53 protein-coding genes are annotated in these 56,426 nt (G+C 72.3%); 32 read left to right on the forward strand and 21 right to left on the reverse strand.

All coding sequences use genetic code 11. The features are described from left to right. Window positions 1-6 precede the first annotated feature (6 nt). Window positions 7-228 (reverse strand): hypothetical protein, encoded by a 222-nt coding sequence (locus tag E0F75_RS21010; RefSeq protein WP_187624077.1) that lies wholly within the window; start codon window positions 226-228, stop codon window positions 7-9. A gap of 12 nt (window positions 229-240) precedes the next feature. Then, window positions 241-1,509 (reverse strand): inorganic phosphate transporter, encoded by a 1,269-nt coding sequence (locus E0F75_RS21015; protein WP_187624078.1) that lies wholly within the window; start codon window positions 1,507-1,509, stop codon window positions 241-243. Window positions 1,510-1,949: 440 nt separating this feature from the next. Here E0F75_RS21015 and E0F75_RS21020 point away from each other — a divergent pair, with 440 nt between their 5' ends. Next, the gene (locus E0F75_RS21020) at window positions 1,950-3,077 is read left to right on the forward strand and encodes an alpha/beta hydrolase (protein WP_187624079.1); all 1,128 of its coding nucleotides are present in this window, start codon (window positions 1,950-1,952) and stop codon (window positions 3,075-3,077) included. 77 nt (window positions 3,078-3,154) lie between these two features. Beyond that, window positions 3,155-4,585, forward strand: coding sequence for a hypothetical protein (locus E0F75_RS21025; RefSeq protein ID WP_374115417.1), 1,431 nt, complete (start codon window positions 3,155-3,157; stop codon window positions 4,583-4,585). A gap of 49 nt (window positions 4,586-4,634) precedes the next feature. Here the strand turns inward: E0F75_RS21025 and E0F75_RS21030 are convergent, their stop codons facing one another. Further along, a complete protein-coding gene (locus E0F75_RS21030; protein WP_187624080.1) occupies window positions 4,635-5,036 on the reverse strand; it encodes a VOC family protein in 402 nt (133 codons plus the stop codon). Window positions 5,037-5,103: 67 nt separating this feature from the next. Then, entirely contained in the window at window positions 5,104-5,994 is an 891-nt protein-coding gene (locus E0F75_RS21035; RefSeq protein WP_187624081.1) for a neutral zinc metallopeptidase, read from the reverse strand. Window positions 5,995-6,261: 267 nt separating this feature from the next. Here E0F75_RS21035 and E0F75_RS21040 point away from each other — a divergent pair, with 267 nt between their 5' ends. The 3 genes from E0F75_RS21040 to E0F75_RS21050 all read left to right on the forward strand — a co-directional run bounded on the left by E0F75_RS21040 (window position 6,262) and on the right by E0F75_RS21050 (window position 9,357). Continuing rightward, window positions 6,262-7,860 carry an ABC-F family ATP-binding cassette domain-containing protein gene (locus tag E0F75_RS21040; RefSeq protein WP_187624082.1) on the forward strand — a complete coding sequence of 533 codons (1,599 nt, stop codon included), beginning with the start codon at window positions 6,262-6,264 and terminating at the stop codon, window positions 7,858-7,860. Between the two features lie 342 nt (window positions 7,861-8,202). Beyond that, window positions 8,203-8,424, forward strand: a complete 222-nt coding sequence (locus E0F75_RS21045) for a helix-turn-helix domain-containing protein (protein WP_006123601.1) — start codon at window positions 8,203-8,205, stop codon at window positions 8,422-8,424. Between the two features lie 132 nt (window positions 8,425-8,556). Then, the gene (locus tag E0F75_RS21050; RefSeq protein ID WP_030322673.1) at window positions 8,557-9,357 is read left to right on the forward strand and encodes an enoyl-CoA hydratase/isomerase family protein; all 801 of its coding nucleotides are present in this window, start codon (window positions 8,557-8,559) and stop codon (window positions 9,355-9,357) included. 89 nt (window positions 9,358-9,446) lie between these two features. Here E0F75_RS21050 and E0F75_RS21055 read toward each other — a convergent pair whose 3' ends face one another. Then, a complete protein-coding gene (locus tag E0F75_RS21055; RefSeq protein ID WP_187624083.1) occupies window positions 9,447-10,094 on the reverse strand; it encodes a hypothetical protein in 648 nt (215 codons plus the stop codon). Between the two features lie 93 nt (window positions 10,095-10,187). Between E0F75_RS21055 and E0F75_RS21060 the strand changes: the two genes are divergently transcribed. Genes E0F75_RS21060 through amaP form a run of 5 tightly spaced genes read left to right on the forward strand, consistent with a single transcriptional unit; the run spans window position 10,188 to window position 12,625 of the window. Beyond that, window positions 10,188-10,673, forward strand: coding sequence for an Asp23/Gls24 family envelope stress response protein (locus E0F75_RS21060; RefSeq protein WP_187624084.1), 486 nt, complete (start codon window positions 10,188-10,190; stop codon window positions 10,671-10,673). Window positions 10,674-10,725: 52 nt separating this feature from the next. Then, window positions 10,726-10,917 carry a hypothetical protein gene (locus E0F75_RS21065; protein ID WP_055602871.1) on the forward strand — a complete coding sequence of 64 codons (192 nt, stop codon included), beginning with the start codon at window positions 10,726-10,728 and terminating at the stop codon, window positions 10,915-10,917. Window positions 10,918-10,923: 6 nt separating this feature from the next. Then, the gene (locus E0F75_RS21070) at window positions 10,924-11,283 is read left to right on the forward strand and encodes an Asp23/Gls24 family envelope stress response protein (RefSeq protein ID WP_229312757.1); all 360 of its coding nucleotides are present in this window, start codon (window positions 10,924-10,926) and stop codon (window positions 11,281-11,283) included. Beyond that, on the forward strand, window positions 11,280-12,011 hold the full coding sequence (locus E0F75_RS21075) for a DUF6286 domain-containing protein (protein WP_229312758.1): 732 nt from the start codon (window positions 11,280-11,282) through the stop codon (window positions 12,009-12,011). The genes E0F75_RS21070 and E0F75_RS21075 overlap by 4 nt, the downstream gene beginning before the upstream one ends. A 26-nt stretch (window positions 12,012-12,037) precedes the next feature. Next, window positions 12,038-12,625 carry an alkaline shock response membrane anchor protein AmaP gene (gene amaP, locus E0F75_RS21080; protein ID WP_187624085.1) on the forward strand — a complete coding sequence of 196 codons (588 nt, stop codon included), beginning with the start codon at window positions 12,038-12,040 and terminating at the stop codon, window positions 12,623-12,625. A 3-nt stretch (window positions 12,626-12,628) separates the two neighbouring features. Here amaP and E0F75_RS21085 read toward each other — a convergent pair whose 3' ends face one another. From E0F75_RS21085 to E0F75_RS21110, 6 genes are all read right to left on the reverse strand, one after another. Next, window positions 12,629-13,384, reverse strand: a complete 756-nt coding sequence (locus tag E0F75_RS21085) for an SDR family oxidoreductase (protein ID WP_187624086.1) — start codon at window positions 13,382-13,384, stop codon at window positions 12,629-12,631. A 4-nt stretch (window positions 13,385-13,388) separates the two neighbouring features. Then, on the reverse strand, window positions 13,389-15,179 hold the full coding sequence (locus E0F75_RS21090; protein WP_187624087.1) for a glycoside hydrolase family 15 protein: 1,791 nt from the start codon (window positions 15,177-15,179) through the stop codon (window positions 13,389-13,391). A 34-nt stretch (window positions 15,180-15,213) separates the two neighbouring features. Then, window positions 15,214-16,044 (reverse strand): SURF1 family protein, encoded by an 831-nt coding sequence (locus tag E0F75_RS21095; protein WP_187624088.1) that lies wholly within the window; start codon window positions 16,042-16,044, stop codon window positions 15,214-15,216. A gap of 108 nt (window positions 16,045-16,152) precedes the next feature. After that, window positions 16,153-16,386 (reverse strand): hypothetical protein, encoded by a 234-nt coding sequence (locus E0F75_RS21100; RefSeq protein ID WP_015032679.1) that lies wholly within the window; start codon window positions 16,384-16,386, stop codon window positions 16,153-16,155. Window positions 16,387-16,449: 63 nt separating this feature from the next. After that, on the reverse strand, window positions 16,450-17,439 hold the full coding sequence (locus E0F75_RS21105) for a DEDDh family exonuclease (protein WP_187624089.1): 990 nt from the start codon (window positions 17,437-17,439) through the stop codon (window positions 16,450-16,452). Continuing rightward, a complete protein-coding gene (locus tag E0F75_RS21110) occupies window positions 17,436-18,104 on the reverse strand; it encodes a TetR/AcrR family transcriptional regulator (protein WP_187624145.1) in 669 nt (222 codons plus the stop codon). Before E0F75_RS21110 ends, E0F75_RS21105 begins: the two co-directional genes overlap by 4 nt. 96 nt (window positions 18,105-18,200) lie before the next feature. Here E0F75_RS21110 and E0F75_RS21115 point away from each other — a divergent pair, with 96 nt between their 5' ends. The 8 genes from E0F75_RS21115 (at window position 18,201) to E0F75_RS21150 (ending at window position 25,887) form a co-directional block, all read left to right on the forward strand. Then, on the forward strand, window positions 18,201-18,998 hold the full coding sequence (locus E0F75_RS21115) for an acetoacetate decarboxylase family protein (protein WP_187624090.1): 798 nt from the start codon (window positions 18,201-18,203) through the stop codon (window positions 18,996-18,998). Further along, window positions 18,998-19,882, forward strand: a complete 885-nt coding sequence (locus E0F75_RS21120) for an SDR family NAD(P)-dependent oxidoreductase (RefSeq protein ID WP_187624091.1) — start codon at window positions 18,998-19,000, stop codon at window positions 19,880-19,882. The genes E0F75_RS21115 and E0F75_RS21120 overlap by 1 nt, the downstream gene beginning before the upstream one ends. A 10-nt stretch (window positions 19,883-19,892) precedes the next feature. Next, window positions 19,893-21,176, forward strand: a complete 1,284-nt coding sequence (locus E0F75_RS21125; RefSeq protein WP_187624092.1) for an amidohydrolase family protein — start codon at window positions 19,893-19,895, stop codon at window positions 21,174-21,176. Beyond that, complete coding sequence (locus E0F75_RS21130; protein WP_187624093.1) at window positions 21,176-22,399, forward strand: amidohydrolase family protein; 1,224 nt, start codon at window positions 21,176-21,178, stop codon at window positions 22,397-22,399. The genes E0F75_RS21125 and E0F75_RS21130 overlap by 1 nt, the downstream gene beginning before the upstream one ends. Window positions 22,400-22,423: 24 nt before the next feature. Then, entirely contained in the window at window positions 22,424-23,152 is a 729-nt protein-coding gene (locus E0F75_RS21135; RefSeq protein WP_187624094.1) for a VIT family protein, read from the forward strand. Between the two features lie 138 nt (window positions 23,153-23,290). Further along, on the forward strand, window positions 23,291-24,184 hold the full coding sequence (locus E0F75_RS21140) for a sterol desaturase family protein (protein ID WP_187624095.1): 894 nt from the start codon (window positions 23,291-23,293) through the stop codon (window positions 24,182-24,184). Further along, complete coding sequence (locus tag E0F75_RS21145; RefSeq protein WP_187624096.1) at window positions 24,181-24,825, forward strand: lysoplasmalogenase; 645 nt, start codon at window positions 24,181-24,183, stop codon at window positions 24,823-24,825. Before E0F75_RS21140 ends, E0F75_RS21145 begins: the two co-directional genes overlap by 4 nt. Window positions 24,826-24,843: 18 nt before the next feature. Continuing rightward, window positions 24,844-25,887 carry a zinc-dependent alcohol dehydrogenase family protein gene (locus E0F75_RS21150; RefSeq protein ID WP_187624097.1) on the forward strand — a complete coding sequence of 348 codons (1,044 nt, stop codon included), beginning with the start codon at window positions 24,844-24,846 and terminating at the stop codon, window positions 25,885-25,887. On the opposite strand, the gene E0F75_RS21155 is transcribed toward E0F75_RS21150, so the two are convergent. Together E0F75_RS21155 and E0F75_RS21160 are read right to left on the reverse strand one after the other, a co-directional pair. Then, window positions 25,877-27,178 carry a CoA transferase gene (locus E0F75_RS21155; RefSeq protein WP_187624098.1) on the reverse strand — a complete coding sequence of 434 codons (1,302 nt, stop codon included), beginning with the start codon at window positions 27,176-27,178 and terminating at the stop codon, window positions 25,877-25,879. The genes E0F75_RS21150 and E0F75_RS21155 overlap by 11 nt on opposite strands. 90 nt (window positions 27,179-27,268) lie before the next feature. Further along, the gene (locus tag E0F75_RS21160; protein ID WP_187624099.1) at window positions 27,269-28,810 is read right to left on the reverse strand and encodes a S8 family serine peptidase; all 1,542 of its coding nucleotides are present in this window, start codon (window positions 28,808-28,810) and stop codon (window positions 27,269-27,271) included. Window positions 28,811-29,083: 273 nt separating this feature from the next. Here E0F75_RS21160 and E0F75_RS21165 point away from each other — a divergent pair, with 273 nt between their 5' ends. The 3 genes from E0F75_RS21165 (at window position 29,084) to moaA (ending at window position 32,251) form a co-directional block, all read left to right on the forward strand. After that, window positions 29,084-29,458: a DUF485 domain-containing protein gene (locus E0F75_RS21165; protein WP_187624100.1), complete on the forward strand. Its 375-nt coding sequence runs from the start codon at window positions 29,084-29,086 to the stop codon at window positions 29,456-29,458. Beyond that, window positions 29,455-31,095: a cation acetate symporter gene (locus E0F75_RS21170; RefSeq protein WP_187624101.1), complete on the forward strand. Its 1,641-nt coding sequence runs from the start codon at window positions 29,455-29,457 to the stop codon at window positions 31,093-31,095. The genes E0F75_RS21165 and E0F75_RS21170 overlap by 4 nt, the downstream gene beginning before the upstream one ends. Before the next feature lie 166 nt (window positions 31,096-31,261). Then, window positions 31,262-32,251, forward strand: a complete 990-nt coding sequence (gene moaA, locus E0F75_RS21175) for a GTP 3',8-cyclase MoaA (protein WP_229312759.1) — start codon at window positions 31,262-31,264, stop codon at window positions 32,249-32,251. Window positions 32,252-32,281: 30 nt separating this feature from the next. Here the strand turns inward: moaA and E0F75_RS21180 are convergent, their stop codons facing one another. Both E0F75_RS21180 and E0F75_RS21185 read right to left on the reverse strand, forming a co-directional pair. Next, the gene (locus E0F75_RS21180) at window positions 32,282-32,497 is read right to left on the reverse strand and encodes a hypothetical protein (RefSeq protein ID WP_055599883.1); all 216 of its coding nucleotides are present in this window, start codon (window positions 32,495-32,497) and stop codon (window positions 32,282-32,284) included. A 182-nt stretch (window positions 32,498-32,679) separates the two neighbouring features. Continuing rightward, window positions 32,680-33,024 (reverse strand): DUF3099 domain-containing protein, encoded by a 345-nt coding sequence (locus E0F75_RS21185; RefSeq protein ID WP_187624103.1) that lies wholly within the window; start codon window positions 33,022-33,024, stop codon window positions 32,680-32,682. A 171-nt stretch (window positions 33,025-33,195) separates the two neighbouring features. Here E0F75_RS21185 and E0F75_RS21190 point away from each other — a divergent pair, with 171 nt between their 5' ends. Further along, on the forward strand, window positions 33,196-33,471 hold the full coding sequence (locus tag E0F75_RS21190) for a GlsB/YeaQ/YmgE family stress response membrane protein (RefSeq protein ID WP_187624104.1): 276 nt from the start codon (window positions 33,196-33,198) through the stop codon (window positions 33,469-33,471). A gap of 79 nt (window positions 33,472-33,550) precedes the next feature. Here the strand turns inward: E0F75_RS21190 and tyrS are convergent, their stop codons facing one another. The 3 genes from tyrS to E0F75_RS21205 form a co-directional block, all read right to left on the reverse strand. Beyond that, window positions 33,551-34,819 carry a tyrosine--tRNA ligase gene (tyrS, locus tag E0F75_RS21195; RefSeq protein WP_187624105.1) on the reverse strand — a complete coding sequence of 423 codons (1,269 nt, stop codon included), beginning with the start codon at window positions 34,817-34,819 and terminating at the stop codon, window positions 33,551-33,553. Window positions 34,820-34,873: 54 nt separating this feature from the next. After that, window positions 34,874-36,265 (reverse strand): metallopeptidase TldD-related protein, encoded by a 1,392-nt coding sequence (locus tag E0F75_RS21200; protein WP_187624106.1) that lies wholly within the window; start codon window positions 36,263-36,265, stop codon window positions 34,874-34,876. Window positions 36,266-36,347: 82 nt separating this feature from the next. Continuing rightward, window positions 36,348-37,871, reverse strand: coding sequence for a TldD/PmbA family protein (locus tag E0F75_RS21205; RefSeq protein WP_055599878.1), 1,524 nt, complete (start codon window positions 37,869-37,871; stop codon window positions 36,348-36,350). Window positions 37,872-38,092: 221 nt separating this feature from the next. Between E0F75_RS21205 and E0F75_RS21210 the strand changes: the two genes are divergently transcribed. The 5 genes from E0F75_RS21210 (at window position 38,093) to E0F75_RS21230 (ending at window position 48,108) form a co-directional block, all read left to right on the forward strand. Continuing rightward, on the forward strand, window positions 38,093-44,260 hold the full coding sequence (locus tag E0F75_RS21210; protein WP_187624107.1) for a hypothetical protein: 6,168 nt from the start codon (window positions 38,093-38,095) through the stop codon (window positions 44,258-44,260). A gap of 1 nt (window position 44,261) precedes the next feature. Beyond that, entirely contained in the window at window positions 44,262-45,845 is a 1,584-nt protein-coding gene (locus E0F75_RS21215; protein WP_187624108.1) for a hypothetical protein, read from the forward strand. Between the two features lie 190 nt (window positions 45,846-46,035). Further along, entirely contained in the window at window positions 46,036-46,755 is a 720-nt protein-coding gene (fabG, locus tag E0F75_RS21220; protein ID WP_187624109.1) for a 3-oxoacyl-[acyl-carrier-protein] reductase, read from the forward strand. Between the two features lie 2 nt (window positions 46,756-46,757). Further along, window positions 46,758-47,534 carry an enoyl-ACP reductase FabI gene (gene fabI, locus E0F75_RS21225; RefSeq protein WP_187624110.1) on the forward strand — a complete coding sequence of 259 codons (777 nt, stop codon included), beginning with the start codon at window positions 46,758-46,760 and terminating at the stop codon, window positions 47,532-47,534. 163 nt (window positions 47,535-47,697) lie between these two features. After that, window positions 47,698-48,108, forward strand: a complete 411-nt coding sequence (locus tag E0F75_RS21230; protein WP_187624111.1) for a hypothetical protein — start codon at window positions 47,698-47,700, stop codon at window positions 48,106-48,108. On the opposite strand, the gene E0F75_RS21235 is transcribed toward E0F75_RS21230, so the two are convergent. Continuing rightward, a complete protein-coding gene (locus tag E0F75_RS21235) occupies window positions 48,053-48,766 on the reverse strand; it encodes a FadR/GntR family transcriptional regulator (RefSeq protein WP_187624112.1) in 714 nt (237 codons plus the stop codon). The genes E0F75_RS21230 and E0F75_RS21235 overlap by 56 nt on opposite strands. Window positions 48,767-48,847: 81 nt before the next feature. On the opposite strand from E0F75_RS21235, the gene E0F75_RS21240 reads away from it, so the two are divergent. The 4 genes from E0F75_RS21240 to E0F75_RS21250 all read left to right on the forward strand — a co-directional run bounded on the left by E0F75_RS21240 (window position 48,848) and on the right by E0F75_RS21250 (window position 51,209). Continuing rightward, the gene (locus tag E0F75_RS21240; protein ID WP_187624113.1) at window positions 48,848-50,161 is read left to right on the forward strand and encodes an MFS transporter; all 1,314 of its coding nucleotides are present in this window, start codon (window positions 48,848-48,850) and stop codon (window positions 50,159-50,161) included. A 17-nt stretch (window positions 50,162-50,178) separates the two neighbouring features. Then, window positions 50,179-50,295 (forward strand): SGM_5486 family transporter-associated protein, encoded by a 117-nt coding sequence (locus tag E0F75_RS40080; protein ID WP_252121862.1) that lies wholly within the window; start codon window positions 50,179-50,181, stop codon window positions 50,293-50,295. A 156-nt stretch (window positions 50,296-50,451) separates the two neighbouring features. Continuing rightward, window positions 50,452-50,655, forward strand: coding sequence for a hypothetical protein (locus E0F75_RS21245; protein ID WP_187624114.1), 204 nt, complete (start codon window positions 50,452-50,454; stop codon window positions 50,653-50,655). Between the two features lie 35 nt (window positions 50,656-50,690). Beyond that, entirely contained in the window at window positions 50,691-51,209 is a 519-nt protein-coding gene (locus tag E0F75_RS21250; protein WP_187624115.1) for a histidine phosphatase family protein, read from the forward strand. Window positions 51,210-51,410: 201 nt separating this feature from the next. Here E0F75_RS21250 and serB read toward each other — a convergent pair whose 3' ends face one another. Further along, window positions 51,411-52,628 carry a phosphoserine phosphatase SerB gene (serB, locus tag E0F75_RS21255; protein ID WP_187624116.1) on the reverse strand — a complete coding sequence of 406 codons (1,218 nt, stop codon included), beginning with the start codon at window positions 52,626-52,628 and terminating at the stop codon, window positions 51,411-51,413. Between the two features lie 221 nt (window positions 52,629-52,849). On the opposite strand from serB, the gene E0F75_RS21260 reads away from it, so the two are divergent. After that, the gene (locus E0F75_RS21260; RefSeq protein ID WP_187624117.1) at window positions 52,850-55,444 is read left to right on the forward strand and encodes an FHA domain-containing protein; all 2,595 of its coding nucleotides are present in this window, start codon (window positions 52,850-52,852) and stop codon (window positions 55,442-55,444) included. A gap of 86 nt (window positions 55,445-55,530) precedes the next feature. Here E0F75_RS21260 and E0F75_RS21265 read toward each other — a convergent pair whose 3' ends face one another. Next, window positions 55,531-56,313, reverse strand: coding sequence for a transglycosylase SLT domain-containing protein (locus E0F75_RS21265; protein WP_187624118.1), 783 nt, complete (start codon window positions 56,311-56,313; stop codon window positions 55,531-55,533). Between the last annotated feature and the right edge of the window lie 113 nt (window positions 56,314-56,426).

The raw sequence follows: 56,426 nt of genomic DNA on the forward strand, positions 1-56,426 counted from the left end.
GGACCGTCAGGCGACGATCAGGTAGATGCCGTACGCGACGGCCGCCGCGCACAGGGCGAAGCAGGCGTACGCGGCGGTGCGGGCCAGGGCCGCGGAACCTCCGCGGGCGGCGGCCTCCTCCTGCTTGGTGAGGCCGACGATGCCGAGGGAGAAGAGGCCCACGAGGGCGACGGTCGCCACGAGGCTGACTCCGAAGACGGAGCCGAGAGCTGCCCAGTCGATCTTCATGTCGTTCGTTCCTTAGACCGCGGCGGCGGGGGCCGGGGGAGCGGTCGGGTCGGTGGGGGCCGGCGCGGGGATGGTCGCCTTGAGGTCCTCGTCCGCGACGGCGGCGACGGAACCGGCGGGCGGCGGCGGGGTGACGGCCGCCATGGCGGTGGTCACGACGCCCGCGGGCTCGGTGTCGAGGTCGTCGGCGGTGACGTTGTTGTGGTCGACCGGCTTGCGGCGGGAGAGCGACCAGATGACGCCCGAGCCGGCGATCAGCAGGACCGCGACGGCGGCGATGCCCCAGGGGCCCTGCTTGGTGAGGAACTCGGCACCGGCGCCGACCACGGCCGCGGCGGGCAGGGTCAGACCCCAGGCGACGAACATCCGGGTCGCGGTCGACCAGCGGACGACACCGCCCTTGCGGCCGAGACCGGCGCCCATCACGGCACCCGAGCAGGACTGGGTGGTGGAGAGCGAGAAGCCCAGGTGCGAGGAGGCGAGGATGACCGTCGCGGCGCTGGTCTGGGCGGCGAAGCCCTGCTGCGGCTGGAGGTCGGTGAGGCCCTTGCCCATGGTGCGGATGATGCGCCAGCCACCGAGGTAGGTGCCGAGGGCGATGGCGACACCGGCGCAGACGATGACCCACAGCGGAGGGTTCGAGCCGGGGGCGACGACACCCTGGGTGACCAGGGCGAGGGTGATGATGCCCATCGTCTTCTGGGCGTCGTTGGTGCCGTGGGCGAGGGAGACGAGACCGGCGGAGGCGATCTGGCCGGCCCGGTAGCCCTTGGCCGTGGCCTTCGCCTCCGGGTTGGCCTTGATCTTGTACGTCAGCTTGGTGGCGGCCATCGCGGCGAGGCCGGCGACGAGCGGCGCGGCGACGGCCGGGATGAGGACCTTGGTGACGATGGTCGGGCCGTTCACGGCCGACCAGCCGGCCGACATGACCGCGGCGCCGATGAGGCCGCCGAAGAGAGCGTGGGAGGAGCTGGACGGAAGCCCGAGCAGCCAGGTCAGGAGATTCCAGAGGATCGCGCCGACCAGCGCGGCGAAGATCACCTCTGTACGAATGCCCTCTTCGTTGATGATCCCGCCGGAGATCGTCTTGGCGACCTCCACGGACAGGAACGCGCCGACGAGGTTCAGCACGGCGGACATGGCCACCGCCGTCTTCGGCTTGAGAGCACCGGTCGAGATGGTCGTCGCCATCGCGTTCGCGGTGTCGTGGAAACCGTTCGTGAAATCGAACACGAGAGCTGTCACGACCACAATGGCGAGCAGCAGCGTGATGTGTTCCATTTACCCAGGCAATCGTTTGACGTCAGTGGCTGGACGAACGTAAGCAACCTGAGTGAACGGAAGGTGAACTAGGTAGGGCGCTGTGGTGTCTCAAATCGGTGTCAAGAGATTCCGGTTACGGCTCCGGCCCGCGAGCTGTCCACGATGCGGTCACCCCGCAACCCCGGGTAATCCGGGCCATCACGGGGCACATACGACCTGCCCCGGTTCCTCCTCCGTCACCCGGTTCCGATCCCTGGACGGAACCATCCGACCGGGGGACCCCGCGGACGAGACCCATGTCACTCCCCGGAGGGCCGCGGAGGCCCCGGCGGGCCCCGCGCGCCGAGCCCCGCCCGCGCCTCTCCTCCGGCCCCGTCCGCGCCTCTCCTCCGGCCCCGTCCGGGGCCGTACGGGTCCCACCGGTGGCAGTCCGCCCGCACCCTGCCGAGACTGGGAGCGTGCGCCCGGCTACAGCGACGGCAGCGGCCGTCACCACCCTGCTCGGTGTCGGCGCGGCCGCGTTCGCGGCCGGCCGGTACGCCAGCGACGTCGCCCTCAGGGCGCCGTCCGGACGTCCCCTGCCCGGGGATCCCAAACTCACCGTGCATGCCACGGGTCCCGAACGGATCACCCTCACCCGCAGCCTCGCCTCACTGCGCCCCGGTACGTACGGCATGGAGGGGCACGGCCAGCACGCCGTCGTCGGCCCGGTCCTCGACCGGGTCCCGCACACCGCGGACACCGTCGTCCGGCGCCTCGAACGCGTCGAGCGCGGGGTGCTCGGCCCCGGCTCCCGCGTCCGCCTCACCCCCCAGCTGCACATCGGCACGCCGATCAGCGCCCTCGGGCTCGCCCACGAGGACGTCGAGATCCCCGGCGAGCTCGGCCCCCTGCCGGCCTGGCTGGTGGCCGCGCCCCGCACCACCTGGGTGATCGCCCTGCACGGCCTCGGCACCACCCGCGAGCACCCGCTGAACGTCGTCCCCTTCTTCAACCGCCGCAAGATCCCCGTCCTCGTCCCCGCCTACCGCGGCGACGAGGGAGCACCCGCCTCCCCGGACGGCCTCGCCCACCTCGGCGACTCCGAGTGGCGCGACGTCGACGCCGCCATCCGCTACGCCGTCCACCGGGGCGCGTCGAAGGTCGTGCTGCACGGCTGGGGGACCGGGGCCTCGATGGCCCTGCGCGCCGCGGCCGAGTCGGGGGTGCGCGACCGGATCAGCGGCCTCGTCCTCGACTCGCCCGTCCTGGACTGGGAGGCCACCCTCCGCAACCTCGCGGCGGCCCATCACGTCCCCGCCCCCCTGCTCCCGCTCGCCGTCCGCGCCGCGCAGGGCAGGACCGGACAGCACGGCGACCTCCTTGAGGAGGCCTCCGCGCCGGGCGCGCTGCGCGTCCCCGTGCTCCTCTTCCACGGCCCCGACGACACCATCGCCCCCTGGAGACCGTCCGTCGAACTCGCCGCCCGCCGCCCCGATCTGGTCACCCTCCAGGCCGTCCGGCACGCCCCGCACGCGGCGATGTGGAACGCCGACCCGGTCCGCTACGAGGAGGCCCTGCGCCGCTTCCTCACCCCGCTCCTCTAGGGCCCGGCGGAGGACGTCGGGGACGGCGCGGCCGATTCCGATTGGGCTTTCGGGCCGTCAGCGGGAAGACTGCCCCCGTGACGTCTCGAAAGCCCGATGAACCATTGGCGCGCAACTCCAGACTCCGACTCGTCCGCCCGCGGGCGCTGGCCACCGCCCGACGGGCCGTGACGACCCGGCGCACCCGGCCGGCGCCGCGGCCGCCCGAGGGCACTCCGCCCCGTGCGGAGCTGGCCCGCCAGGCCCGGCACGTCCTCGCCGACGCCGTACGCATCGCCCGCTGGGCGGCCGTCGAGCGCGGCGCCACAGTGGCGCCGGGCAGCGGCCCCGGAGCCGTCCCCGCCCAGGAACGGGCCGCCGCCGCACTGGACCTGACGCCCGGCCAGATCAGGGCCGGCTGGGACCGCGCACGGCTCGCCGGCCTCGTCGAGCTCCACGGCGACACCGCCCGCCCCGGCTGGCGGCTGCACGCCTGGGACCGTGACGACTCCGCCGTCCTGCGCGGCTGGGTCGCCCTCTTCGACGCCTGGTCCCTGGTGCACCCGGCCCCCGAGGGGGTCGAGCCCAGCGCCGTCGCCGAGGTCGTCGAGGCCCTCCCGCAGGTCCTGTCGCTGCTTCAGCTCTCCCAGGGCCCGGTCCTCGTCCCCGCCCTGCTCGATCTGCTCGGCCAGCGCGTCGAGGAGCTGCGCGAGGAGCGCTGCGAGGTCCCGGGGGCCGAGCAGACCCCCGAGGCCGCCGAGACCACCGACGCACCCGCCGCCGTGAACGGCACCGACGGGCTCCCGGCGCTGCTCGACTGGGCGCTCGAAGGTCTGGCGGCCGTCGGCGCGCTCACCCTGGACCCCGGGGCGGAGGGGCGGCACGCCACCCTGACCCCGCTCGGCAACTGGGCGGTCTGGGTCAAGCTGGAGCAGATCTGCGTCGCCGCGCAGAGCCCCGCCGGGAACATCGAGCAGTCCGCCGAGGACATGCTCCGCGGCTGCGCCCGGCTCACCCCCGGCCCCGCCCGCGCCGAGTACCGCGCCTGGCTGGCGGCCCGCACCCTCTCCAGCGCGGTGACCGAACTCCTCACCGTCGCCCGCGGCGAGGACGCGCTGCTGCGCGGGCTCGCCTTCGAAGCGCTCCGGGTGGTCGGCGCCCCCGCCGAGGCCGAGGTGCGGGCCACCGTCGCCGAACCCTCCCTGCGGCCGTACGCACTGCTCTGGCTCGCCGAGTACGAGGGTGCCGACCCCGACGACGCCCAGGAGGTCCTCACCCGCGAGGAGTCCACCTGGCTCTGGGTGGACACGGCCGCCGCCGTCGCCGACCACGGGGAGAGCGAGCTGCTCGTCCGGCACCTCGACTCCGCCGTGCAGGGCACCGTCCCGGCGCTCCTCGACGAGATCAGGGCCGTCGGCCACCCCCGTACCGTCCAGGTCCTGGTCGCCCTCGCCGCCGCCCACCCGGACCCGGCGCTGGCCAAGGCCGTCCGCCGGGCCGCCTTCCAGGTCCACACCGGGGGAGCGTGACGGGATCCCCGCCCGGGGATCCCGAAGGGGGAACCTCCCCGGCGCCCGGCTACTCCGCGGCGCCGGGGGTGTACGTCCCGAAGCTCCAGATGTTGCCCTCGGCGTCCCGCGCCATGTAGTCCCGCGAGCCGTACTCCTGGTCCTTGGGCGGCATCACGATCTCGACGCCGTGGGCCACCGCCCGCGCGTGGTGCTCGTCGACGTCGTCCACGTGCACGAACACACCGACCGGACCGGCGTCGGCCATCAGCTTGTCGAACTCGCTGCCGGTGCCCTTGCTGCCCAGCATCACCATGCCGTTCCCGTACGACAGCTCGGCGTGCGCCACGCGCCCGTCCTCGGCCTCGTACACGGCGTTCGCACGGAAGCCGAAGCCCTCCGTGAGCAGGCTGATCGCCGCCTTCGCGTCCTCGTACGTCAGCGTCGGACAGATGTGGGGAGCCTCAGCCATCCCGATCACTTCCTCTCGATTCAGTCGAATGTGACACAGGTCTCAGTCTGGCAGTCCCCACCGGCAATCAGCGGAAGGTGTTGCATCGGGCCATGTCGCCCGTCCGGTAGCCCTCGTAGAACCACTGCTGGCGCTGGGCCGCGGAGCCGTGGGTCCAGTTCTCCGGGGTCACCCGGCCCTGGAACCTCTCCTGGATCCGGTCGTCGCCCACCGCGGCCGCGGCGTCCAGACCGTCCCGGATGTCCGCGTCCGTCAGCTGCGTGAGCAGCGGCCGGCCCGTGCGGTTGTCGGGCGTGGTCGTGGCGTGCCGGGCCCACACGCCCGCGTAGCAGTCGGCCTGGAGCTCGACCCGCACGGCGTTGGAGTTCGCGCCGGTCCGCCCGTCCTGGGCCCGGCTCAGGGTCCCCATCAGGTTCTGGATGTGGTGGCCGTACTCGTGCGCCACCACGTACGCCTGGGCGAAGGGTCCGCCGTTCGACCCGAACTTGGTGCGCAGCTCGTCGAAGAAGCCCAGATCCAGATAGACCTGCCGGTCGCCGGGGCAGTAGAAGGGCCCCACCGCCGAGGTCGCGGAACCGCAGGCGGTCGGGACCCGCTGGCTGAACATCACGGTGGCGGCGCTCCCGTACGTGCCGCCGCGGCGCGCGTACTCGCTCCGCCAGAAGTCCTGGACGCTGTTGACCACGGCGACGATCCGGCAGTCCTCGCGGGTGTTGGCGTCCGAACCCTTCTTGCAGGTCTGTGCCACCTGCGCGGCTCCCGAGGAGCTGGCCACCGGTTCGTCGCCGCCCGAGGAGAGTCCGAGCTGGTCCGGCCCCACCCCGAGGAACAGTCCCAGGATCAGGGCGATGAAGCCGATGATGCCGCCGCCGACGGTCGCCTTCCCGCCCGGGATGCGACTGCTCCGGACGTCCTTGACCTCCGAGGTGTCCAGATCGGCGTCGTCGTCGAACTGCACGGCCCACCACCCTCCGCGTCACTGCCGCGGCAGAGGCCGCCGCCCTGCGCCGAGTATCGGCCGATCTCCAGTCACTCGCCCCTTTTGTTCCAGCGACGGCGGTTATGTGAGAAAACTCCGATCGCGCCCCGAAGCCCCCTCGCGGCCGAAAAGCAGTTGCAGGGGCCCGTTAGACTGGCCGTATGGCCATTCTCCCCGTGCATTAGCGGCGTCGAAGCCCTTCACCAGCCGTCCTTCCGCCGTTTCCCACCGCCCTGGAGTCTGTCCGTGATCACCGCTTCCGGCATCGAGCTGCGCGCCGGCGCCCGAGTCCTCATCGAGTCCGCTTCCTTCCGTGTCGCCAAGGGCGACCGCATCGGCCTCGTCGGTCGCAACGGAGCGGGCAAGACCACCCTCACCAAGTGCCTCGCGGGCGAGGGCGTCCCCGCCGCCGGCCAGATCGCCCGCTCCGGCGAGGTCGGCTACCTCCCGCAGGACCCGCGCACCGGCGACCTCGACGTCCTGGCCCGCGACCGCATCCTCTCCGCGCGTGGCCTCGACGCCCTCCTCAAGAAGATGCGGATGAACGAGGAGCGCATCGCCACCGGCTCCGGCGGCACCCGCGACAAGGCGATGCGGCAGTACGAGCGCCAGGAGACCGAGTTCCTGACCAAGGGCGGCTACGCGGCCGAGGCCGAGGCCTCCACCATCGCCGCCGCCCTGGGTCTGCCCGACCGGGTCCTCGGCCAGCCGCTGCACACCCTCTCCGGTGGTCAGCGCCGCCGTGTCGAGCTCGCCCGGATCCTCTTCTCGGACGCCGACACCCTCCTCCTCGACGAGCCGACCAACCACCTCGACGCCGACTCCATCGTCTGGCTCCGGGACTACCTGAAGAGCTACCGCGGCGGCTTCATCGTGATCTCCCACGACGTCGACCTCGTCGAGACCGTGGTCAACAAGGTCTTCTACCTGGACGCCAACCGCTCCACGATCGACGTCTACAACATGGGCTGGAAGCTCTACCAGCAGCAGCGCGAGGCCGACGAGAAGCGCCGCAAGCGCGAGCGCCAGAACGCCGAGAAGAAGGCCGCCGCCCTCAACTCGCAGGCCGACAAGATGCGCGCCAAGGCCACCAAGACCGTGGCCGCGCAGAACATGGCCAAGCGCGCCGAGCGACTGCTCTCCGGCCTGGAGGCGGTGCGCGCCTCCGACAAGGTCGCCAAGCTCCGCTTCCCCGACCCCGCGCCCTGCGGCAAGACCCCGCTGACGGCCGAGGGACTCTCCAAGTCCTACGGCTCGCTCGAAATCTTCACCGATGTGGACCTCGCGATCGACAAGGGCTCGCGCGTCGTCATCCTCGGCCTCAACGGAGCGGGCAAGACCACGCTGCTCCGGCTGCTCGCCGGCGCCGAGAAGGCCGACACCGGCGAGGTGACCCCGGGCCACGGTCTCAAGCTCGGCTACTACGCCCAGGAGCACGAGACGCTCGACCCCGAGCGCAGCGTCCTGGAGAACATGCGCTCGGCCGCGCCCGACCTCGACCTCGTCCAGGTCCGCAAGACGCTCGGCTCCTTCCTCTTCTCCGGCGACGACGTCGACAAGCCGGCCGGGGTGCTCTCCGGCGGCGAGAAGACCCGACTGGCCCTGGCCACCCTGGTCGTCTCCTCGGCGAACGTGCTGCTTCTCGACGAGCCCACCAACAACCTGGACCCGGCCAGCCGCGAGGAGATCCTCGGGGCCCTGCGGACCTACAAGGGTGCCGTCGTCCTCGTCACCCACGACGAGGGCGCGGTCGACGCGCTGGAGCCGGAGCGGATCATCCTGCTCCCGGACGGCGTCGAGGACCTGTGGGGCCCGGACTACGCGGACCTGGTCGCGCTCGCCTGACCCGGAGAGGACCGGGTGATCATGCCCGGCTGGATCATTCGGCCCACGGGTGATCCTTCATCTGAGTGAGGGCGTCTCGTACACCCCGGCGCGGTGCTCTGCCGAATCCTTCCGGCAGACCCGCGCCGTACGTGTGTTCCCCCTGTATCGCTGACCTGCTGATTCCCGTGCCGGGTGCCGTGGAGCCCCGTTTCAGGCCCAGCGGAATCTGGGCTTCCGGTCGTGACGAACGCGCGCTCGTCCACAAACCCGGCGGCATGGACCTTGTCGAATGGGTGGCCAGGACGGACGGGAGGGGTGATCATGAGAAGTCCAGAGCGCACTTCCCATGAGGAGGCACGGGTGGCCGAGACTCTGAAGAAGGGCAGCCGGGTGACCGGCGCCGCGCGCGACAAGCTCGCGGCAGACCTGAAGAAGAAGTACGACTCCGGTGCGAGTATCCGGGCGCTGGCCGAGGAAACGGGCCGCTCCTACGGATTCGTCCACCGGATGCTCAGTGAGTCCGGAGTCACGCTGCGTGGACGCGGCGGAGCGACCCGGGGCAAGAAAGCCGCCTCGGCCTGACATAGGACGCCTCGACCGGGCCACCGGAACTTCCGGTGGCCACCCGGTCGGTCATCGCGCCGGCCCGGTGGTTACTGTGCAGTCACTTAGCATTTCGCATGCAGTGTGCTGCACCGTAACCGGAGGCGCCCCATGACTACGCTCGACGACTCTGAGCTCGTATTCGACAAGGACGGTGTACGGCTCACCGTCGAGGACGCCGTTGCCACGGTGACCCTGACCAATCCGGCGAAGCGCAACGCTCAGTCTCCCGCTCTGTGGCGGGCGTTGACAGAAGCCGGCCGGTCGTTGCCCGGCAGCGTGCGGGTCGTCGTTCTGCGCGGTGAGGGACAGTCCTTCTCCGCCGGACTCGACCGGCAGGCGTTCACGCCCGAGGGCTTCGACGGAGAGCCGTCCTTCCTCGATCTCGCGCGCGGTTCCGACGCGGACCTCGACGCGGTCATCGCCGAGTACCAGGAGGCGTTCACCTGGTGGCGCCGCAGCGACCTCGTGTCGATCGCGGCCGTCCAGGGACACGCCATCGGCGCGGGCTTCCAGCTCGCCCTCGCCTGCGACCTGCGGGTCGTCGCCGAGGACGTGCAGTTCGCCATGCGCGAGACCAGCCTGGGTCTCGTCCCGGACCTGACCGGGACGCATCCGCTCGTCTCGCTCGTGGGCTACGCCCGCGCGCTGGAGATCTGCGCCACCGGCCGCTTCGTCCACGCGGAGGAGGCCGAGCGCATCGGTCTCGCCAATCTGTCCGTGCCCGCCGACGAACTCGACGCGGCGGTACGGGACCTCGGCGCCGCCCTGCTCGCGGCGCCGCGCGACGCGGTCACCGAGACCAAGGCGCTCCTCCAGGGCGTCTCCGGCCGCTCGTACGAGGAGCAGCGCGTCGCCGAGCGCGCCGCCCAGGCCCGCCGCCTCCGCGACCTCGCGGGCCTCGGCGACTGACGCCTGCCCGCACGCGCCTGTCCTGGGGCCTGTCCGGCGGATCATGGTCGGGGCCGCGGCGTATCCGACCCTGATCCGCCGGACAGGCCCTAGCGCAGGTCCGACACCACGACCGTGACCGCGGCGCCCTTCGGGGCGACCGCGGTCACCGCCGTGCGCACGGCGCGGGTCACGTCCAGCGGGCGGACCCCGGCCGTCACGGCCAGTTCCACCCGCACCCCGTCGGGCCCCCGGCGCACCGGCGGACCCAGCGTGTCCGTCACCGCCGCGACCCCCGCCACCCCGAGCGCGGCGAGCGCCACGGGGTCGTCCGTCGCCGGCGAGGTCGGCCCGGGCGGAGGAGCGGCACCGGCGTCCGGCTCGGCCGGCGCCGTGTCGAGCAGCTCCGTCACCCGCAGGTCCACCGCGTCGACCACAAGACCGAGCCCGCCCTCGGCCGCGCCGAGCAGCGCCGCCCGCAGCTCCTCGACGAGCTCCGGCAGGGGGCGCCCGGCGATCGCGCCGAACGCGGCCGTGACGAGCAGGGCGCCCGATTCCCGATCTTCGGGTGCCTCCGCCGGGCCGATCCGCAGCTTGCCCGGCACCACACCCCGTACCGCCGAGGCGGTACGGCCCAGCACCTCGCGCACCGCCCGCTCGGTGATCCATGCCCCCTCCGCCGTCGTTCCGAGCGGCAGCAGCCTGCCCGGTGAGAGGCGGTCCCGCACCGCCGCCGTCCAGCCCTCAGCAGTCGTCATTGCCCCAGCCTGCCGTATCCCCGGGGCGGGACCGGGGAACCGCCCTTAGTGTGGGCGAAGAACCCCGAAATATCCCAGAAGGGGCGAAATCTGATGACGGACACCACTCACTCCGGCGACCCTGCGGCCGACGGGTCGCGCGAACCGCGCCGCACCTCGGTCACCAAGCGGGGCGGCGGAGATCCGGCCTCCCGGGGCCGGACCACGATCGCCGACGGCGTCGTCGAGAAGATCGCCGGTCTCGCCGCCCGTGACGTCGTGGGCGTGCACGCGATGGGCAGCGGCATCTCCCGCACCTTCGGCGCCGTACGCGACCGGGTACCCGGCGGGGGCGGTGCCAGGTCGAACGCCACGCGCGGGGTGAAGGCCGAGGTCGGCGAGGTGCAGACCGCGCTCGACCTGGAGATCGTCGTCGACTACGGCGTCTCCATCGCGGACGTCACCGGCGACGTCCGGGAGAACGTCATCGCGGCCGTGGAGCGGATGACCGGACTCGAGGTCGTCGAGGTCAACATCGCGGTCAGCGACGTGAAACTGCCGGACGAAGAGGACGAAGAGCCGGAGTCACGCCTCCAGTAGTCGCCGACGGCGGCGCACAGGGGGCTCAGGAGGACTCGGAAAGGGGTCAGGAATGAGCATGGCGGTGGTCGGCCTGGTGGCCGGCATGGCTCTCGGCTTCGCCGGATACTTCGGCGGTTTCGGAGCGTTTGTACTGGTCGCGGCCTTGGGGGCGATCGGCTTCGTGGCGGGCCGCTTCCTCGACGGCGACCTCGAACCCGGCGACCTGTTCCGGGGCCGCGACCGCGGCGACCGGCGGCGGTGACCCGGGGTGGCAACCGACCTGGTCTCCCCCGACCCGGTGCGCGACCGGGGCGCCACCTCGATCGCCGACCGGGTCGTCGCGAAGATCGCCGCCCAGGCGGCGAGGGAGGCCGCGGGCCCCGTCCCGGAGGGCGGGTCGAAACCGCACGCCTCGGTCGTCGTCCACCGGGACGTCGCCCGGGTCTCGGTGAGCCTCGACCTCGGCTACCCCACCGACATCGGGGCCCGGTGCGGGGCCGTCCGGGGACGAGTACGCGCACGCGTGGAGGAGCTCGTCGGCATGGAGGTCCACGAGGTCACCGTCCAGGTGGAACGCCTCCACTCGCCGCTCACCCGCCAGGCCGGACCGAGGGGCCGCCTGTCATGACGACGCCCCCCGAACCGCCTCCCGACCATGAGCCCGCCCCGGCCCCCGGCGACGAGCCGACCAGGGCCCGCGGCGGCGACCCCGACGCGCCTCCCGGGTCCCACCCCGACGGCGGCCCCGGCGTCCCCGTCCTCACCGATCCCGATCCCGATCCCGGTGCCGACCCCGACCCCGCCCCCGCGCCCCGTGTCCGCCGCTTCTGGGCGGTCCGCCGCATCCCCGCCGCCGTGCTCGCGGCGCTCGTTCTCGGCGGGGCCGGGCTCCTGCTCTACGACGTGGCGGCCGTAAGGGCCGACCGCACCGCCATGGCCTGGCGGCGCGAGCTCGCCGACGGCCTCGCGACCCGGCCGCTCGACGACACCTGGGTCGTCGTCGGCGCGGCCGTCGCGGTCGCCCTCGGCCTCTGGCTCCTGATCCTCGCCGCGACCCCCGGTCTGCGCGCCGTCCTCCCGATGCGCCGCGAACACGCCGACGTACGGGCCGGACTCGACCGGGAGGCCGCGGCCCTGGCCCTGCGGGACCGCGCCATGGAGGTCTCCGGCGTGCAGTCCGTCCGGGTCCGGGTGGGCCGTGCCAAGGTCGCGGTCAAGGCCGTCTCGCACTTCCGGGCGCTCGACGAGGTCCGCGCCGACGTGGAGACGGTCCTCGCCGCCGGCGTCGACGAACTGGCCCTCGCCCACCCGCCCGCGCTGACGGTACGGGTGGCCCGGCCGCCCAGAAAGGCGTGAGCCATGAGCCACGAAGGGGTGCTCCGGTGACGGTCGTCCTCCGGCGCGTCAACCGCGTCCTGCTCGGCCTCGCCGGGCTGCTGCTCGTCCTCGCCGGCGGGGGAGTCCTCGCCGCCTCCCTCGATCTGTCCGTACCGCACTGGTGGCCCTGGTCGGGCCCCTCGGACGTGCTGCTGTCCGCCGCCGACCGGCAGCGCTGGCGCGACGAGGGCTGGTGGTGGCCGGTGGTCATCGCGGTCCTCGGGCTCGTCGTCCTGCTCGCCCTGTGGTGGCTGCTCGTCCAGTTCCGGCGGGCCCGGCTCGCCGAGGTCGTCGTCGACAGCGGCGACGGCGAGGTCGCCGTACTGCGCGGCCGGGCCCTGGAGAGCGTCCTGGAGGCCGACGCCACGGCCCAGGAGGGCGTGGCCAAGGCCCATGTCTCCCTCACGGGCCGCCGCGCCACCCCCCGTACCCGCGTCGCGCTCCTCCTGGAGCCGTACGCCTCCCCGGGGGCCGCCCTGACCACGCTCAGCACCCAGGCCCTGGCCCACGCGCGGACGTCCACGGGCCTGCCCGCCCTGCCCACCGAGGCGCGCCTGCGGGCCGTGAAGCACCGGGCCCGCAGGGTCGCCTGAGGATCAGAACTCGGCGCGCGCCCCGCCGTCCACCGGGAGCATCAGGCCCGTGAGGTACGAGGCGGCCGGCGAGAGCAGGAACGCCGCCGTCCGCCCGAACTCCTCCGGGGTGCCGTAGCGGCGCAGCGGGATGGTGGCCTCGTTGGCCGCGCGGGACGCGTCCGCGTCGCCGGAGAGGGAGTCCAGGAACCGCACCCTGTCCGTGTCGATCCGGCTGGGCAGCAGCCCGATGACGCGCACCCCGCGTGGACCCAGGTCGTTGGCGAGGGACTTCGCGAAGCCCGCGAGGCCCGGGCGCAGACCGTTCGAGATGGTCAGGCCGGGGATCGGCTCGTGGACCGAGCCGGACAGGACGAAGCCGATGACGCCGCCCTCGCCGAGCGTCTCGGCGGCCGCGCGGGCCAGCCGTACGGCCCCGAGGAAGACGGTGTCGAAGGCGGCGGCCCACTCCTCGTCGGTGTTGTCGGCCGCGAAGCCGGGCGCCGGCCCGCCGACGCTGATGAGGATGCCGTCGAAGCCGCCGAACCGCGCCCGCGCCTCGGCGATGAGCCGCGCCGGGGTCTCCGGGTCGGTGTTGTCGGCGGCGATGCCCGCCGCGCCCGGCCCCAGCTCGGCCACGGCCTCGGCGACGGTCTTCTCCTCGCGGCCGGTGACGAGCACCTTGGCCCCCTCGGCGAGCAGCGCCTCGGCGGAGGCCCGCCCGAGCCCCCGCGTCGCCCCGGTCACCACGTACACACGGTCCTTCATCCCAAGATCCATGGACCTATCCTGCCGGGTCCTGATCCTCGGCTGCCAGTGCGAGCGCCGTGCCCACCAGGCCGATGTGGCTGAAGGCCTGCGGGAAGTTGCCCAGCTGGCGGTTGGTCACCGGGTCGTACTCCTCCGCCAGGAGGCCCACGTCGTTGCACAGGGTCACGAGACGTTCGAAGAGCTCGCGGGCCTCCTCGCGCCGGCCGCACAGCCGGAGCGCGTCCGCGAGCCAGAAGGAGCAGACCAGGAAGGTGCCCTCCTGCCCCGGGAGGCCGTCCACCGTCCCCGAGCCGGTGCTGTAGCGGCGCAGATAGCCGCCGTGCATCAGCTCCGCCCGTACCGCGTCCACCGTGCCCACCACCCGGGGGTCGTCCGGCGGCAGGAAGCCGACCTGCGGGATGAGCAGGGTCGCGGCGTCCAGCTCCCGCGAGCCGTACGACTGGGTGAAGGTGTTGCGGACCGGGTCGTAGGACCGGGCGCACACCTGGGCGTGGATCTCGTCCCGCATCGTCCGCCACCGTGCCGCGTCCCCCGGCAGCGAGGGGTCGGCCTCCAGGGTGCGCACCGCCCGGTCGGCGGCGACCCAGGCCATCACCTTCGAGTGGGTGAAGTGCCGGCGCGGCCCGCGCACCTCCCACAGCCCCTCGTCGGGCTCGCGCCAGGTCGACTCCAGGAAGCCGAGCAGGCTCAGCTGGAGGTTCCAGGCGTGCCGCTCCGCCGGAATCCCGGCCTCACGCGCGCGGTGGAGCGAGTCCATGACCTCGCCGTACACATCGAGCTGGAACTGGTCCACGGCCGCGTTCCCGGTCCGTACCGGCGCCGAGTCGGCGTAGCCGCGCAGCCACGGCAGGGTCGTCTCGGGGAGCCGGCGCTCCCCGGCGGGCCCGTACATGATCTGCAGGTCGGCCGGGTCGCCGGCGACCGAGCGGAGCAGCCAGTCCCGCCAGGCGCACGCCTCGTCGACGTATCCGGCGGCGAGCAGCGCGCCGAGGGTGAGGGAGGAGTCGCGCAGCCAGCAGGCGCGGTAGTCCCAGTTCCGTACGCCGCCGACCTCCTCCGGCAGGGAGGTGGTGGGCGCGGCCATGATCCCGCCGGTCGGGGCGTACGTGAGGGCCTTGAGGGTGATCAGGGAGCGCAGCACCGCCTCCCGGTACGGACCCCGGTAGGTGCAGCGGTCCGACCACTCCCGCCAGTCCGCGAGGGACTGCTCCAGGGCCTCGTGGGGGTCGACGAGATCGGGGCGCGGCTCGTGCGAGGGGTGCCAGGTCAGCACGAACGCGACCTTCTCGCCGGCGGTGACGGTGAAGGAGGAGCAGGTGGAGAACTGCTGGCCCCAGGTCTTCACGGGCGGCTCGCTGCGCAGCCAGACCGCGTCCGGCCCGGCGATCGCGACCCGGTGGCCGTCGGCGCGGCGCATCCAGGGCACGATCGAGCCGTAGTCGAAGCGGAGCCGCAGGACGCCGCTCATCTCGACGGTGCCGCTGACGCCCTCCACGATCCGCATCAGTTCCGGGGCCTCGTCCCGCTGCGGCATGAAGTCGACGACCTTGACGGTGCCCGTCCGGGTCTCCCAGTAGGTCTCGAGGACGAGGGAGTCCTCGGCGTACCGGCGCGTGGAGCAGGCCGTGGCGCCCTTGGGCGCGATCCGCCAGTGGCCGTTGCCCTCGTCGCCGAGGATCGCGGCGAAGCAGGCGGCCGAGTCGAAGCGGGGCAGACACAGCCAGTCGACCGACCCGTCGCGGCCGACGAGCGCGGCGGTCTGGAGATCGCCGATGAGGGCGTAGTCGTCGATACGTTGCGTCACGCTCTGGGCTGTTCCCGGAAGCGGCGACGGTCAATCAGAGGGACGGAGTGGCCTGGATCGCCTCAGGGTCCCGTTCCGGGGCTCCCGGGGTGTCGTTTCCCGTGGTGCCGGAGGCGGCGGCGGTCCTCCGGTCGTGCTTCTCGCGGCGGACCAGGATCACCCAGCCGACGGGCACCCCGGCCGCGAAGAGCCACCACTGGACGGCGTACGCCATGTGGGCGCCGATCGACGTGTGGTCGGGCTCGGGGATCAGCTCGGGGGTGTCCCCGGCGGGCTCGGGCCCGGTCTGCTCCAGGTAGCCGCCGAGCACCTCACGGCCGATGAGCTCCGCCTGCTGCCCGCTGTTGATGAGCATGACCTGGCGGTCCGGCAGACCCTTCAGGTCCTTGATGCCGCTGGCTCCGGTCGTCTCGTCGGCCTTGAGCCGGCCGCTGATGGTGACCTCGCCCTTGGGGGCGGGCGGCACCGGCGGGTAGGAGTGCTGGTCGGCGGCGGCCGGGATCCAGCCGCGGTTGACCAGGACGATCCGGCCGTCCCGGAGGACCAGCGGGCTCAGGACGTGCACGCCGACCCGCTCGTCGGAGGAGGTGCGGCGGCGGACGACCACCTCGTGGGCGGTGTCGAAGGTGCCGGTGGCGGTGACGGGCCGCCAGTAGTCGGAGCGCGGGACCGTGTGGCCGGGGGAGGTGAGCTCTTCGACGGGGACCGGCTTCGCCGCGATGCTGTCCGCGATGAGGGCGTTCTGGGCGACCCGGCGCTCGTGCCGGTGGAACTGCCAGAAGCCCAGCTCGATCATCGTCGGGACGAGGACGAGGGCGATGAGGGTGAGGATCACCCACTGCCGGGACAACAAGAAGCGGTACACCCCATGACCGTACAACTCGGTCCATGGGGTGTACGCACGGGGGGCGGCTCGCGGGAGACGAGCCCAGGATCGTTTCCGCAGACCCTGTCGTTCTCGACCCCGCCTGCCTCACACCCTGTCGACGATGCCCACCTTTCCCTCCGCGCGGGCGCAGTGGCCGCCGCAGTACCAGCTGCCGTCGACCTCGACGCCCTGCCCGATGATCTGGACCCGGCAGTGCTCGCAGATGGGCGCCATACGGTGGATGGCGCAGGCGAAGCAGTCGAAGACATGGATCGCGCCTTGCGCATGTACCTCGAAGGACATGCCGTAATCGTTTCCGCAGACCTCACAACGTGCCATGCGCCACAGGGTGAGGCTCCCGGCCGGCGTGCGCAGCTCGGCACGCCCGCAGGGCCGGGGGTGTCACCCGTCTGCCGGGGCCACGTCCCGCAGCAACTGGGTGTACGCCGCCTCGTCGACGATCGGCGTGCCGAAGGACTTGGCCTTGACGGTCTTGGAGGTGGCGGAGTCCGGGTCGTTGGTGACGAGGAGGCTGGTGAGCCGGGAGACGCTGCCCGCCACATGGAGCCCGGCCTCGACCGTACGGTCCTCGAGGAGCTCGCGGTCGACGGAGGTGTCTCCGGAGAACGCCACGCGCATGCCCTGCTTGAGCGGTTTGTCCGTCTCGTACCGTCCCGGGTTGGGGTACGGGCACGGCGGCCGCTTCCGCGAGGGACGCCAGCTGCCCGCCCGGTACGAGGAGGCGTACCCGGCCTGGTGGCCGATCCGCGGCTGCTGTGCGGGCGACGCGGCCCACTCGGTCAGCGGCCGGCACTCGAGCAGCGGCAGCCGTACGTTGCGCTCGGCCGCCGCGTGCAGGCTCGGCCGGAACGCCTCGGCGAGCACGCGCGCGTCGTCCAGCGCGTTGTGCGCGCGCTGCTGCACCACGCCGAAGTGCGCGGCGAGCGACTCCAGCTTGTGGTTCGGCAGCGGCAGCGACAGCTCCTTGGCGAGTGCGATCGTGCACAGCCGCTGCCGCACCGGCGCGGCCGACTCCGCGCGCGCGTACTCCCGGGCGATCATCTGCCAGTCGAACATCGCGTTGTGCGCGACGAGCACCCGCCCGTCCAGCCGGGCCGCGAACTCCGCCGCGATCTCCGGGAAGAGCGGAGCGCCCTCCAGGACGTCGGTGGTGAGCCCGTGGATCCAGACGGGTCCCGGATCACGCTCGGGGTTGACGAGCGTGTACCAGTGGTCCTCGACGTTCCCCTGGGCGTCCAGCCGGTAGACGGCAGCCGACACTATCCGGTCGTCGCGGGCGAGTCCGGTGGTCTCCACGTCGACGACCGCGTACCCCTGTGGGTAGGCGGCCGGCCACGTCGCTGCTGTCGTACGGTCGTCAAGCACGGTCACTGAGAATACGGCCCGCGGCCGACGACTCCGTCCCCGGTGTCCCCGGGAGCCCCGGCGAGGAGCCCGTCCACCAGGGCCCGCACCGAGTCGACGAACAGGCGCTCGGTGTCGACCGGCGCGGCGAGCGCGCGGGCGAGGGGGTCGTCGGACTCGGCGTCCTCGCCGCTCCACAGCTCCTCCTCGGCGGGCGACTGCGCCGGGGCGCGCTCCCGGTTGCGCTCCACCAGGACATAGCCGACGACCTGGAACTGCACGGCGCGGACGGCCCGCGCCGCGTGCGCCCCGCGCAGCCCCGCGGCGTGCGCCTCGTGGACCAGGGCGCGCTGGGCCGGCAGGAACATGCGTTCCGTCAGGCCCCGTTCGTGGACCATCGCGACCAGGTGGGGGCGCTCGCGCAGGGCGCGGCGCAGCGCGCGGGCGACAGAGACCAGGCGCTCGGCGGGGGTCGCGCCGCGCGGGCGGATCGTGTCGAGATCGGCGACCGTCCGCTCGACCAGCGCGTCGAGCAGGGACTCGCGGTTGCCGACGTGCCAGTAGATCGAGGTGACCGCGGTGCCGAGCTCGGCCGCGAGCCTGCGCATGGTCAGGGCGTCCGGGCCGTGCTGTCGCACCAGGGCGGCGGCGGTCTCCAGGACTTCCTCGCGGGTGAGTGCGGCGCGCGCCATCCGTTCCCCCAACTCTGTCGCGTGCACGGGTCTTTACCCTTCATCGCCACCGGTGTAACTCTGTTACAGACCCGACCCCCTGAAGGGTGGTACGTCATGGCACGAGTACGGTACGGGGCGCGCACGGACGCCGAGATCACGGCGGCCCGCACCAAGAGCGCGAAGCTCCCCGACATCTGGTCCACCGGAGTGGTCGCCGTCTGGGAGACCGATCCGGAGGTGGTGGCGGCCGTCCTGCCGCCCCCGCTGAAACCCACCGAGCGGCCCCTCGTGCGGGCCAACATCTCCCAGGTCGACCTGCCCGGCTACCCCCTCGGCGCCGGCTCGGTGGCGGTCGCCGCCGCCCACGGCGACCGCGAGGGCTGGTACCCGCTGGTGATGCCCATGACCCACGAGCGCGCCCTCGTCGGCGGCCGCGAGGTCTTCGGCGAACCGAAGAAGCTCGGCGAGGTCGTCGTCGAGCGCGACGGGCTCGTCGTCCGCGCCTCACTCGGGCGGCACGGCATCGACTTCGTCGAGGTGCGCGGCGCCGTCTCCGGACCCCTGCCACTGCCGGAGCCGGTCGAGAAGACCGACTTCTACTTCAAGTTCCTGCCGGGCGTGGAGGGTTCGGGCTTCGACGCCGACCCCGTCCTCGTCCACTGCGTCCGCAACGAGAAGGTGCGGAAGCTGGAGCGCGTCACCGGCGACGTCGTGCTGCGCGAGTCCATGTACGACCCGGTCGCCGACCTCCCCGTCCGCCGGCTCGTCGAGATCACCATCGGCGAGAAGACCACCGACCAGAAGGGCACGGTCGCCGAGCGCGTCTCCGCGCAGGCCCTCCTGCCGTTCATCCACCAGCGGTACGACGACCCGCAGCAGATCCTCGACGGCCCGCCCGAGGGGAGCGTCTGATGGAGCTGCGCGAGGGACAGGTCGCCGTCGTCACCGGCGCGGCGAGCGGCATCGGGCTCGCGATGGCCCGCCGCTTCGCCGCCGAGGGCCTGGCCGTCGTCCTCGGCGACGTCGAGGAGGGCGCGCTCGCCGAGGCCGCCGACGAGCTGATGGAAGGCGGGGCACAGGTCCTCGCCCGGACGGTCGACGTCTCGGACCCCGACGAGGTGGGGGCGTTCGCGGAGGCCGCGTACGAGACCTTCGGCGCCGTCCACGTCCTCTGCAACAACGCCGGCGTCGGCTCCGGCGCCGAGGGCCGCATGTGGGAGCACGAGCCCAACGACTGGAAGTGGGCCTTCTCCGTCAACGTCTGGGGCGTCTTCCACGGCATCCAGGCCTTCGTCCCCCGGATGCTCGCGGGCGGCGAACCCGGTCATGTCGTCAACACCTCCTCCGGCGACGGCGGCATCGCCCCACTGCCCACCGCCTCCGTGTACGCGGTCACCAAGGCGGCCGTCGTCACCATGACGGAGTCGCTCTACGCCCACCTCAGGGCCGAGCACGCGCGGGTGAGCGCCTCCGTGCTCTTCCCCGGACCGCACATGCTCCGCACCGGCCTCTGGGAGTCGCACCGCAACCGGCCCGACCGGTACGCCAAGGAGCGCCCGCGCCGGACCCCGTACCGCAGCCTCGACCAGTGGGAGGCCGCCATGAAGGAGGCCGGCCACGAGGTCGCCTTCACCCCGGTGGAGGAGGTCGCCGAGCACGTCGTCGACGGCATCCGCGCCGACCGCTTCTGGATGCTGCCGGAGAGCGAGCACAGCGACCGGCAGATCACGGCGCGCTCGCGGTCGATGCTCGACCGCTCGAACCCGTCGTACCTGGAGAACTTCATCCTCGACTGAGGGGGCCCCGATGGCCGATCCGAACGACCCGTATCTGATCATCTCCTCCGACTGCCACGCCGGGCTGCCCACCGAGGAGTACCGGCCCTACCTCGACTCCCGCTTCCACGGCGCGTTCGACGAGTTCCTCGCCGGACGCGAGGCGCGCCGGGAGGCCATGACCCGGCTCGGGGTCCGCAACGAGGCCTTCGCGAACAAGTGGTTCAGCGACAACGAGGAAGGGCTGCGCGGCGGCTGGGACGCCGGGCAGCGGCTCAAGGAACTCGACGGCGACGGGGTGGCGGCCGAGGTCGTCTTCCCCGACGCGGACGCCGTCGACAGCCAGACCGCCGCGCCCTTCGGCGTCGGCCTCGGCCTCTCCGGCGACCAGGACCCGGAGCTCGGCATGGCGGGCGCGCAGGCGCACAACCGCTGGCTCGCCGAGTTCGTGGGACAGAATCCCGAGCGGCACTGCGGGGTGGCGCTGCTGCCGATCACGGCCGAGCCCGCGAAGGTCGTCGCCGAGATCCACCGGGCCAAGGAGTCCGGGCTCGGGGCGCTGATGATCCCCTCCATGTGGGTGGACAAGGAGCCGTACCACGACCGGCGCTACGACCCGGTCTGGGCGGCCGCCGCCGAGACGGGGATGCCCCTGGTCACCCACTCGGGAGCGGCGCCGCGCGAGGAGTACGGCGACCACCTCGGCATCTACGTCTCCGAGGTCACCTGGTGGCCGGCCAGACCGCTGTGGTTCCTGCTCTGGTCGGGCGTCTTCGAGCGGCACCCCGGGCTCCGGTTCGGGGTCGCCGAGTCGGGCTGCTGGTGGCTGCCGAACCTCCTCTGGTTCATGGACCGGCTCTACCTCGGCGCCCACGGCGGCAAGAAGCTGTCCCCGTTCGCGGAGCTGAGGCGGCCGCCGAGCGAGTACCTCGACCGGCAGGTCTTCATCTGCGCCACCAACACCAAGCGGCGCGAACTCGCCCAGCGGTACGAGATCGGCGTCGACAACATCCTGTGGGGCTCGGACTTCCCGCACCCGGAGGGCACCTGGCCGGACACGCGCGCGTGGCTCCGGAAGACCTTCCACGACATCCCGGTGACGGAGACCCGCCGGATGCTGGGCCTCGCGGCGGCCGAGGTCTTCGGATTCGACCTCCAGAAGCTGGATCCGATCGCCGGCCGCATCGGCCCCACCCCCGCCGACCTCGGCCAGCCCGCCGACCAGACCGCCGTGGAGGCATCCTGGGCCCGCTCGCGCGAGGTCGGCCGGCACTGGCTGACGGACCACGACTTCCCCACCCTGGGGGTGAGCTGATGGACCGCTACACCGTCATCTCGGCCGACTGCCACGCCGGCGCCGACCTCCTCGACTACCGCCCGTACCTGGAGCGGAAGCACCACGAGGCCTTCGACGCCTGGGCGGCCTCCTACGTCAACCCGTACGAGGACCTGCTCGCCGACACCGCCGACCGCAACTGGAACTCCGAGCGCCGGCTGCGCGAGCTGGAGGCGGACGGCATCGTCGCCGAGGTCGTCTTCCCCAACACCGTCCCGCCGTTCTTCCCCAAGGCCTCCCTGATGGCCCAGCCGCCCGGTGCGGCCGAGTACGAGCAGCGCTGGGCCGGACTCCAGGCGCACAACCGCTGGCTGGCCGACTTCTGCGCGGCCGCGCCGGGACGCAGGGCCGGCGTGGCGCAGATCCTCCTCAACGACGTCGACGCGGCGGTCGCCGAGATCCGCCGCGCCCGCGACGCGGGACTCACCGGGGGCATCCTGCTGCCCGGGGTGCCGCCCGGCTCACCGGTCCCCGAGCTGTACTCGGAGACGTACGACCCGATCTGGGCGGTCTGCGCCGAGCTCGACGTCCCCGTCAACCACCACGGCGGCTCGGCGTCGCCGCCGCTGGGCGACGAACCGGCCGCCCGCGCGGTCTTCATGGTGGAGACCACCTGGTTCTCCCACCGGGCGCTGTGGCACCTGGTCTTCGGCGGTGCCTTCCGGCGCCACCCGGGACTCAAGCTGGTCCTGACCGAACAGGGCTCGGGCTGGATCCCGGGCGTGCTCGACATGCTGGACTACTACCACGGCCGCCTGGTGTCGGCCGCGACCAAGGCCTCCACGGCGGAGTCGAAGTTCGGCGCGGGCCTCGCCGAGGCCATGGGCAAGGGGCCCAGCACGGTCTGGCGCGACAACTGCTTCGTCGGTGCGAGCTTCATGCGCCCCCACGAGGTGCCGCTGCGCGACCGGATCGGCCTCGACAAGATCATGTGGGGCAGTGACTACCCGCACGACGAGGGCACCACCCCGTACTCCCGCGAAGGTCTCCGGATCGCCTACGCCGGGCTGCCGAGGGAGGAGGTCGCGGCGATGGCCGGCGGCAACGCGGCCCGCGTCTACGGCTTCGACCTGCCGTACCTGGACACCCTGGCCGCGGTCCACGGACCGACCGTCGAGGAGATCGCCGAGCCCCTGAAGGAGGTCCCCGAGGGTGCCACCAGCCCGGCCTTCGCCCCGGGCGGGTCGGTCCGCGTCTGGTGACCCGCCGGGTGCGACGCTCCTGACGTGACCGACGCACCCGAGGCGACCGACGCCCCCGCGCACGAGGCCCGCGGCGGAGGCCTCGGCTCCCGTCTCAACTGGCTCCGGGCGGCCGTGCTCGGAGCCAACGACGGAGTCGTCTCCACCGCGGGCCTCGTCGTCGGCGTCGCAGGCGCCACCGAGTCCCAGGCCGCCCTGCTCACCGCGGGCCTCGCGGGACTCCTGGCCGGATCGATGTCGATGGCGGCGGGGGAGTACGTCTCGGTCTCCACCCAGCGCGACTCCGAGAAGGCCGCCCTCGCGCAGGAGAGACGCGAACTGCGCGAGGACCCGGAGGCGGAGCTCGCCGAACTGACCGGCCTCCTGGCCGCCCGCGGCCTCTCCGCCGACGTGGCCCGCGAGGCCGCCGAGCAGCTCACCGCCCGCGACGCCCTGCGCGCCCACGCACGCGTGGAGCTGGGCATCGACCCGGACCGGCTCACGATCCCCTGGCACGCCGCCGCCGCGAGCTTCCTCGCCTTCACCGTCGGCGCCCTGCTCCCGCTCCTCGCGATCGTCCTCCCCCCGGCCTCGGCCCGCCTCTGGGTCACGGTCGTCTCCGTCCTCGCGGCCCTGGCCCTCACCGGCTGGTGGAGCGCCCGCCTGGGCGCGGCCCCCGCGGGCCGCGCGATCCTCCGCAACGCGGCGGGCGGCGCCCTGGCGATGGCGGTCACCTACGGCGCGGGCTCGTTGCTGGGAGCGACGGGCGTCTAGGCCTGCCGGAGGCTCCCTGTCAGAACCTCCCGGAGGCTCCTTGTCAGAAGGTGCCAAGGCTTGCTGACAAGTCGTCTCGCATACTTGTTGGTAACCACGTCTATCCGCACCCCGGCCCCCGCCTCTACCGTCAACGGCATGCCCAACCTGCCCGATGCCGTGCTCTGGTCCATACCGGCGTTCGTCCTGCTCGCCGTCCTGGAGATGGTCGGCTACCGCCTCCATCCCGACGAGGACGCCGTCGGGTACGAGGCCAAGGACACGGCCACGAGCATGGGCATGGGGCTCGGGAGCCTCTTCGTCGACCTCGTGTGGAAGATCCCGATCGTCGCGATCTACACGGCGGTCCACGAGCTCACCCCGCTCCGCGTCCCCGTCCTGTGGTGGACGATCCCGCTGATGCTGCTCGCCCAGGACTTCTTCTACTACTGGCAGCACCGCGGCCACCATGTCGTCCGGATCCTGTGGGCGTCCCACGTCGTGCACCACAGCAGCCGCAGGTTCAACCTCTCCACCGCGCTGCGCCAGCCCTGGACCGGCTTCACCTCGTGGCCGTTCTACCTGCCGATGATCGCGCTCGGCGTCCACCCGGCCGCCGTCGCCTTCTGCTCATCGGTCAGTCTCGTCTACCAGTTCTGGATCCACACCGAGCGGGTCGACAAGCTGCCCCGGCCCTTCGAGTACGTCCTCAACACCCCCTCGCACCACCGCGTCCACCACGCCTCCCAGGGCGGCTACCTGGACCGGAACTTCGGCGGGATCCTCATCGTCTGGGACCGGATGTTCGGCTCCTGGGTCGGCGAGACCGACCGGCCCGTCTACGGCCTCACCAAGAACATCGAGACCTACAACCCGCTGCGCGTCGCCACCCACGAGTACGCCGCCATCGCCCGCGACCTCAAGGCCGCGCACGACTGGCGCGAGCGGGCCGGCCGGGTCTTCCGCGGCCCGGGCTGGCAGCCCGGGCCCACGTCCGCGCTCGCGGACACCCCGGACCCCGGCCACGCGGCCGCCCCGGAGGCCGCCGCGTGAAGACCTCCCCCCGCGGGCTCTCTCGCGCGCTGCTCGCCGCCTTCGGGCTCGCGACCGCCGTCGACCTGATCTCCCTGCTCGCCGGCGCCGAGCTCGGCCACCAGATCGCCAAGCCGCTCCTGATGCCCCTGCTCGCCGCGTACGCCGTCACCCGGGACGCCCCCAAGCCGCTGACCGCCGCGCTGCTCCTCGGCTGGGGCGGCGACGTGTTCCTGCTCTCCGACTCCGACGGGGCCTTCCTCGTCGGCATGGGCTCCTTCGCCGCCGGCCACGTCTGCTACCTGGTCCTCTTCGGACGACGGCGTACGTCCCCGGTGCTCGGCGCCCTGTACGCGGCCGCCCTCGTCGGCACCGTCGTGCTCCTCTGGCCCGACCTCCCCGCCGGCCTCCGCGTCCCGGTCGCCGGCTACTCGCTGCTCCTGACCGCCATGGCGTACCGCGCGAGCTCCCTCGGTCTCCTCGCGGGACTGGGCGGCGCGCTCTTCCTGCTGTCCGACACCCTGATCGCCACCGGGGTCGCCGCGTGGCCCCAGCTGCCGGCGTCCGACTTCTGGGTCATGCTGACCTATGTCGCGGCGCAGTGCCTGCTGACGGCGGGAGCCCTGCGCGCGATGTACGGTGAACGTCGTACAACTGTCTGACAGCAAGGAACGTCCGTCATGCGCGCCACCACCATCCACGCCCCGTTCGACATGCGCGTGGAGGACGTGCCCGACCCGGTGGTGCAGGACCCCACCGACGTCGTCGTCCGCGTCCTGCGCGCCTGCGTCTGCGGCAGTGACCTCTGGGCCTACCGCGGCGAGTCCGCCCGGCAGCCCGGCCAGCGCATCGGCCACGAGTTCCTCGGCATCGTCGAGGCGGCGGGCTCCGACGTCACCGGCTTCACCGCCGGAGACCTCGTCGTCGCCCCCTTCGTCTGGTCCGACGGCACCTGCGACTACTGCGCCGAGGGCCTCCAGACCTCCTGCCCGAGCGGCGGATTCTGGGGCTCGGTCGGCTCCGACGGCGGCCAGGGCGAGGCCGTCCGCGTCCCCTTCGCCGACGGCACCCTCGTCAAGCTCCCCGCCGACGCCGCCTCGGACGACCACCTGCTGACCGCGCTCCTCGCGCTCTCCGACGTCCTGGGCACCGGCCACCACGCCGCCCTGGGCGCCGGGGTCCGCAAGGGCTCCACGGTCGCCGTGGTCGGCGACGGCGCCGTCGGCCTCTGCGGTGTCCTCGCCGCCAAGCGCCTCGGCGCCGAGCGGATCATCGCGCTCGGCCGGCACACCACCCGTACCGACATCGCCCGGCTCTTCGGTGCCACCGACGTCGTCGCCGAGCGCGGCGAGGCCGCCGAGGCCGCCGTCCGCGAGCTCACCGGCGGCCAGGGCGCCCACGCCGTCATCGAGGCCGTCGGCACCGAGCAGTCCATGCGGACCGCCGTCGCCATCGCCCGCGACGGCGGCTCGATCGGCTACGTCGGCGTCCCGCACGGCAGCGGCACCGGACTCGACCTGTCCGTCATGTTCGACCGCAACATCGCGCTGCGCGGCGGCGTCGCCCCCGTGCGCGCGTACATCCCGGAGCTGCTCCCGGACATCCTCGACGGCACCATCGACCCGTCGCCGGTCTTCGACCTGACCGTCGGCATCGACGGCGTCCCCGGCGGCTACAAGGCGATGGACGAGCGCACCGCGCTCAAGGTCCTCGTCAAGCCGTAGCCCAGACGGCGTCGTCCCCACCCTGGATGCCCGGCGGGCGTGACCAGCCCGTCGGGCCGCCCTCGTACGTGACGGGCGACAGCGCGTGCCGCAGCCGCCCGAGCGGGCCCTCGGACTCGGTGAGGTACCGCTCGGGCTCGTACCCCGGCAGCGCGTGCGTCAGCCAGTGCCCCGTCTGGGCGAGGGCGAGCCGGACGAGCCGTGTGCCGCCGTCCCGGTCCTGCTCGGTCAGCGACCGCAGGACCGCCGCCGCGAGCAGATAACCGGTCCCGTGGTCCAGGGCCTGCGCCGGCAGCGCGCCCGGCCGCTCCGCCGAACCCTCGGTGACCGCGATCCCGGTCGCCACCTGGACCAGGCTGTCGAAACCGCGCCGCCCGGCCCACGGCCCGTAGTCGCCCCAGGCGGAGAGCCGCGCGGTGACGAGACCCGGCCGGTGCAGGTCGAAGCGGTCGAGCGCCCCCGGCCGGTAGCCGGTGACCAGTACGTCGGCCGCGGCCAGGAGCTCCCCGAAGGCACGCCGGTCCGAGGGGCGGTCCAGATCGAGCGCGGCGGTCCGCTTGCCGACGTCCGTGTCCGCGTGCTGGTCCGGCAGTTCGGGATTGCCCGGCGGGTCGATCCGCAGCACGTCCGCGCCGAGCAGCGCCAGCGTCCGGGTCGCGACCGGCCCGGCGATCACCCGGGTCAGGTCCAGGACCCGCAGCGGGCCGCCGCGGCGCCGGGGCGGGGCCTCGTCGAGCCGCTCCCGGGTCAGCAGCGGCCGCGCCGCCACCTCCCGGCCCTGTTCGTGCGCCGCCCACTCCGCGGGCGTCCGCAGGGCGACGGCCAGCCCGCCGGCCGCGTACACCGCCGTCTCGACCTCGACCGCCGCGCGCTCGCCGATCGCCGCCGCCACCGCCTCCACCGACTCCTCCCGCACGTCGAGCGCGGTCAGCAGGGCCGCCCTGTGGTGCGGATAGTTGGCGTGCGTACGGACCCAGCCGTCGGCCGCCCGCCAGAACCGGGACAGCGGCGCGAAGCTCACCGGGGCCCGCCCGTCGACCCGCAGATGACGCTCGCTCACGAACGCGGTGGCGACGGCCCCGTCGTCCACGCGGACCGGCCCCGGGAGGCCCGCCCGTTCGACGGCGGCGAGCCCGGCGACGGCGACCGCCGCCCGGGCCAGCTCCATCACGGGCAGCCGCGCGGCCAGGAGCCCCGCGGGCCCGCCGTACTCCACCCGGTCCACCAGGGCGGGATCACCGCCGAGGGCCGACCACAACAACTCCGTACCGGTGCGCACTGTGTTGTCCATGGACCGCACTATGGCACTCAGTGCCGTGGGGCATGCGGAGGGCCCTGGTGCGGCACACCGCACCAGGGCCCTCGCTCACTCACTCACCGACTAGCGGCGGACAGCGTCCAGCGCGTCGATCAGACCGGCCCCGTAGAAGCCGTTCTTGTTCTTGCCACCCTCGCAGACGGCGTCGATCTTGCCGTCGCCCTCGATGTCGTACGGGTTGGTGCAGGCGCGCTTGTCGGCCTGCGCGTACAGCAGGGCCTTGAGCGCCGCCGGGCTCGCGTAGGGGTGCGTCGACTTGAGGAGCGCCAGGACGCCCGCCGCGTGCGGCGCCGCCATCGACGTACCGGCCTTGTAGTTGTAGCCGCCGTTGACCGTGGTCGACAGGATGCGGCCGTTGACCGCCGGGGCGTCCGGGGTCTGGTACTCGGTGCGGTCACCGCCCGGGGCGGCGATGTCGATCACACCGAGACCGTAGTTGGAGTAGGACGCCTTGAGGTCCTTGGCTCCGGTCGCGGAGACCGTGACGACGCCCGGGAGCATCGCCGGGTAGTCCAGGCACTCCTTCGGGTCGATGACCCGGTCGCCGGGAGTCGTGTCGTTCGGGCTGCTGTTGTCGACGATCGAGTCGGCCGCGAGGTCGAACTTGGAGTTGCCGGCCGCCGCGACGTTCACCGCGCCCTTGCGCTCTGCGTAGCGCGTCGCACGGGTGACCGCCTCGATGAGGGCCTTCTGGTCCTCGTCGTTCTTGCAGGCGAACATCCACGGGTCGGTGTAGTAGCTGTTGTTCGTGACGTCGACGCCGTGCTCGGCCGCCCACACGAAGCCGCAGACGACGGCCTCGGTGTAGAAGAAGCCGTCCGGGGTGGACACCTTGATGCCGGAGACCTTCACGCCCGGGGCGACACCGGTGATGCCGATGCCGTTCTTGGCGGCGGCGATCGTACCGGCGACGTGGGTGCCGTGGTCGCTCTCGCCCGGGTTCGGGCGCCACGAGCCGGCGGTGGTGTCCGGCTTGCCGGAGACGCAGTTGGCGGAGGCCTTGACGTCGAAGTTCGGCGCCAGGTCCGGGTGCGTGTCGTCGACACCCGTGTCGATGACGGCGACGGTGACGCGCTTGCTGCCCATCGTCCTCTGGTGGGCCTTGTCCGCCTTGATCGCCGGGAGGTCCCACTGCAGGGGCTCAAGGGCGTCCTGCTCGTCCGTCGCGCGGGCCGTGGCGGCCTTGGCCTCGGCCTCGGACAGCTCCTGCGTGCCGCCGCCGACGGAGTTGTCGGTCTGCACGGAGAGCGGGGCGGTACGGGTCGAACCGGCCGACACCACACCGCGGGCCTTGCGGATCGTCTTCGCGAACTCGGGGTTCTGCGAGTGGACGACTATGACGCCTATCTGGTCGTACGAGATGACCACCTCGCCGCCCGCGGCGGCGATGGCCTTCTTCACCTTGGCGGCGGTCCAGTGACCCCCCGCCACGTTGACGACGTACGACAGCTTCGGCCCGTTCGTCGCCACGGTGGCAGCCGCCGGTGCGTCGCTCAGTTCCGCGGCGGAGGCAGCGCCGGAGGGAAGGAAGCCGAGCGAGGCCGTGAGCGCGAGACCAACAGGCAGAGCGAGAGCTCGGCCGCGCCTCGATCCCAGATGAGCCATGGGTTCTCCACATCATCCGTATGTACTGCCCGCGCGCGGGTTTACGCGCAGGCAGGTGCATGACGAGTGAAGCTATCGCTGATCTTCCATGCCCTTCAATGAGTTGAGAAGACTTCATGAAGATCTGACCGAAGAAATCCCTCGTGTGAACCACTTCCCGGTCCGCTCCGTGCCGTTGGACAGGGGAGGGGCTCCACCCGGAGCCCCTGATCCCGCACCCCTGGTGAGGCCCCCTTGACCATGCCGTCCGTCCCCGCGTCACGAGGAGATTCCGTGGCTACCGAAGCACCGCCGCCGCCCAGAAACGGGACGGAGGCCGCATCCGCTCCCGTAACGCCCACGACGGAACAGTTCGTCGAGGTGCAGCAGGGCGCGGAGTTCGTCGAACTGCGCCGTACGTACCGCTCCTTCGCCTTCCCCCTCACCCTGGCCTTCATCGCCTGGTACCTGCTGTACGTGCTGCTCTCCAACTACGCGGGCGGCTTCATGGGGACCAAGGTCTTCGGCAACATCAACGTGGCCCTCGTCCTCGGCCTCGGCCAGTTCGCCACCACCTTCCTCATCGCCTGGCTCTACTCGCGGCACGCGGCGAACCGGCTCGACCCCCAGTCCGACGCCATCAGAAAGCGCATGGAGGGCGACGCATGAGCACCCCCGTCCTGCTGGCGGCGGGCAACGCCACCAGCGAGCACCGACCGCTGATCATCGCCCTCTTCGGCGCCTTCGTCATCGCGACCCTGGTCATCACCGTCTGGGCCGGCCGCCAGACCCGCAGCGCCGCCGACTTCTACGCCGGCGGCGGCCAGTTCACCGGCTTCCAGAACGGGCTCGCGATCTCCGGCGACTACATGTCCGCCGCGTCCTTCCTCGGCATCAGCGGCGCCATCGCCCTCTACGGCTACGACGGCTTCCTGTACTCGATCGGCTTCCTGGTCGCCTGGCTCGTCGCGCTGCTCCTGGTCGCCGAACCGCTGCGCAACTCCGGCCGGTTCACGATGGGCGACGTGCTCGCCTACCGGATGCGCCAGCGGCCCGTCCGTACCGCCGCCGGCACCTCCACCATCGTCGTCTCGATCTTCTACCTGCTCGCGCAGATGGCGGGCGCGGGCGTGCTCGTCTCGCTGCTGCTCGGCATCACCAGCGACGGCGGCAAGGTCGCGATCGTCGCCCTCGTCGGCGTCCTGATGATCGTCTACGTGACGATCGGCGGCATGAAGGGCACCACCTGGGTGCAGATGGTGAAGGCCGTCCTGCTCATCGCGGGCACCCTCCTCATCACCTTCCTCATCCTGCTGAAGTTCGACTTCAACCTCTCGCAGCTGCTCGGCGCCGCCGCCACCAACAGCGGCAAGGGCGACGCCTTCCTGGAGCCCGGCCTCAAGTACGGCGTCAGCGCCCTCTCGAAGCTGGACTTCCTCTCCCTCGGCATCGCCCTCGTCCTCGGCACCGCCGGCCTGCCGCACATCCTGATCCGCTTCTACACGGTGCCGACCGCCAAGGCCGCCCGGAAGTCGGTCAACTGGGCCATCGGCATCATCGGCGGGTTCTACCTGATGACGATCGTCCTCGGCTTCGGCGCCGCCGCCCTGCTCAGCGGCGACACCATCAAGGCGTCCAACAAGGCCGGCAACACGGCGGCCCCGCTCACCGCCCTGGAGGTCGGCGGCGGCGCCGGCTCCACCGGCGGCGCGATCCTCCTCGCCGTCATCTCCGCCGTCGCCTTCGCCACCATCCTCGCCGTGGTCGCCGGTCTGACCCTGGCCTCGTCCTCGTCCTTCGCGCACGACATCTACGCGAACGTGATCAAGCGCGGGAAGGCCACCGAGAAGGAGGAGATGCGGGCCGCCCGCTGGTCCACCGTCCTCATCGGCATCGTCTCGATCGCGCTCGGCGCCCTCGCCCGCGACCTCAACGTCGCCGGCCTTGTCGCCCTCGCCTTCGCGGTCGCCGCCTCGGCCAACCTGCCGACGATCCTCTACTCGCTGTTCTGGAAGAGGTTCACCACCCAGGGCGCGCTCTGGTCGATCTACGGCGGACTGATCTCCTCCGTCGTGCTCGTCCTCTTCTCCCCGGTCGTCTCCGGCGGCCCGGCCTCGATGTTCAAGGGCGTGGACTTCCACTGGTTCCCGCTGGAGAACCCCGGCCTCGTCTCGATCCCGCTGGGCTTCCTCCTCGGCTGGCTCGGCTCGCTCTTCTCCAAGGAGGAGCCGGACGCCGGCAAGTACGCGGAGCTGGAGGTCAAGTCCCTCACCGGTGTCGGGGTCGGCGCCGCGGTCAAGCACTGACCGGAGCGCAGCCGACCGTATACGGTCCGCGACCCCCGGACGGCCGCGTCGTAGAGTTCTACGACGCGGCCGCACCGGTCCTCGTGACAATCTGCCCTGCTCGTGGGCCGTGCGCTCACGTAGGCTCGAACCACACGCAACCACAACGACGGGGAGGGGGCCCACAGTGCTCATCGACACCTATGGCCGGGTGGCCACCGACCTGCGCGTCTCGCTCACCGACCGCTGCAATCTCCGCTGCACGTACTGCATGCCGGAAGAGGGCCTCCAGTGGCTCGCGAAGCCGGATCTGCTCACCGACGACGAGATCGTCCGGCTGATCCGCATCGCCGTCACCGACCTCGGCGTCACCGAGGTCCGCTTCACCGGGGGCGAGCCCCTGCTCCGCCCCGGTCTCGTCGGCATCGTCGAGCGCTGCGCGGCCCTGGAGCCGCGCCCCCGGATGTCCCTCACCACCAACGGCATCGGGCTGAAGCGCACGGCCGCCGCCCTGAAGGCCGCCGGTCTCGACCGGGTCAACGTCTCCCTGGACACCCTGCGCCCCGAGGTCTTCAAGACCCTCACCCGGCGCGACCGCCACCAGGACGTCCTCGACGGCATGACCGCCGCCCGCGACGCCGGCCTCACCCCGGTCAAGGTCAACGCCGTCCTGATGCCCGGGCTCAACGCCGACGAGGCTCCCGACCTGCTCGCCTGGGCGGGCGCGGAGGGTTACGAGCTCCGCTTCATCGAGCAGATGCCGCTGGACGCCCAGCACGGCTGGAAGCGCGACGGCATGATCACCGCCGGGGACATCCTGGAGTCCCTGCGCACCCGCTTCACCCTGACGCCGGAAGGCGCCGACGAGCGGGGCTCGGCCCCCGCCGAGCGCTGGGTCGTGGACGGCGGACCGCACACGGTCGGCGTCATCGCCTCCGTCACCCGCCCGTTCTGCCGGGCCTGCGACCGCACCCGGCTCACCGCCGACGGCCAGGTGCGGACCTGTCTGTTCGCCACCGAGGAGACCGACCTGCGGGCCACGCTCCGCTCGGACGCCTCCGACGCGGAGGTCGCGGAGCTCTGGCGGAAGGCGATGTGGGGAAAGAAGGCCGGCTCCGGCCTCGACGACCCCGAGTTCCTCCAGCCCGACCGCCCGATGTCGGCGATCGGCGGCTGAGCGGGGAAGGCCTCGGGCCCGTCTTCCGGATCAGGCTTCGGAGGACTCCCAGTCGGCCAGCGGCACGACGTCCTTGAGGAAACCCCGTACGCCCAGGAACTGGGACAAATGCTCCCTGTGCTCCTCGCATGCGAGCCAGGTCTTGCGACGCTCGGGAGTGTGCAGCTTGGGGTTGTTCCACGCGAGCACCCAGACGGCGTCGGCGCGGCAGCCCTTGGCGGAACAGATCGGCTTCTCTTCGCTCACCTGATCATTGTCCAGCAAGGGCGATGCCGAGCAGCCACGGGGGGAGCTGCCCGGCATCGGTCCGTCGCTCCGACGGGGGATGCGGAGCGCGTAGGCAGTATGTCACGGCACATGGGGTGTGGTGCACTGGAACTTCACGATTGATCTGAGCTTTTCTTGAGCTTTCCGGCCACTGTCCGTGATCAATTCCGGCCGTACGGTCGCTCCGCGTCCCCGTCCGCGGAGGCCTCCGCGGCATCGAGCGCGGGCCGCACCGGAGCCGGGACGAAGGTGGAGGGAAGGGACGGAGGCGTCTCACGTCCCGCGTTCGCGATGACCACTGCGACATAGGGGAGCAGGATGCCCAGGGCGAGCGCCACGATCGCCACGTGCCGCTCGACGTTCCACAGCACCGCGGCCGCGATCACCGACAGGGTCCTGACCGTCATCGAGATGATGTAGCGCCGCTGCCGCCCCCGGACGTCGTCCGCCAGCCCCTGCCGGGCCCCCGTGATCCGGAAGACCTCGCTCCCGCCACGCTTCGGCATCGCCGTCCACCACCCACCGGTCGCGCCGGACTCTCCCCGGTCCGGACCTCTCGTTCCACCGTACGCCCGCCCTCCCGCGCCGACGAGACCGGGTCACGTATGGCTCTGTCCGACATGCGCCGTATGGCGGATGGGCCGAGACTGGGCGCACATGCGTACAAGGAGGCGACGATGAGTTGGTTGTGGGCGATCATCGTGGGATTCGTCCTGGGCCTGATCGCGAAGGCGATCCTGCCCGGGAAGCAGCAGATCCCGCTCTGGCTGACGACGGTGTTCGGCATTCTCGGCAGTGTGCTCGGCAACGCCGTCGCGACCTGGATCGGTGTCAACGACACCAAGGGCATCGACTGGACCCGCCACCTGCTCCAGCTGATCGGCGCCATCGCCGTGGTCGGGGTGGGCGACATGCTCTGGGCCTCGATCAAGGGCAACAAACAGCGGGCCTGACGCCACGAGAAACGGGAGGCCCGGTACGGCACTTGGTGCCGTACCGGGCCTCCCGGCGCTTCCGTGCGGTGCTACGGGATCACGCGCCGGCGAACTCGATCGCCGCCAGGTTCTTCTTGCCGCGCCGCAGCACCAGCCAGCGGCCGTGCAGCAGCTCGTCCGCGGACACCTCGGCGTCCTCGGCGGTGACCTTCACGTTGTTCACGTAGGCCCCGCCCTCCTTCACCGTGCGGCGCGCCCCCGACTTGCTCGGGGCGAGACCGACCTCGGTGAACAGGTCGACGACCTGACCCAGCTCCGTCACCCGCGCGTGCGGCAGCTCGGACAGGGCGGCGGCCAGCGTCGCCTCGTCCAGCTCCGCCAGGTCGCCCTGGCCGAACAGCGCCTTGGACGCGTTGATGACGGCCGCGCACTGGTCCGCGCCGTGCACCAGAGCGGTCAGCTCCTCGGCCAGCGCGCGCTGCGCGGCACGGGCCTGCGGACGCTCGGCGGTCTGCTGCTCCAGCTCCTCCAGCTCCTCGCGGGACTTGAAGGACAGGATCCGCATGTACGTGGAGATGTCCCGGTCGTCCACGTTCAGCCAGAACTGGTAGAACGCGTACGGCGTGGTCATCTCCGGGTCGAGCCAGACGGCGCCGCCCTCGGTCTTGCCGAACTTGGTGCCGTCCGCCTTGACCATCAGCGGGGTGGCGAGCGCGTGCGCCTCGACACCCGGCTCCAGGCGGTGGATCAGGTCGAGGCCGGCCACCAGGTTGCCCCACTGGTCCGAGCCGCCCTGCTGGAGCGTGCAGCCGTAGCGGCGGTACAGCTCCAGGAAGTCCATGGCCTGCAGCAGCTGGTAGCTGAACTCGGTGTAGCTGATGCCCTGCTCGGACTCCAGGCGCCGGGCGACGGAGTCCTTGGTCAGCATCTTGTTGACCCGGAAGTGCTTGCCGATGTCCCGCAGGAACTCGATCGCCGACATACCGGCGGTCCAGTCCAGGTTGTTCACCATGACCGCGGCGTTCTCCCCCTCGAAGGAGAGGAACGGCTCGATCTGCGTCCGCAGCCGGTTCACCCAGTTCGCGACCGTCTCGGGGTCGTTCAGGGTGCGCTCGGCCGTCGGCCGCGGGTCACCGATCTGCCCGGTGGCCCCGCCGACCAGCGCCAGCGGCCGGTGTCCGGCCCGCTGGAGCCGGCGGACGGTGAGGACCTGGACCAGGTGGCCGACGTGGAGACTGGCCGCGGTCGGGTCGAAACCGCAATAGAAGGTGACGGGACCGTCCGCGAGAGCCTTGCGCAGTGCGTCCTCATCGGTGGACTGGGCGAAGAGCCCACGCCACTTCAGCTCATCGACGATGTCGGTCACGTCGTCCGTCTCCTTGTGATGCCGGTGGGAAAGAGTCGTCTCAGTCTAGGTGGGTCAGACCCCCTTGCTGACCGAGCTCATGTTGAAGTCGGGGATCCGCAGGGCGGGCATCGCGGCCCGGGTGAACCAGTCGCTCCACTCGCGCGGCAGCGTCTTCTCCGTCCGGCCCGCCTCGGAGGCCCGCGACAGCAGGTCCACCGGCGACTCGTTGAACCGGAAGTTGTTCACCTCACCGACCACCTCGCCGTTCTCGACGAGGTAGACGCCGTCCCGGGTCAGTCCGGTGAGCAGCAGCGTCGCCGGGTCGACCTCGCGGATGTACCAGAGGCAGGTGAGGAGCAGACCGCGCTCCGTCGAGGCGACCATCTCCTCCAGGGAGCGCTCGCCGCCGCCGTCCAGGATCAGGTTCCCCGCTCCGGGGGCCACCGGCAAGCGAGTGAGTTCCGCCGTGTGCCGGGTGGTGATCAGACGCTCCAGCTTCCCGTCGCGTACCCAGTCCGTCGGCGCGATCGGCAGACCGTTGTCGAAGACGGAGGAGTCGTCGCCCGAGGAGTGCGCGATGACGAACGGCGCGGACTCCAGGCCCGGTTCGTTCGGGTCGCTGCGCAGGGTCAGCGGGAGCGGGGACAGGGTCTCGCCGATCCGGGTGCCGCCACCGGGCTTGGAGAAGACCGTACGGCCCTCGACCGCGTCCCGGGCCGTGGAGGACCACAGCTGGTAGATCAGCAGGTCGGCCACGGCCGTCGGCGGCAGCAGCGTCTCGTACCGTCCGGCGGGCAGCTCGATCCGGCGCTCCGCCCAGCCGAGGCGGGTCGCGAGCTCGGCGTCGAGCGCGGCCGGGTCGACGTCCTTGAAGTCCCGCGTCGAGCGGCCGGCCCAGGCGGAGCGCGAGCGGTCGGGGGACTTGGCGTTCAGCTCCAGGGTGCCGTTGGGCTGGTCGTGGCGGAGCCGCAGGCCCGTGGACGTCCCCAGATAGGTGGAGGTCAGCTCGTGGTTGGCGAAGCCGTAGAGCTCACGGCCACCGGCCCGGGCGCGGGCGAAGGCCTCACCGAGCGCCGGCGCGAAGTCGGCGAACACGGCGGAGGAGGTCTCCGAGGGGGAGTCCGTGAAGTCGGGCGACGCGGACACGTCCGTCACCAGCGGCTGGGCGTCCTCGGCGGGCCCGGCGGCACGCGCGGCGGCCTCGGCGGCCCGCACCAGGGACTCCAGGTCGTCGACGGTCACGGCGGACCGGGACACGACACCGGACGCGGTGCCCTGCGCGCCGTCGACGCTCGCGATGACGGTGAGCGTACGGCCGCGGGTGACACCGTTGGTGGTGAGCGCGTTGCCCGCCCAGCGCAGATTGGCCGAGGACTCCTCGTCGGCGATGACGACACACCCGTCGGCACGGGACAGCTCGAGGGCCCGCTCGACGATCTCGTACGGCTTGCTGACGCGGCTCATCGTCCTGCCTCCTGCGTCGTGTTCAGACTGTGCTTGCCCGGGGGACGACCCCCGGACCCCCGGCAGATGTCGTGGCTGACGCTCATCGCCCGGCCTCCTGCGTCGTGTTCAGAATGTTGACGCCCCGGAAGAGGGCGGAGGGGCAGCCGTGGGAGACCGCGGCGACCTGGCCCGGCTGGGCCTTTCCGCAGTTGAAGGCGCCGCCGAGGACGTACGTCTGCGGGCCTCCGACCTGCTCCATCGAGCCCCAGAAGTCGGTGGTCGTCGCCTGGTAGGCCACGTCCCGCAGCTGACCGGCGAGCCGGCCGTTCTCGATGCGGAAGAAGCGCTGCCCGGTGAACTGGAAGTTGTAGCGCTGCATGTCGATCGACCAGGAGCGGTCGCCGACCACGTAGATGCCGCGCTCCACGCCCCCGATCAGGTCCTCGGTCGACAGACCGCCCGGGTCCGGCTGGAGCGAGACGTTCGCCATCCGCTGCACCGGCACGTGCGCCGGGGAGTCGGCGAAGGCGCAGCCGTTCGACCGGCCGAGGCCGGTGAGCTTCGCGATCCGCCGGTCCAGCTGGTAGCCGACGAGCGTGCCGTCCTTCACCAGGTCCCAGCTCTGCGCCTCGACGCCCTCGTCGTCGAAGCCGACGGTCGCGAGACCGTGCTCGGCGGTCCGGTCACCCGTCACGTTCATGATCGAGGAGCCGTACGCCAGCTTGCCCAGCTGGTCGAAGGTCGCGAAGGAGGTGCCCGCGTACGCCGCCTCGTAGCCGAGCGCCCGGTCCAGCTCGGTGGCGTGCCCGATCGACTCGTGGATGGTCAGCCAGAGGTTCGACGGGTCGACGACCAGGTCGTACCGGCCCGCCTCGACGCTCGGCGCCCGCATCTTCTCGGCGAGCAGCGCCGGAATCTCGTCCAGCTCCTTGTCCCAGTCCCAGCCGGTGCCCGTCAGGTACTCCCAGCCCCGCCCGACCGGCGGCGCGATCGTCCGCATCGAGTCGAACTCACCGGTCGTCTCGTCGACGGCGACCGCCGTGAGCTGCGGGTGCAGCCGGACCCGCTGCTGGGTGGTCACGGTGCCGGCCGTGTCCGCGTAGAACTTGTTCTCGTGGACGGTGAGCAGTGAGGCGTCCACATGCGCCACGCCCTCCGCCCGCAGCAGCCGGGAACTCCAGTCGGCGAGCAGCGCGCTCTTCTCCTCGCCGGGGATGGAGAAGGGGTCGATCTCGTACGAGGAGACCCAGGTGCGCTCCTCGTGCACCGGCTCCGCCGCGAGCTCGACGCGTTCGTCGGAGCCGGCCGCCGCGATCACCTTGGCGGACAGCTTCGCCATGGCGACCGCCTGCGAGGCGACCTTCGCGGCCCCGTCCATGGTCAGGTCGACCCCGGACGCGAAGCCCCAGGCCCCGCCGTGCACCACCCGCACCGCGTAGCCGAGGTCCGTGGTGTCCGAGGAACCGGACGGTTTGGCGTCGCGCAGCCGCCAGGAGGCGCTGCGCACCCGCTCCAGGCGGAAGTCCGCGTGCTCGGCACCGAGCGCGCGCGCTCGGGCGAGCGCCGCGTCGGCGAGCGCCCGCAGGGGCAGCGCGACGAACGAAGGGTCGATCTGGTGGACCACGAGCGGCCTCGCTCTCGGTGATCGGAAGGCTTGGGTCGAGCAGGGTGGAGCTGTCGTTGATCTGCCACGGAAGTCAATCACGGGACGGCCCGCGGAGTCGGCGCATTGTCGTGCGACCGTCGCCGTGCCCGCTCCAACAGGCCCTCGTCCCACCCGCATTGGGGAATCGGAATAGGGCATTGGCATAGCTCCCGTGTTGATGGGATGAGATGATCGACACCATGCACGGGTGGGTGAACGGAGTCAGGTCCTGGCTGTCGTCGCTGGACGAGGAGGCACTCAGATCCCTGCTGACCTGGCATCAGTGCTTACGGGGCGACAAACACGCCCACACGTCGGACCGGCCCCCGCGCCCCGCACCCCCCTCACGGCGGGAACTGCACACGGCACGGGTACGCCTCGCCAAGGCCCAGCAGGGACAGCTGACGAGCATCGCCTCCTGCGGGCTCGTCTGGGCGGTGAAGACGCTCCACGCGGAGTACGGGTTCTCGTGCCGCGCCCTTGCGGAACCCACCCTCGACGAACTCCTCGCCATGCTCAGGGTGCTCGACCCGCCGCTCGCGCGCTGCGCCCTCTACGGGATGCTCCTGCCCGGCACGAGCCGGCTGCCGGTGGGACCTCTGGCCCGGGAGCACGAGGCGGCGTTACAGGCCGCCGCGGACAGCAGCCCGCCGCCCGACGCGCACGAGATCGGCGCCCGCTTCGAGGCCGTGGAGGCGGAGGCCGCCCCGGAGAACCCGGAGGCCGATTCCGCAGATCCGGTGCCCCCTGCCGAGGCCCCGGACGGCCCGCAGGCCCCCGATGACGTCCCCCGGGGTGGCGCCTCGTGCGACTTCCTCCTTCCGACGGCGAAACCCGACTGTGAGGATGCCGCTCCCGTGTCCGCTCCCGGCCCCGAACTCCTGGTCGACCTTCCCGCGTCGCTCGCCCGGCTGAGGCAGTGCGGCGAACGGCTGGCCGCCGTACTGCGTGCCGCCGCGGACGCCGTCGAGGCCGGGCCGCTGCCCGCGGACGCCCCCGGCGACGCGATCGCCGCATGGACCCAGGACCGCGAGCGGCTCGCCGCGGCGCTCGCCGCCGAAGGGGTCACCTGGGGGCCGGACCTCGGATACGCCGATGCCGGGGCCGGGTTGACCCGTCTGCGGGAGGCCCGCGCCGAGCAGGCCGACGCCCTGCGCCGCAAGGCGATCCGCTACACCGAACTCCTGGAGTGGGCCGACGACGAGGAGGAGGCCGCCGACCTCCGCCGCCACCTGGAACGCATCGAGACGCACCTGCGCGAACTCGGCGCCCCGGCGGGGGAGGAGCCCGCCGCCGGCCCCGAGGAGCCGGCCGCCCCCGGCGGCCGGGGCACCGGCCCGGTGGAGGAGACCCCGGTCGGAAGGACCGAGCACGGCACCGGGGACGCGACCGCGATGAGCGGCGGTGGTCGGGTCCGGGCGGGCGCCTCCGCGATCGAGGCGGTGCGCCGGGCGGTCGAGCCCCCGCCGCCGACTCCGCTGCTCACCCCGGCCCCGTCGCCCGCGCAGCCGACGGCGCCCGTCCAGCCCACCCAGCCGCCCGCGCAGCCGACGGCGCCCGTCCAGCCCACCCAGCCGCCCGCGCAGCCGACGGCGCCGGTCCAGCCCGCCCCGCCCACCCAGCCGCCCGCGTCCGCGCAGGCCTCCTCCCCGGCGCAGGCCTCCGTGCCCGCCCCGCCGACGGCGCCCGCCCCGATCCGGGAGCCCGCGCCCGCCCCGGTCACCACCCCGGAGCCCGCGGCCGCCGCCGAGCGGGAGACCGTTCCCGCGCCCGCCGCCGAGCGGGACACCGCCCCCGCCCCGGCCGCCGAGCCCACCCCTGCCCCGGCCCCCGCCCCCGTAACGGCCGACTCCCCGCCTCGGGCCCCCGCGCAAGCTCGACCGCCCCAGCCGCAGGCCCCCGTCCAGGACGAGCCCTGGCCCTCCGGGGTGGCCGCGCCCGACTGGGACCCGTACGCCCCCTGGGACACCGGCAGCGAGCCGCCCGTCGGACGGCTGCTGCGGGACGGGCGGCTCGCCGAGGCGTACTGGATGACCGTGGCCTCCCGGGAGAGCGACGTCCGGGCGCGGACGCTCGCCTTCGCCGCCGCCGCGTTCGGCTGTGTCTCGGACAGCGAGGCCACCCCCGTGCAGATGGCGCACGAGCTCGACCCCGCACTCGCCGCGCAGGACCGCGAGGCGCATCTCGTGGCCCTCGCGGCCGCCCTGCGCACCGGGCTCACCGCCCGCTGGCCGCACGGCCTGATCAGCGGCTTCGTCATGCCGTCCGGGCTCACCGGCCCCTGGCAGCAGCTGCTCACCGTGCTCGTCGCCGCCGTCCGGGACGGCCGTGCCTTCGAGCCCGGCATGCTCCAGGGCAGTGCCGAGGGCCTGGAGGCCGCCACCCGCGAGGAGATCGGCCTGACCGCCCGGCAGCTGCTCGACGACCTGCCGCGCCGCAAGATGAAGTACCAGCGGGCGTCGCAGGTGCTCCAGTACCTCGTCGGCCCCTCGGGCCCGGTGCGGCAGGCTCTGAACGAGGTCATCGAGTGGTCCGCCAAGAGCCCCGCGCAGCACACCGGCACGCCCGGCTTCCGCGCCCTGGGCGAGGCGTTGTGGCGGGCGGAGGACATCGACCGGCTCATCGAGGACACGGACGCCCTGTTCCGTACGTCGAAGCAGGCCAAGGAACCGATCACCGCCGGGGCGCTCCGGCAGCTGCACACCGCCTGCCGGTCCGTCGGCGAGCTCCTCATGCGCGCCGAGGCCGCCCACGCCGCCGCCCGACCGCACCAGGGGGTGAGCGAGCGAGGCATCCCCGAACTGGCCTCCGTCCTCCGGCACCTGGCCGAGGAGCCCGCCCCGTCCGGGACCGGAGGCGCGGCCCTCGGGCTGCTGCGTGCCTGGCTCACCGGCGAGCAGGTGCGGTCCGCCGACGCGGCCGCCGACCAGCTCCGCGAGAACGGCGGACCCGTCCCGCCCGCCGGCGCCCTTCTCCGCCTGCCCGACCTGCCCAGGGACGCCCTGGGCGACCCGGACCTCGCCGACCCCAGGGCGGCCCGCCGGATCGCCGCCCTGCTGACCCCCGCGGACGCCGAGTACGCGCTCGTCCGCTACCTCGACGACGGCGATCTGCACCTCGCCAAGGCGCTGACCGCCGCGGTCGAGAACGAGCCGGAGGAGTACGGGTGCACCGACCCCGAGTGGGGTGAGACGGCGGCCCGGCGGCTCGCCCAGGGCCACGAGGACTGGCGGCGCACGGTCGCCGGGCACCACCGCGCGGCGGCCGGACTGCTCGCCCAGATGCGGACCCTCAACCAGCTCGCCGCCGACGAGGAGCGGGAGTTCGTGGGCCGGCTCCAGGAGTTCTCCGACGGCGAGGAGTCGGGCCGCTACCGCTTCGCCGTCGACGCGCTCCGCACCCTGGAGGCGGAGCTCGTCACCCTCGTCGAGAACTACACCCGGCAGCTCCGCGAGAACCTCGCCCAGCTGCGCTCGCGCCCCGACCGGCCGCTCTCCGCCGCCGACCACGACCGCATCGCCCGCCTCATCGACGAGGGGGACACGGTGACGGCCCAGGAGTTCCTGGCCCTCGCGACGAGCCACAAGCCGCTGCCGGAGCGCCCCGCCGACGACGGATCGGAGCTCGCCGCCTTCCTCACCGGTGTCACCGCGCCCGACGCGCCGAAGGCCGGCGGCGAGGGCATCGACGCCGGCTGGTGGGCGCAGCACTACGGGGACCCGGACGCCTCCCTCACCCCGGCGGCCGGCAACGGACTGGAGTCCTGGGCGGCCCTCTGCACCCCGCAGGGCAGGCGCGGCGAATGGCAGCAGCACATCCCCCGGGTGCTGCGGCTGCTCGGCCTCGAACTCTCCACCCATCAGGTCACGGCCGAGCGGGTCGCCCTCGGCCAGGGCATGCGCCGCTTCAAGGTGCGCGCCCGTGTCGCCGAACGCGCCGGCTACGTTGCCGCGCTCGGCTCCCGGGCCTCCTCGTACACCGTCCTGCTCATCTGGGAGGAGCAGCCGGCCGACGGCCCGCTGGCCCACCTGGAGGACGCCGACGTCGGCGCCAACATCGTGCTCTACCTGCACCCGCTCGGCATGGAGGGGCGGCGCGGACTCGCCGAGTCCGCCCGCTCCTTCGCCCAGCAGGCACTGGTCGTCGACTCCGCGGTGATGGGCTGGATGGCGGCACGCGCCCCCGGCTCCTTCCGCTCGCTCCAGCGCGTGACCCTGCCCTGGGCCGCGTACAACCCGTACACGCCGTTCGTCGCGGGCCTCGTCCCACCCGAGGTGTTCTACGGCCGTGACGAGGAGATGCGCGAGGTGATGGGCCGCGAGGGCGGCATGTTCCTCTACGGAGGCCGCCAGCTCGGCAAGTCCGCGCTGCTGCGCCGGGTCGCGGAGATCTTCCCGAGCCGCGCCGACGCCCATGCCGCCGTCTACCTCGACCTCCTGAAGGCGGAGATCGGTCACGCCGAGGCCCCCGACCGGATCTGGAGCAGGCTGGTCGAGGACCTCAAGCGCAAGGGCGTCTTCGGCAACAAGATGTCGGAGCAGGCCAATCCCGACGTCGTCGTCCGCAACATCCAGTCCTGGCTCGACGAGGACGACACGCGACGCATCCTCGTCCTCGCCGACGAGGCCGACGCCTTCCTCAACACCGACTCGCGGCGCGCCTACCGCGTCGGCAGCGAGTCGACGTTCCCCAACGTCATGCACTTCCAGCGACTGATGGAGCAGACCGAACGCCGCTTCAAGATCGTCTTCGCGGGTCTGCACCAGGTCCAGCGCTTCGGACACCTCTCCAACGTCTCCACCGTGCACGGCGGCCCCGACGTCCTCGTCGGCCCGCTCGGCACCCAGGCAGCCGTCAGGCTGGTCACCGAACCCATGGCCGCGCTCGGCTACTTCTTCGAACGCCCCGAGCTGGTCTGGCGGATCCTCGCCATCACCAACTACCAGGCCAACCTGGTGCAGATCTTCTGCCGCGAACTCGTCCGGGTCCTCCACGACCGCCCGTACGCCTGGTCGGGGAACCCGGTCCGGATCACCGAGGACGACGTCCAGAAGGTCGCGGCCTCCGAGACCGTGCGCCGCCAGATCGCCGAACGGCTCCGCTTCACCATCAACCTGGAGGACCGCTACCGGGTCCTCGCCCTCGTCATCGCCCTGTGCAGCCTCAAGGACAACTACCGCGGCGACTACTCCGCGAGCGAGCTGCTCCAGGAGGCCCGGGAGGCCTGGCCCGAGGGGTTCGAGATGCTCAGCGCCAAGCAGGCGCAGATCTTCCTCACCGAGATGGTCGGCCTCGGCCTGCTCATCCAGCTCGGCGACCGCTCCCGCTTCGCCGTCCGCAGCCCCAACGTCGTCAACATGCTCGGCACCCGCGAGGAGCTCGAGCTCGAACTCCGCGAGACCGAGTTCGGCCTGCCGTACGACTACAACCCGCACGCCGCCCGGCGCATCCTCGGCCGCGACGCCCGCCACGTCCAGACCTACAGTCCGCTGACCGAGGAGCAGCTCCACGAGACCGCGCAGTCCGGCGTCAGCCTCATCGGCGCCACGGCGCTCCACCGGCCCGAACTGGTCCGGCGGGCGGTCACCGCGTTCGCCGAGAACCGCGGCGTCGACGTCGTCCCGTACACCCACGGGGACGACCTCGCGGCCCTCCTCAAGAGCCGCCGCCGCAAGGCCCATGTGATCATCGCCGACCTGCGCGGCGCCGCCGTCGACGAACTCCGCGAGACCGTACGCTCCCTCCTCGTCCACGCCGGACCCGCCGCCGACCGCCTCGTCCGGCAGACCGAGCGGCGCAGCGGCGGCAACGAGAACCGCTCCGTCGTGGTCGTCGCCGGCCCGGCCGCCCTCGCCGAACTCGCCGCCGACGACGGGCACGAGGAGCTGTCCGTGCGGTGGCTGCGGCCCGAGCGGTGGACCGCGGACGCCCTGCGCGCCTGGTCGGAATGCCCCTTCGTCTCCCGCGAGGACCGTGACCGGCTGGTCGCCGCGACCGGCGGCTGGCCTCGCTGGATGGAAGCCGCCGTCACGGACGTGTCCGTGCACGGCGCGACCCTGGACAACGCCGTCGAGCGGATACGCGCCCTCATCGCCGGCCCCCGCAACATCGAGGAGCACCTGCGCCTCTCCGGACTCGACGCACGGGACCTGGACCTCCTCGCGGCATGGACGGGCTACGTGGGGGAGGGCCAGAGCGTGCCGCGCGACGACGTCGGGGCGGCCGTCGAGCTCTCCGACGCGGACACCGACGCCTGGCTGCAGCACCTGGGCCGGCTCGGCGTCCTCGACGAGACGCCCGAGGGCTTCGCGGTCGAACCGGTCACGTACCGCGCGGTGCGGTCCCGGGCGGCCGCCGGGGAGAAGTGAGGTGACGCGGACGGAGCCGCGCACGGGCGTGCGGGCCGTGCCGCCCGGCGACTTGCCGGGCGTACGGGCCCAGCTGCGCGGGGTCACCGCCGATCTCGCCGTCGGGCGCAACTGCCTCTGGCTGGTCACCGACGCCATGGTGGAGTCGGGGCTGGCGGACGAGCTGTACCGGGGAGCGCTGTTCGGCAGTCCGGTACGCGTCGACGTACCCGCCCCGGTGTTCCCACGCGCGCGCGAGCCGGAACCGGAGCGCGAAGCGGAGGAGGACGCCGACCCGTGGACGGACGGCGACGAGCTGCCGTACCTCGACCTGCCCGACGACGGCTTCGACCTCGACCTCGGCTGGTCCCTGGAGGGTCGCCCGCGCGTTGTACCGGCACCCCGCAAGGAACCCGCCGGCACCCGGCGCGACCCGCACGGCCTCTTCGCCCGCCTCGCCGGGGAACTCGGCGTCGACGCCGACGAGACCGTCTCGACCCTGGTCGCCCCGGGCCGCGACCGCCGCCCGGTCGTCGGCATCCGGGGCTGGACCGAGCCGGACGACCACGGCAGCGGTACGGGGCAGGGCGCCGGGGGCGGAGCCGGAGCGGGCACCCGCGCGCGTGGCGGATCCGTCGAGCGGCTGTTCCGGCTGCTCGCCGCCGCAGTCAAGGACGCCGGGCTCCCGCCGGGCGAGCGCCCTCGCCTCCTGGTCGTCGCCCGCCTCCGCGACCTGCCGGAACCGCTCCCGGACGAGCTCCGCCGCGGCCTCGGCGACACCGCCGTGCACTGGTGGTGGGGGGCGCTCGGCAGACTCGACACGGCCACCGTCGTCGCGCCGATCCTCGACCACGGCCCGGACACCTCCGACCGCGACCGCGATCCGCTCGCCGAGCGGATTCGCCGCGCGGTGCGGTCCGAGACCGTGGTCGAGATCTGTGGCCCCGATCTGGAGCTCGCGCGGCTGCTCGCCCTGGAGTGGGACGGCGCGCAGCACACCCTCGGCGCCGCTCTCGGCCGCTGTCTCGCGACCACGCCCGGCCCCGCCCCGTCCGACTGCCCGCCGCTGCGGCGGATCGGCGCCCTGCTGAGGCCGGGCGCAGAGCTCCGCCAGGCGTGGGCGGCCGGCGCCGTCGTCTCCTGGGAAGGCAGGCTCCGCGCCCACGTCGGTGTCTGGCACCCGGCGGGCCCGGCAGACGGACCGGCGCCGTCGCCGAACGGCGACGTACGGGCCCGGCTCACCGCGCTCGTCTCCCAGGCGCAGCAGCGGGTCCTGACACCGTGGATAGAGGAGGCCAGGCAACGCCTCGCCGTCCGGGCGCTCGGGCATCTCAACCGTCCGGCGGCCACCCTCGTCGCCGACTACGCAGACCGTCCTCCCGCCCATCTGGCCGGCGATCCGGAACGCGCGTTCCTGGAGCTTCAGGTGGGTGAGCTGCTCCGCGCCCATGTCAGCGGGGCGCTCGCGCTGCCGCCGCGCGAAGCCGGTCTCCTGCGGCTCCTGGTCACCACCCGGAACGTGCTCGCGCACCGGTCCGTGCTGTACGACCGGACACTCGACGAGCTGTGCGCCGAACTCTCTCAGGCGGATCTCAGGGCCTCCTAGCCCTGCGGAGAGCCCGTCGGGGACGGGCCCGCGCCCGGGTCCGGAACCGCTCCGGTCCGGCTCTGCACGCTCCCGGGCTGTAGGGACCCGACAGTGACACCCGGGCGCCACTGTCGGAGGTCGATTCCCCATGTCGGGGGCGATACCGATAGGTTTTCGGCTACCAGACCGCTATCGAAAGGGTGATCCGTTGAGCCGCTCGGTTCTCGTCACCGGAGGAAACCGGGGCATCGGCCTCGCCATCGCCCGCGCGTTCGCCGAGTCCGGCGACAAGGTCGCGATCACGTACCGCTCCGGCGAGCCGCCGGCGGCTCTCACCGAACTCGGCTGCCTGGCCGTCAGGTGCGACATCACCGACGGCGAGCAGGTGGAGCAGGCGTACAAGGAGATCGAGGAGAAGCACGGTCCGGTGGAGGTCCTCGTGGCCAACGCCGGCGTGACGAAGGACCAGCTCCTCATGCGCATGTCCGAGGAGGACTTCACCTCCGTCGTCGACACCAACCTCACCGGCACCTTCCGGGTCGTCAAGCGCTCCAACCGCGGAATGCTGCGCGCCAAGAAGGGCCGCGTCGTCCTGATCTCCTCGGTCGTCGGCCTGCTGGGCTCCGCGGGCCAGGCCAACTACGCCGCCTCCAAGGCCGGCCTGGTGGGCTTCGCCCGTTCCCTCGCGCGTGAGCTGGGCTCCCGCAACATCACCTTCAACGTCGTCGCCCCTGGTTTCGTCGACACCGACATGACCGCGGTGCTCACCGACGAGCAGCGCGCGGGCATCGTGTCCCAGGTGCCGCTGGGCCGCTACGCCCAGCCGGAGGAGATCGCCGCCGCGGTGAAGTTCCTCGCCTCCGACGACGCCTCGTACATCACTGGAGCCGTCATCCCGGTTGACGGCGGATTGGGCATGGGTCACTGACCATGAGCGGAATTCTCGAGGGCAAGCGCATCCTCATCACCGGTGTGCTGATGGAGTCCTCCATCGCCTTCCACGCCGCGAAGCTGGCCCAGGAGCAGGGCGCGGAGATCATCCTCACCGCCTGGCCGCGGCCGACGCTGACCGAGCGCATCGCCAAGAAGCTGCCCCACCCCGACAAGGTGAAGGTCCTGGAGCTCGACGTCTCGAACGACGAGCACCTCGCCCGCCTGGAGGGCCAGGTCCGCGAGCACCTGGGCGACCGCCTCGACGGCATCGTGCACTCCATCGGCTTCGCGCCGCAGGACGCGCTCGGCGGCAACTTCCTCAACACCCCGTTCGAGTCCGTGGCCACCGCCATGCACGTCTCCGCCTTCTCCCTGAAGTCGCTGACGATGGCGCTGCTGCCGCTGATGAGCGAGGGCGGCTCGGTCGTCGGCCTCACCTTCGACGCGAAGTTCGCCTGGCCGCAGTACGACTGGATGGGCCCGGCCAAGGCCGCGCTCGAGGCCACCAGCCGCTACATGGCGCGTGACCTGGGCAAGCAGAACATCCGCTGCAACCTGATCTCGGCGGGCCCGATCGGTTCCATGGCCGCGAAGTCGATCCCCGGCTTCGGCGAGCTGGCGTCCGTGTGGGACAGCCGCTCCCCGCTGGAGTGGGAGCTCTCGGACCCGGAGCCGGCCGGCCGCGGCATCGTCGCGCTGCTCTCGGACTGGTTCCCGAAGACCACGGGCGAGATCATCCACGTGGACGGCGGCCTGCACGCCATCGGCGCGTAACCGCTTCTCGTCAGAGCACCAGGGCCGTGTGCCCGTCCCGGAGGGGGCGGACACACGGCCCTCGCCGTTCCGCAACTCCTGCCCGACTCGAAAAGTCGAGCGAACCACCCCAGACTGGGGCAGAGCGTGATGCTTCTGCTGCTGACGGGGAGGAGGTACGGGCATGCGCGCGATACGACACGGGTTCGGCGCGTTCGTCTCCGTCGCCGTACTGCTCACCGGGATCGCCGTCGCCGCCGAGGTGCGGGCCGCGCCCGCCCCGGCCGAGGAACGCCCCGTCACCGCCCCGGCGGCCGAGGAGCCGGAGAACTTCGGCGCCTCCTGCCGCACCGTCGTCCAGGGCTCGACCGTCACCGCCCACTGCCAGAACCCGTACCCCCGCACCGACCGGGTCCGGCTCCACGTCGAGTGCGAGCGCTGGTGGGACATCGACTCCGACAGCGCCCCCGTGGAGGTCGGCCCCGCCGACTACGGCAAGATCACCGGCCGCTGCTGGAAGGAGGTCCGGTCCGCCTGGATCACCCACCAGCCGGCGGACCGGGCTCCCGATCCGACTCCGGTACGGGGCTCCTGAGGCACATGTAGGGGTAGCCGGCCGCTTCCGCGCCGGCCCGCTCGGCCTCGCCCTCCCGGATCGCGTCCACCAGGCGCGCGTGGTCCATCCAGTTCTCCGGCCGCAGCTCCTGCCCGACGTCGTCGCGCAGCCACTCGCGCAGCAGATCGCCCAGGTCCGCGTAGAGCTCGGTGAGCACCTCGTTGCCCGAGGCGGCGACGACCGCGTGGTGGAAGGTCGCGTCGGCGGTCACGAACCGCTCCGCGTCACCGGACTCCCAGGCCTCCTCCCGGCGTACGAGCAGGGCGTCGAGCTGCTTCAGATCCCGCTCGGTGCGCCGCGCGGCCGCGAGCCGCGCCGCGGCGGACTCCAGGGTCGAGCGCAGCTCGGCGACGTGCCGGGGGTCGGAGCCGGCGAAGCGGCGGTGCATGACGCCCGCCAGCTCGCTGGTGGCGATGACGTACGTCCCGGAGCCCTGGCGGATGTCGAGGAGCCCGTTGTGCGCGAGCGCCCGTACCGCCTCGCGCACGGTGTTGCGGGCCACGCCCAGCTGCTCGACCAGCTCGGGTTCGGTCGGGATGCGTGAACCCACCGGCCACTCGCCGGAGGTGATCTGGTTCCGCAGCTCGGCGATCACCTGATCGGAGAGGCCTGCGCGCCGGGGGTGGCCGAGGGCCATGGAGCACCTTCCCATTCGTTCGAGTCGCCCAAGTCGTTCGGGATTGGACAACCAATCATCCCATGATTCTATGATGGCCTCATGCCTGACGAGCCGAAGACCCTCGACCCCGCCGCACGACCGGCCACGACCACCGCTCCGGCGGCCACCACGGCCCCGCCCGGGGCCGCCGTCGCCGGCGATTCTCCCGCACGGGCGCGCGCGCAGCGCTGGACCCTCGGCCTCGTCACCGTCGGACTCGTCCTGGCCGCGCTGAACCTGCGCCCCGCCATCACCAGCCTCGGCGCCCTCCTCGAAGAGGTCAGCGCGGACCTCCACATGAGCGGCACCGTCGCCGGCGTCCTCACCTCCGTCCCCCCGCTCTGCTTCGCGATCTTCGGCATCACGGCCCCGCGCCTCGCCCGCCGCTTCGGCCCCGCCGCCGTCGTCTGCGCCGGCATGGCCGCGATCTTCACCGGCCTGATCCTGCGCCCCTTCGCCGGCGGCACCGTCGGCTTCCTCGCCGCCAGCGCCCTCGCCCTCATGGGCATCGCCGTCAGCAACGTCCTGATGCCGGTCATCGTCAAGCGGTACTTCCCCGACCGCATCGGCAGCATGACCGGCCTCTACTCCATGGCCCTCGCCCTCGGCACCTCCATGGCCGCGGCCGCGACGGTCCCGATGACCGCCGCCCTCGGCGGCGACTGGCGCATCGGCCTCGGCGTCTGGGCGGCCATCGCCGCACTGGCCGTCCTGCCCTGGATCCCGCTCGTCCGCGACCGTGACCGCGCCACCCGGGAGACCAGGGCCACCGCCGCCGCGACGGAGACCGCCGCCCCGCGCATCACCCGCAGCCGCACCGCCTGGGCCCTCGGCTGCTACTTCGGCCTCCAGGCCACCGGCGCCTACATCACCATGGGCTGGATGCCGCAGATCTTCCGCGACGCAGGCGTCCCCGCCTCCACCGCGGGCGTGCTCCTCGCCGTCACCATGGTCATGGGCGTCCCGCTCGCCTTCGTGATCCCCCGGCTCGCCACCCGCATGAAGAACCAGGGCCCGATCGTCGTCGCCCTCGGCCTCTGCGGCCTCGCCGGCTACACCGGCCTCTTCCTCGCCCCCGCCGCCGGCGCCTGGGTCTGGGCGCTGCTCCTCGGCGTCTCCAACTGCTCCTTCCCGCTCGCCCTCACGATGATCGGCATGCGCTCGCGCACCGGCGCCGGTGTCGTCCGGCTCTCCGCCTTCGCGCAGAGCGTCGGCTACCTCATCTCCATCCCCGGCCCCCTCCTCGTCGGCGTGCTCTACCAGCACAGCGGCGGCTGGGGACTGCCGATCGTCCTGATGGGCGCGCTCATGGTGCCGCAGATGATCGTCGGAACCCTGGCGGGCAGGGACCGGACGGTCGAGGACGAATCCTGAGATGCGAGACTGTCGCCATGCCAGTTCTCGAACCCAATCCCCCGAACGGCCAGAAGAAGCTGCTCATCGTGTTCGGCGCGATGATCGGCATCACGGTCGTCATCGGCTTCATCGCCTCGTTCGCCTCCCCGTGACGCCCGCTCGTCACGCCCGTGGTGGGGGTAACCCCCGCATCCCCTAGGGGGCGGGACTCAGGGTGAAGTGGGTGGATCACCGGATGGGCCGAGGGGCCCGCGATCCCTAGGTTGGAGACAACAGGGAAAGCGGAGCTCTCACCCACGGAGGCGGTCATGTCGGCCCACACGTCCACCCGCGTCCGGCCCGAGGCGACCGGTGTCGACACCCGGCTGCCCTGGTGGGCCCTCGCCCTCCCGGCGGCCGCCTTCGTCGCCCTTCTGATGCTGATGACCGGGCCCGGTGAGGCCCACGCGGCGGTCGGCGACCCGGGGGTCGGAGGGTTCCTGGAGCGGATCCAGCAAACGCTCTCTCTCTGAGTCGGCGCGAGCCGATTCGTGCGAAGCTGAGGACCATGAGCGTCGACACACCCCGCAGGATCGTGCTGCTCCGACACGCTAAGGCGGACTGGAACCAGGAGTCCGACCACGAGCGCCCCCTCGCCGAGCGAGGCCGCGCGGACGCCCCCGTCGCCGGCCGCCGGCTCGCCGAGACCGGCATCGCCTTCGACCTGGCCCTCTGCTCCACCGCCACCAGGACCCGTGAGACCTGGAAGCTGGCCGTGCAGGCCCTCCCCGAGCGCCCGAAGACCGTCTACGAGGACCGGCTGTACGAGGCCTCGCTCGGCGAGCTCATCGCCCTGCTCAACGAGACCTCGGAGGACGTGTCCGACCTCCTGGTCATCGGCCACAACCCCGGGATGCACGCCCTCGCCGACGCCCTCGCGGGCGAGTCCGAGGGCGACGTGCTGCCCCGGTTGAACCGCAGCGGCTTCCCGACCTCCGCCTTCGCCGTCCTCACCTTCAACGGCTCGTGGAAGTCCCTGGAACACGGCGCCGGACGGCTCGTCGACTTCTGGACCCCGCACGCCTGACCGGCACGCCGACCGGCACAGCCGAACGGCAGGCCCGACCCGTACGCCTCAGCGGAGTCCGTACGCCTCGGCCGCATCCCGTACGCCTCAGCCGCATGCCTGCGCCGTAGCCGTAGCCGATGCCGTTGCCGTTGCCGTACGCAGGAGGGCCCGGCCGTCACTCGACGGCCGGGCCCTCCCCCGTACGGGTGCACATGCGGCTCAGTGCAGCAGGTCTTCCTCGCCGCCGTCCGCGGCCTCGACCTCTTCGCGCGTGATCCCCAGCAGGTACAGCACGGTGTCCAGGAACGGCACGTTCACCGCCGTGTGCGCGGCCTCGCGCACCACCGGCTTCGCGTTGAACGCCACGCCGAGACCGGCCGCGTTCAGCATGTCCAGGTCGTTCGCCCCGTCGCCGATCGCCACGGTCTGCGCCAGCGGTACCCCCGCCTCGGCCGCGAAGCGGCGCAGTAGCCGCGCCTTGCCCGCCCGGTCCACGATCTCGCCGGTCACCCGCCCGGTCAGCTTGCCGTCCACGATCTCCAGGGTGTTGGCCGAGGCGAAGTCGAGCCCGAGCCGCTCCTTGAGATCGTCCGTGACCTGCGTGAACCCGCCCGAGACGACACCCACCTGGTAGCCGAGCCGCTTGAGCGTACGGATCAGGGTCCGGGCCCCGGGCGTCATCCGCACCTCGGCACGGACCTTGTCGACCACCGAGGCGTCGAGCCCGGCGAGCAGCTCCACGCGCGCGTGCAGCGACTGCTCGAAGTCCAGCTCCCCGCGCATCGCCGCGGCCGTCACCTCGGCGACCTTGTCCTCGCACCCGGCGTGCGCCGCGAAGAGCTCGATCACCTCGTCCTGGATCAGCGTCGAGTCGACGTCCATGACGACGAGCCGCTGGGCCCGCCGGTGCAGCCCGGCGGAGACCACGGCCACATCGACCCCGATGGAGTGGGCCTGGGTGGCGAGGGAGGTCCGCAGCGGCTCGGTCTCACAGCCGGAGACCGCGAACTCGACGGCCGTGACCGGGTACTTCGCCAGCCGGAAGACACGGTCGATATTGCCGCCGGCCTCCGCGATCCTGGCCGCTATGGCCGCCGTCTGCTCCGCCGTCAGCGGGTTGCCCAGCACGGTGACGTGCGAGCGCCCCTCACCGCGGGGACGGTTGTCGCCCGTACCCGAGATGATCTCGGCCTGGAGTTTCAGCGACTCGGCCCAGCTGTGCACGGTCGCGCGGAGCTCGCCCTGCGAGGCGACGGTCGGCTCGGTGACGAGCGCGCACAGGACGAGGCGGCCGCGGGAGACGACCTGCTCGATGTCCACGACGTCGACGGAGTAGGCGGCGAGGGTGTCGAAGAGTCCCGCGGTGATCCCGGGACGGTCCTTCCCGAAGATCTTGACGAGAAGGGTGGGGACGTCTGAGGTCTGCGATGCGCTCATGGTGCTTCCACCGTATCGGGCACCGCGTGCCACCCGACCCCCCGTCCCGCCCAGCGGACACCCGAGTGGGCGCGCCCTTGATCCCGGGAGCGTCCTCGGAGAGCCTGCGCCGGGTCTTCACGCGGCCCGACTTTCGGAGAGGGGACCGGGCCTGAAATAGTTCCCCAGGATGATTCGCATCCCTGGACTCCCCGCGACGGGGGTACATCGGGGGACAAGTAGTGGGGCATGGAGTGCCAGAACTCGTACTGGAATTGAACGGAAGGACCTGGACGCTCGATTCGTCCAGGTCGTACACCCTGGGCCGCGACCCGCAGGGTGACCTGGTCATCGACGACGCCAGGGTCTCGTGGCGCCACGCCACCATCAGCTGGGGCGGCCGGAGTTGGGTCATCGAGGACCACGGCTCGACCAACGGCACGTTCCTGCAGGGGCAGCGGATCCACCAGGTGGAGATCGGCCCCGGCTCGGCCGTCCACCTCGGCAACGCCACCGACGGCCCGCGGCTGAATCTCGCCGCCGCCGGCGCCCCGGCCCACCAGCAGGCCCCGGCGGCCCACCAGCAGCCGGCCGCAGCCCAGGCGCCGGCCCATCAGGTCCCCGCCCACCAGGCCGCGGAGCAGGCCGCCCAGGCCGAGTGGATCACGCACCAGGCCCCGCCGCAGCAGGGTCAGCAGCAGGTCCCACAGCAGAACTGGCAGCAGCAGGGCCCGCCGCCCGTGCACCCGCAGGCCGCTCGGCAGCAGGTCCCGCACCAGCAGGGACACGGCGGACCCGGCGCCGCCGGGGCGTCGGCGGCCTACGCCGACCGCAGCCCCACCACGTTCCACCAGCTGGCCCTCGGCCACGTCATGCGCATCGGCCGTGCCCTCGAGAACGAACTGGTCGTCTCCGACCTCCAGGTCTCGCGGCACCATGCCGAGTTCCACGCGACGCCCGACGGACGCTTCGAGATCCGCGACCTCGGCTCGCACAACGGCACGTACGTCAACGGTCAGCCGATCACCAAGGGCGGCTCCGCCCTCCTCGGCCCCCAGGACATCGTCGGCGTCGGCCACTCGACCTTCCGGCTCGTCGGCGGCCAGCTCGAGGAGTTCGTCGACACCGGTTCCGTCTCCTTCTCGGCCCGCCACCTCACGGTAACGGTCGACGGCGGCAAGCAGATCCTCAGGGACGTCTCCTTCGGCGTCCCGGAGAAGTCGCTGATCGGTGTCATCGGTCCGTCCGGTTCCGGAAAGTCCACGCTGCTCAAGGCGCTGACCGGCTACCGCCCGGCCAACGAGGGCGACGTCCTCTACGACAACCGAAGCCTCTACAAGCAGTTCGCCGAGCTGCGCCAGCGCATCGGTCTGGTCCCGCAGGACGACATCCTGCACAAGGAGCTGACCGTCCAGAAGGCGCTGCGCTACGCCGCCAAGCTCCGCTTCCCCGGCGACACCGCCGAGTCCGAGCGCGAGGCCCGCATCGGCGAGGTGCTGCGCGAGCTCAAGCTCGACATCCACAAGGAGAAGAAGGTCACCTCCCTCTCCGGTGGTCAGCGCAAGCGCGTGTCGGTCGCCCTCGAGCTCCTCACCAAGCCGTCGCTGATCTTCCTGGACGAGCCGACCTCCGGCCTCGACCCGGGCATGGACCGCGATGTCATGCAGCTGCTCCGCGGCCTCGCCGACGACGGCCGCACGGTCCTCGTCGTCACCCACTCGGTGGCCGAGCTCGGCCTGTGCGACAAGCTGCTCGTCATGGCCCCCGGTGGTTCGGTGGCGTACTTCGGCCCGCCGGACGAGGCGCTGAACTTCTTCGGCTACTCCACCTGGGCCGACGTCTTCTCCGCCTTCGAGAACTACCGCGACTACGACTGGGCGGGCCGCTGGAAGGGCTCGCAGCACTACCAGCTGTACGCCGCGGACATCGACGCCGTCGCCGCGCAGCCCGTCCAGATGCCGCAGCAGGCGATGTCCAGGCCGCCGAAGCCGCAGGGCTGGGGCTCCCAGCTGTGGACGCTGATCCGGCGCTACGTCTCCGTCATCGCCTCCGACAAGGGCTTCCTGGGCCTGATGGTCATCCTGCCCGCCGTCCTCGGCGCGGTCTCGGTGGTCATCCCGGCCGACTTCGGCCTCGGCTCGCCGAAGCCGCCGTCCCGCTTCAACGGCGACGCCGGCACGATCATGCTGATCCTCGCGGTCGGCATGTGCTTCAGCGGCGCCGCCAACTCCGTACGAGAGCTGATCAAGGAACGGGTGATCTACGAACGGGAGCGGGCCACCGGCCTGTCCCGCTCGGCGTACCTGATGTCCAAGGTCATCGTGCTCGGTCTGATCACGGCCTTCCAGGGCGTCATCATCTGCGGCATCGGCTTCTCGACCCGCGAGCTGCCCGCCGAGGGCCTGTTCATGCCGCCGGCCGCCGAGCTGTGCATCCAGGTGATCGCCCTCGGCCTCACCTCGATGATGTTCGGCCTGGTCATCTCCGCCCTGGTGAAGACCGCCGAGAAGACCATGCCGCTGCTGGTCATGTTCGCGATCATCCAGGTCGTCTTCACCGGCATCCTCTTCCAGGTGTACAGCTCGCCCGGCCTGGAGCAGTTCGCCTGGCTCATGCCCTCCCGCTGGGGCATCGCCGGCGCCGGCACCACCCTCGACCTCGGCCGCCTCATGCCGCCGTGGGACCCGAAGAACCCCACCGACACCGACCCGCTCTGGGAGCACACGGTCGGCCAGTGGAGCCTCGACCTCGGCATCCAGCTGTTCATGGCGGCCGTCTGCTGCGTCGCCGTGGCGCGACTGCTGCGCCGCCACGAGCCCGAGGTCATGCGCAAGTGATCGACTGAACGACCGGTACGCCGAAGGGCGGCACCCCCAGTGCGGGGGGTGCCGCCCTTCGGCGTGCGACAGCGGACCGAGTGCGATCAGTACGCGCTGTTGACGTTGTCGATCGAGCCGTAGCGGTCGGCCGCGTAGTTGGCGGCGGCGACGAGGTTGGCGACCGGGTCGTACTGATCGAACTTGGTGCCCGCGATGTGGTACGCCTTGAAGGTCGGGTAGATGACCTGCAGCAGGCCCTTCGACGGGACACCGTTGATGGCGTTGATGTCCCAGTTGTTGATGGCCCGCGGGTTGCCGCTGGACTCACGCATGATGTTCTTGTGCAGGCCGTTGTACGTGCCCGGGATGTTGTGCTTGTCCATGATGAACAGCGCCTCGCGGATCCAGCCGTCGAGGTTGTTCGCGAAGACGGGGGTACGGGCGACGGAACGGCTCGCGGCCGCCTTCGCCGCGGCACGCTTCTTCGCGTCGGCCTTCGCCTTCGCCGCGGCCTTCGCCTTGGCGTCCGCCTTCGCCTTCGCGGCGGCCTTGGCCTGCGCGTCGGCCTTCGCCTTGGCCGCGGCGGCGGCCTTCGCCTGGGCGTCGGCCTTGGCCTTCGCCGCGGCCTCCTGCTTGGCCTTGAGGCCGACGGTGGTGTGCTGCTCGGTCACGCTGGCGGCCAGGGCCTTCGCCTGCGGGCTGCTCGCGTTGTACGACCAGGCCACCTGCTGCGTACCGGAGAGAGCCTGGGGCTCGGTCTCGGTGGAGCCGTTGCCGGGTACGAGGGAGAGGGTGAGCGCCGCGGCGCCCAGAGCGGCGACGCCGGCGATCGTGGCCTTGTGGGTCTTCTTCAGACCACGACTGTGGCCAGGGGTGTTCGCAGACATAACGGACTACCTCTTCGAATCGCTGGGGGGTCGCTCCACCGGGGCGGTGTCTCGCCAACTCGGCGGCGACGGGGGCAATTCTTAGCGGCCGCAAAATGCCCTGGCAAAGGTGT

The sequence above is a fragment of the Streptomyces sp. CB02980 genome (genome assembly GCF_014451325.2).
Lineage (GTDB): Bacteria > Actinomycetota > Actinomycetes > Streptomycetales > Streptomycetaceae > Streptomyces.

Coding starts and splice junctions, on each gene's coding strand:
- E0F75_RS21230 (WP_187624111.1), top strand. CDS start 47,698: ATGCGCGCGATACGACACGGGTTCGGCGCGTTCGTCTCCGTCGCCGTA.
- E0F75_RS21120 (WP_187624091.1), top strand. CDS start 18,998: ATGGAGCTGCGCGAGGGACAGGTCGCCGTCGTCACCGGCGCGGCGAGC.
- E0F75_RS21010 (WP_187624077.1), bottom strand. CDS start 228: ATGAAGATCGACTGGGCAGCTCTCGGCTCCGTCTTCGGAGTCAGCCTC.
- E0F75_RS21115 (WP_187624090.1), top strand. CDS start 18,201: ATGGCACGAGTACGGTACGGGGCGCGCACGGACGCCGAGATCACGGCG.
- E0F75_RS21170 (WP_187624101.1), top strand. CDS start 29,455: ATGAGCACCCCCGTCCTGCTGGCGGCGGGCAACGCCACCAGCGAGCAC.
- E0F75_RS21210 (WP_187624107.1), top strand. CDS start 38,093: ATGCACGGGTGGGTGAACGGAGTCAGGTCCTGGCTGTCGTCGCTGGAC.
- E0F75_RS21085 (WP_187624086.1), bottom strand. CDS start 13,384: ATGGATCTTGGGATGAAGGACCGTGTGTACGTGGTGACCGGGGCGACG.
- E0F75_RS21050 (WP_030322673.1), top strand. CDS start 8,557: ATGACTACGCTCGACGACTCTGAGCTCGTATTCGACAAGGACGGTGTA.
- E0F75_RS21250 (WP_187624115.1), top strand. CDS start 50,691: ATGAGCGTCGACACACCCCGCAGGATCGTGCTGCTCCGACACGCTAAG.
- E0F75_RS21130 (WP_187624093.1), top strand. CDS start 21,176: ATGGACCGCTACACCGTCATCTCGGCCGACTGCCACGCCGGCGCCGAC.
- E0F75_RS21125 (WP_187624092.1), top strand. CDS start 19,893: ATGGCCGATCCGAACGACCCGTATCTGATCATCTCCTCCGACTGCCAC.
- E0F75_RS21100 (WP_015032679.1), bottom strand. CDS start 16,386: ATGGCACGTTGTGAGGTCTGCGGAAACGATTACGGCATGTCCTTCGAG.
- E0F75_RS21155 (WP_187624098.1), bottom strand. CDS start 27,178: ATGGACAACACAGTGCGCACCGGTACGGAGTTGTTGTGGTCGGCCCTC.
- E0F75_RS21065 (WP_055602871.1), top strand. CDS start 10,726: ATGAGCATGGCGGTGGTCGGCCTGGTGGCCGGCATGGCTCTCGGCTTC.
- E0F75_RS21235 (WP_187624112.1), bottom strand. CDS start 48,766: ATGGCCCTCGGCCACCCCCGGCGCGCAGGCCTCTCCGATCAGGTGATC.
- serB (WP_187624116.1), bottom strand. CDS start 52,628: ATGAGCGCATCGCAGACCTCAGACGTCCCCACCCTTCTCGTCAAGATC.
- E0F75_RS21060 (WP_187624084.1), top strand. CDS start 10,188: ATGACGGACACCACTCACTCCGGCGACCCTGCGGCCGACGGGTCGCGC.
- E0F75_RS21245 (WP_187624114.1), top strand. CDS start 50,452: ATGTCGGCCCACACGTCCACCCGCGTCCGGCCCGAGGCGACCGGTGTC.
- E0F75_RS21265 (WP_187624118.1), bottom strand. CDS start 56,313: ATGTCTGCGAACACCCCTGGCCACAGTCGTGGTCTGAAGAAGACCCAC.
- E0F75_RS21200 (WP_187624106.1), bottom strand. CDS start 36,265: ATGAGCCGCGTCAGCAAGCCGTACGAGATCGTCGAGCGGGCCCTCGAG.
- E0F75_RS40080 (WP_252121862.1), top strand. CDS start 50,179: ATGCCAGTTCTCGAACCCAATCCCCCGAACGGCCAGAAGAAGCTGCTC.
- E0F75_RS21110 (WP_187624145.1), bottom strand. CDS start 18,104: ATGGCGCGCGCCGCACTCACCCGCGAGGAAGTCCTGGAGACCGCCGCC.
- E0F75_RS21150 (WP_187624097.1), top strand. CDS start 24,844: ATGCGCGCCACCACCATCCACGCCCCGTTCGACATGCGCGTGGAGGAC.
- E0F75_RS21185 (WP_187624103.1), bottom strand. CDS start 33,024: ATGCCGAAGCGTGGCGGGAGCGAGGTCTTCCGGATCACGGGGGCCCGG.
- E0F75_RS21240 (WP_187624113.1), top strand. CDS start 48,848: ATGCCTGACGAGCCGAAGACCCTCGACCCCGCCGCACGACCGGCCACG.
- E0F75_RS21015 (WP_187624078.1), bottom strand. CDS start 1,509: ATGGAACACATCACGCTGCTGCTCGCCATTGTGGTCGTGACAGCTCTC.
- E0F75_RS21055 (WP_187624083.1), bottom strand. CDS start 10,094: ATGACGACTGCTGAGGGCTGGACGGCGGCGGTGCGGGACCGCCTCTCA.
- E0F75_RS21160 (WP_187624099.1), bottom strand. CDS start 28,810: ATGGCTCATCTGGGATCGAGGCGCGGCCGAGCTCTCGCTCTGCCTGTT.
- fabI (WP_187624110.1), top strand. CDS start 46,758: ATGAGCGGAATTCTCGAGGGCAAGCGCATCCTCATCACCGGTGTGCTG.
- E0F75_RS21075 (WP_229312758.1), top strand. CDS start 11,280: ATGACGACGCCCCCCGAACCGCCTCCCGACCATGAGCCCGCCCCGGCC.
- E0F75_RS21030 (WP_187624080.1), bottom strand. CDS start 5,036: ATGGCTGAGGCTCCCCACATCTGTCCGACGCTGACGTACGAGGACGCG.
- E0F75_RS21140 (WP_187624095.1), top strand. CDS start 23,291: ATGCCCAACCTGCCCGATGCCGTGCTCTGGTCCATACCGGCGTTCGTC.
- E0F75_RS21190 (WP_187624104.1), top strand. CDS start 33,196: ATGAGTTGGTTGTGGGCGATCATCGTGGGATTCGTCCTGGGCCTGATC.